A 57,671-nucleotide genomic window follows, 5' to 3' on the forward strand; every position below is an offset into this window, starting at 1 on the left:
CCAACCTCTACAAAGCCGACCTCACAGGAGCCAACCTCACAGAAGCCGACCTCACAGGAGCCTACCTCACAGGAGCCTACCTCACAGGAGCCTACCGCTTGGAACCGGACTGGATAACAAAAGTTTTGCTCACAGAAGCCGACCTCAAAGGAGCGATACTCACAGGCGCTACAATGCCAGATGGGTCAATTCATAATTAGGAAGATTTGATTCTTGTAAATTTTCAATAAACAAGACTTTCTCACCCACAAAACCGAATATTCAAAACAGTCGCTACCATTTTCTAAACCGAATCATATTACTACATAATAGAAATAGAAATTCTATCTTTAGGATTGTTAAGAATGTATCAAACAGATCCGCCACTTTCCCCTAAAGAAACATTACCGACAATGTATGATCTTCCTAGCGAAGATCAAGATCAACCTGGTTTGCCAGATCAATTTCATTTATTCCAACCACAATTATTAGCAGAAACATTCCGTCCACCTGACTATCCTAGGGACCAAATATTTACAGGAAGTGATCTGAATCTTTATTATGATTTGCGTCATCCTTCATGGTATAAACGTCCAGATTGGTTTGCAGTATTAGGTGTTCCCTCTCTTTATGAGAAAAGAGATTTACGTTTAAGTTATGTAGTTTGGCAAGAAGCAGTTAATCCTCATATTATTGTTGAATTACTCTCACCGGGAACAGAAAAAGAAGACTTAGGGACAATATTAAGAGATGTCGAAAAACCTCCTGGTAAATGGGAAGTTTACGAACAAATTTTAAGAGTACCCTATTACGCCATCTTTGATCGTTATAAATCTGAATTTAGAATGTTTCAGTTAACTGGCGCTCGTTATGCTGAAGTAGACTTATCAGATTTTCGGTTTTGGATTCCCGAAATAGAATTAGGTTTAGGAGTGTGGCAAGGAAGTTATAAAACCGTCGAAATGCCTTGGTTACGTTGGTACGACAAAGACGGTAATTGGATATTAACCAGCACAGAAGAGGAAAGACAGAAAGCTGAACAAGAAAGACAGAAAGCTGAACAGGAAAGACAAAAAGCTGAACAAGAAAGACAAAAGTTAGAACAAGAAAGGCAAAAGTTAGAACAAGAAAGGCAAAAAACCGAAAGATTAATTGCCCAACTTCGATCGCTTGGTGTTGAACCAGATTTAGAATAAATACAATCTCTCGTTCCCAGTCTCCGACTGGGAATGCCACCATAGAGGCTCTGCCTCAAAGCAGTTAATTATTTTGATTTTCCTTAGATAAATCCGTCGGTGGTCTATCATTACTCCAAGCCCACCAGACATAACCGCAATGACAATGGTAAAATTCTTGCCACTTCCGACGACGTTCTGGGGTACTGACAGGAGACCTTCTATTTAACCACACATTAACGGCTTCTCGACTACCAGCATGGCATTTGGGACAATGGAATTGATAGGCGTGTACGGCTTGATTAGTCCATTCTGGCGGATTGGGATCAAAAGCGTCCATATAAATATAAACTGGAATAGAGTGTAATCTTAGTAGTCATTGAATATACATAATTATGACTAACAATGGATGTTATGGAACCAAATATTGAAATTCGTCGGTTGTTGGATGTCATGCCCGCTTCTGGGCGAATGATGACTAAAATCGTCAGTAAACCAGAACAAAAACAGGTAATAGATGCGGCTTTTCCCCTGCCATTGAGTCAAGCAAGACCAATATATATTAATTTCGACTTATGGAGACGGTTGACAAAACCCCAACGAGATTTACTCCTATTACAGAGGGTAAGCTGGTTAATAGGGGTGAAATGGTTACAACCTAATATTTATCAAGGTGTGGTGTTAGCAGGGCTTGTAGGCGGAATACTGGAGGCAGTCCAGGGGGATGTGGTAGGTGTGGTAATAGCCGGGGGATTAAGTGCTGTAGCGGCTATCCGGATTTGGCGCACGAATAAATCCCAGGAGTCAGAATTAACTGCTGATACAGTCGCTATTAGAATCGCCCAAAGACGAGGTTATTCAGAAACTGAAGCCGCCCAACATTTGTTAACAGCTATTGAAGCAGTAGGAACAATAGAAGGGCGTTCTGGTTTAAATTTTAGTGAATTAATTCGTTGTCAAAACTTGAAAGTAATTGCTGGTTTATCACAAGTTGGTATTCCTAAAAACTATCAATAGATGTACAGCGAAGTAATTAAGATTTACGTAGGGGTTTAGCATTGCTTAATGGTGTCAACTTAACGTAAAACCCATAACCCGACTAGGAATGAATTCCCAGTCTCATAGCAGAAGTCATCTGAAGATGACTAAAAGAACTAGAAAGTTTTTGAACTTGTTTAGTTTACTTTAGTAAACTTTAGCTATTTGGTAAAATCTAACAATGCCTCACTCAAATTTTCCATGACAGGTAAAGGTAAAGCCGAAATAGAACCGCGTATTTCTGCCGATAATTCTCCAAACCGTTTTGTTAACTGTCGAATAACTAGATTGAAAGTAGCTTGTTCTATTCCTTCTTGTTTAATTTCTCTGTAAGCGCGACTTCTTTCTAGTGAAATTCCTAGCATGACTTCAACCTCCCTTAAAGTAAGTTTTTCAAATTTGTACATCATTTCCTAGTCTATCCATGTACAAAATTATCTGCGTTTATCTGCGTCCATCATCTTCTATCTGCGGTTAATTCTTTATTACTGTACATACTAAACATACATTTTCCCGAGTTATGAATTATAAAATATCACGAATGGAAACGATTCAATTGCCAATTATTCCGGTGGTGGGAGAATTAATAAAAAACTCTCCAGGAACAATTTCTCTAGGACAAGGTGTGGTTCACTATCAACCACCAGATACAGCAATGGAACTATTACCAAAATTTCTTGCTGAACCTAAAAATCATCTTTATCAAGCTGTTGTCGGGATTCCTGAATTATTAACAGCTTTAACGGCAAAGTTATCAATATTTAATGATATTGATATCAATGAAGAAAATGCTATTGTGGTGACAGCAGGTAGCAATATGGGGTTTATAAATGCTATTTTAGCAATTACTTCTCCTGGTGATGAAATTATTTTAAATACTCCCTACTATTTTAATCATGAAATGGCGATTAAAATGGCAGGTTGTCATCCGGTATTAGTGGCGACAGATGCAAATTATCAATTAATTCCTGAAGCCATAGCCGCTGCAATTACAGATAAAACCCGTGCAGTAGTGACGATTTCTCCAAATAATCCGACGGGTGTTATTTATTCAGAAACAGCATTAAAACAAGTTAATGAAATTTGTCGAGAAAGGGGAATTTATCATATTAGTGATGAAGCTTATGAATATTTTACTTATGATCATGTAAAACATATTTCTCCTGGGGCATTTACGCGCAGTAATCAATATACAATTTCTCTTTTTAGTTTGTCGAAAGCTTATGGTTTTGCTAGTTGGCGAATTGGTTATATGGTAATTCCTCAACATTTATTAATTGCTGTGAAAAAAGTTCAAGATACTATTTTAATTTGTCCACCTGTGGTTTCTCAATATGCAGCTTTGGGGGCTTTACAAGCAAAAGATGATTATTTAAAAGATCATATTGGGACAATTGCTAAAGTTCGAGAAATAGTAATTAACGCATTGCAATCTCTGGAAAATTTATGTACAATTACACCCGCTAATGGTGCATTTTACTTTTTTATAAAAGTGCATACAAAAATGAATGATTTGGAATTAGTGAAAAAACTGATTCAAGAATATAAAATAGCGGTAATTCCGGGAACAACCTTTGGGATGGAAGATGGCTGTTATTTGCGGGTTGCTTATGGTGCGTTACCAGCAGATACAGCTAAAGCAGGTATAGAAAGATTAGTCAAAGGTTTGCAAACTATCGTATTATAATCGCATAACAAAAATTAACACTTGTATTTCTCCATGAGTCAAATAGTTTGGATAGCAAGACACGCTAACCGCCTTGATTTCGTATATCCCGATTGGTTTCTGACCGCCGAAAGACGGTATGATCCACCTTTGTCCGATGATGGTATGATTCAGGCGCAGCAGTTAGCAAAACGACTCAAAGGGGAAAGAATCACCCATATTTTTGCTTCTCCATTTTTGCGAACTATCCAAACTGCGAATGCGATCGCTGAAGTTTTGGATTTACAGATTAAACTAGAAATAGGTTTGAGTGAATGGCTTAATCCCGCATGGATGACTGAAGAACCCGAAAAACTCTCAACTTCAGCTTTAGTCAAATTATTTCCCAGAATTGATACTAGCTACACATCACGTATAGCCGCAAAATACCCCGAAACTCATGAAAAAGTGCGGGAACGTTCGGCGCAAACTGCCAGATGTCTGTCTACTGAATTCTTCCCCCATGATATCCTATTGGTGGCACATGGCGCGTCTGTCTTGGGTGCAGCAATGGGATTTGTGGGTGACATAGCCAAAAATGAAGTCAAAGCTTCTCTATGTTCTTTGGTAAAAGTTGTCCGTCAAGATTCAGAATGGTTGCTAGAACTAAAGGGAGATACATCCCATTTGACAAAAATTGAAGAATTGGTGCGATTTGTGTAAATATTTAATGGGGATTTTCTCTAAATCGCCACTGACGCTATAGCAGGAGTCACCGAGTCAGGAGTCACCGAGTCAGGAGTCAGGAGTTAAGAGACTTTTAACTTATGGCTTTTACTGTAGATTCTGTATCTCATTCAAGTGCATATCGCTACAACTGGGCAAAAGTAACTTACTAACTGATAAATTTTATGACATTGCTACTGGCCGGAGACATAGGCGGAACAAAAACTATTTTGCGTTTGGTGGAACTTTCGGAAACACTAGAGTTAAAAACTCTGTATGAGGAAAGTTTCCGCAGTGGAGATTTTCCTGATTTAGTTCCTATAGTGCAAAAGTTTTTGAGTACAGCTAATTCTAGCACACCAGAAAAGGCTTGTTTTGCGATCGCTGGACCAGTAGTGGAAAACACCGCCAAGTTGACCAATTTAGCCTGGTTTCTCGATACAAATCGGTTAACTCAAGAATTGGGTATTTTGTCAATTTCCCTAATTAATGACTTTGCGGCTGTTGGTTATGGCATTTTTGGGTTAACAAAACAGGATTTACTAACTTTACAAGTTGGTAAATATCAACCAGCAGCACCAATGGCTGTAATCGGTGCAGGAACTGGATTAGGCCAGGGATTTTTGATTAAACAGGATCATCAATATCAAGTCTTTCCTTCCGAGGGTGGACACGCAGATTTTGCCCCCCGGAATGAGTTAGAATTTCAACTGTTGAAATATCTGGTAGATAAACATAATATTCAACGAGTTTCTGTAGAAAGAGTGGTTTCCGGGTTAGGAATTACCTCCATTTACCAATTTTTACGAGATAGGAAAATAGCCACCGAATCACCAGAAATTGCCCAAGCAGTCAGAACTTGGGAACAAGAAGCCGGAAAAGCCGAAAAAACCATTGATCCTGGGGCATTTATTGGGAGTGCGGCGCTGGAAAAAAGCGATCGCCTTTCCGAACAAACCATGCAATTATTTGTAGAAGCCTACGGTGCCGAAGCCGGCAATCTAGCCCTCAAACTCCTCCCCTATGGCGGATTATACATTGCTGGTGGTATCGCTCCCAAAATCCTCCCTTTAATGCAAAATGGTAGTTTCCTCACGAATTTTACCCAAAAAGGGAGAATGGGTTCTTTACTGGAAGAAATACCCGTGCATATAATTCTTAATCAACAGGTTGGATTAATTGGTGCAGCTTTGTCTGCCTCTAGGTTATAAATAGCAAGAACAGTGAAATATTCAGGAGTACCAAAAGATGATAATCACTGAAGTGTCAACCCAATTACTAACTAACACTTGGATAACAGCAACTTGGGATGAATATATTCAAGTTACTGAAAATTATGCCCATCAAAAAGCCAAAGGCTATTACCACAATGGAAAAATGAGGATAGAAATGCCACCAATCGGAAATGATCATGCCAGCGACCATAGTATTATTATTTTTGCTGTTAATCTATTTGCGACTATGAAGGGAATTAAGTTTAATAGCAAAGATAATTGTACATACAGAAAAATAGGATTTCAAGAAGTCCAACCAGATGTTTCTTATTACATTGCTGAAAAAGCAAATGCTATTCCCTATGGAACTTCCATTGTTAATTTAGATATTTATCCCATACCAGATTTAGTAATTGAAGTTGCGAGTAGTTCCCTAGCTGATGATCAAGGGGAAAAACGCCTGATGTATGAAGATTTAGGTGTAGCCGAATATTGGGTACTCGATGTGCAGAATGTCCAGGTTATCCCTTTTATGATTGAAAATGGTGGCAGTAAAAGAATTAGTGAATCTCAAGTATTACCAGGGTTACAAATTTCTCTACTAAATGAAGCATTAAGAAAAACTCGACAAATGGATCATAGTCAAGTTTGTGCTTGGTTGTTAAGCCAATTTCAGCACATCTAAGTAAAAACTACAGGTAGGATGGGCAATGTTTACCATACACTACTGAGAATTTTTCAAAGATAATGTATAATTCCTAGATATTTTATGTTTGAATAGAGAATAAATATTTTTTTTAATTATGGCAGGACATAGTAAATGGGCAAATATTAAACGTCAGAAAGCCGTAGTAGATGCCAGAAGGGGAAGTATATTTACCCAACTATCACGGGCAATAATTGTTGCGTCAAGAAACGGTATACCAGATCCAGCAGGTAATTTTCAACTCCGCACAGCCATTGATAAAGCCAAAGCTGCGGGCATTCCTAATGATAATATTGATAGGGCAGTAGCTAAAGGTGCAGGTACTTTCAGTGATAACAACATCCTCGAAGAAATTCGCTATGAAGGTTATGGTCCAGGGGGTGTTGCGATTTTAATTGAAGCCCTCACAGATAACCGGAATCGGACTGCGGCGGATTTGCGCGTCTCTTTTAGTAAAAATGGCGGAAACTTGGGAGAAACAGGTTGTGTAAGTTGGATGTTTTCCCAAAAAGGAGTTTGTGTAGTTGAGGGTGTAATTGATGAAGAACAGCTTTTAGAAGCTTCCTTAGAAGGAAATGCCCAGTCTTATGAAATCATTGCCGAGGAAACAGTTGAAGTATTTACAGCCATAGGGAATTTAGAGAAACTTAGCCAAACATTACAAACAAAAGGTTTTAAAGTCACAGATATAGAATTACGTTGGCTTCCTGGTAATCAGGTAGAAGTTACAGATGTAGATCAGGCTAAATCTCTTCTTAAATTAATTGATACACTAGAAGGATTAGATGATGTTCAAAATGTGACAGCTAATTTTGACATGGCTGATGGTTTAATGGAATTAATTATGAATTAGGGCTAAACCTTAAATTTCATAAAAAAGGCTTGGCGATTTACCAAGCCCATATATACCAAGTGTTTACCATAGTTGGTTAATTTACCGGAATTAATCCTGAAATTCATCTATCTATGGTATGTGTATCAATTAAAAAATCAAGCACTTTTTTAATTTCTATATCATTCTTTCTTCTGACTCCTATTCCTGCCGCAATACCTCAATAAAAAAAGGTTTAGCTTTATACTAAACCCTCATAAAAAGCAGTTATTCGACACACCAGGATTAATGTAAATCTACTTTTATTTCTCTGCATCTTCCTATGGAGTGTATTTACTTGTCTACGATTATGATATAGCAGCTATCAGCGGTCAGCAATTAGTGGTAAAAAGATTATTTTCAGCAGTCTTACCACTGGATAGTGAAAAAAATACTATAAAATCTGGAATATCAATCTCTGTTATTGTATAAAAGTATGTATCTAATCCTTGGTAAATACACTATTTTGCATATATGTCAACAGCTAAAAACAATCATCAAACCAACTTTTTGCAATTTTTTTTAGTTCTAGATCCTTTCTCTAGGCTAATTTTTTTAGGACTTGGGTTTGCTAGTTTTGGTACGGTTGTGATCATTGTTGGGAATATTGTTAATTATCTCACACCACCTCACCTGACTCTAGCGGCTGGAGATAAAACAGGAGAAAGTTATATTATCAGTGAAGCTATTAAAAAGGTAATTGAACGCAGAACTAATATCCAAATTCAAGTAGAAGAAACTAGAGGAACAACTCAAAATATAGAAATGTTATCAACAGGAAAAGCTCAGTTAGCAATGGCTCAAGTAGATGTTGCTGCTGAGGAAATTGGTAATGTAAGTTCTCAGTTAAAAGCGAATATAAGAACAGTAACTTTATTGTATAAAGATACTTTTCAGTTGGTTGTAAAAAATCCTCAAATCAATCAATTTACACAACTTAAAGGCAAGACTATTGCTTTAGCTGCTACCGGTGGACAATATCAGTCTTTTTTAACAGTAGCAAAGCATTTTGGTTTAAGTGAAAAAGACTTTGAGATTACAGGTTTAGATAGTAATGGTAAGCCTATTCCTGGTTATAATGATCGGTTTGCAGATAAAGATTTTCGGGAAAATAAAGCTGATGCTGTATTTCGAGTTCGGGCTATAGGTAATAAGTCCATTGCTAATCTTGTTAATAATCATCAGGGAAAATTAATATCAATTCCTCAAGCAGAAGCAATGAAAATCAAGCAACCTGCTTTTGAATCTGCGATAATTCCTCAAGGTGCATATAGAGGCAATTATCCTGTTCCTAATACTAATTTATCTACGGTAGCAATATCAAGATTGCTATTAACAAATGATCAAGTAGATGCCAATATTATCAGAAAATTAATTCAGACAATTTATGAAAATCGTCAAGAAATAGCTAATGAAATTCCTCTAGATAATGCTGAAGTTAAACCTTTGATTTCTAGTATTAGTCCTCCTAAAGAAAATAGTGGTGTTGATATTTTCTTACATCCTGGGGCTGCGGCTTTTTATGACAAAGATAAACCATCTTTTATTCAGGAATACGCAGATTATATCGGGTTATTATTGACAATTTTTTTATTAGCATTTCAATGGATTCGTCAACTCAAATTATGGATTGAGAAGAGTAAAAAAGATGAAGCTGATGAATATATTAAATCAGCCATTAGTTTAATGAAAGCAGGACAATATCAGATTGGAGATAGACAAAGAAAACTTGACAAAACCTTTGATGAAGCTGCAAAATCTTTGATTGATGAAAGAATTTCCCAAGAGTCTTTTCGGACATTTAACGAGGCTTATAAAAATACTAAAGAAGCCATAGAAAGGGATAAACAAATCGCTCAACAAGCAATTGAAAAAATCCAAAGAGAAAATGCAGCTAAATATATAAAAATCGTGGTAAAACTATTACGATATGGACAACAAAATCAAAGTACAATAGTTCAACAAAAGTTAGATACAATTCTTGAGCAGGTAGTTAGTGATTTAGTCTTAGAAAATATTTCTCAAGAATCATTCCGGACTTTTATTGAAGCATATAAAGCCACCAGAGATTCTATCGAAAGTAAGAACCAATCATTAAATTAACTTTTGATAATACTAATCAATATCCCCGAATTCCTGGATCAATTCATAATTTATTGCAAAAATAAAAAAGAAGTCGGGGATCTGGGTATTTTTAATTTATGGTTTAAAATCAATATGGGTAAACTATAAAGTTATGTAAAATACATCCGTGACTAGATCTGAACAAATATTACCACTGTATAAGAACCCAGAACGGTTAGAAAATCGGCTGGGAGAAATTCCCCCAGAACCGGGGGTCTATTTGTTGCGGGATGGCAGCGATCGCTTAATATATATAGGTAAATCTCGTAAATTGCGTTCTCGTGTCCGTTCCTATTTCCGGGACTCCACTAACAAGACTGAACGCATTAACACAATGGTCAAGTTAGTGACAGAAATTGAATTTATTGTCACTGATACAGAAGCTGAAGCATTAGCCCTAGAAGCCAATTTAATTAAGCAGCATCAGCCCTATTTTAACGTTTTACTCAAAGATGATAAAAAGTATCCTTATCTCTGCATTACTTGGTCAGAGGAATATCCGCGCATTTTCATTACCCGCAAACGTCAATTAGGAAAAGCCAAAGATAAATATTACGGTCCCTATACAGATTCCGGCTTATTACGAGAAATTGTCCATTTGTGTAAAAAGATTTTCCCTTTACGACAAAGACCACAACCTTTATTTAAAGATCGTCCCTGTTTAAATTATGATATTGGTCGTTGTCCTGGAGTTTGTCAAAAATTAGTTTCCACAGTTGAATATGCAAAAATTGTCCAAAAAGTAGCAATGGTTTTTCAAGGAAGGACTCAGGAACTAATTGATATTTTAACAGCACAAATGGAAACTGCTGCCGAAGAATTAAATTTTGAAAATGCCGCAAAAATTCGTGATCAAATTGTAGCTTTAAAATCCCTCAATGCCGCCCAAAAAGTCTCCTTACCTGATGATACTGTATCACGAGATGCGATCGCTTTAGCTGCCGATGACCAACACGCCTATATTCAATTATTCCAAATTCGCGCTGGTCAATTAGTTGGCCGTTTGGCTTTTGTTGCTGAATCTCACGCTGAACCGGGAGCAATTTTACAACGAGTTTTAGAGGAACATTATCAAACAGCGGAAAGTGTGGAAATTCCTAGCGAAATTTTAGTACAACATGATTTACCAGATAGTGAGATCTTATCTGATATTTTGACAGAACGCAAGGGCAGAAAAGTCACAATTTCCAACCCTTTGCGACAAAGTAAAGCAGAATTAATAGAAATGGTGGAAAAAAATGCCCAATATGAATTACAGAGAATGCAAAAATTGGGAGATAGTAATCTGCAAGCAACCCAAGATTTAGCTGCTATTCTCGACTTACCAGATTTACCCAAACGCATTGAAGGTTATGATATTTCTCATATTCAAGGAACTCATGCGGTAGGTTCGCAAGTAGTTTTTATTGATGGTTTACCAGCTAAACAACATTACCGACATTATAAAATTAAAAATCCTGATATTAAAATTGGTCATTCCGATGATTTTGCCAGTTTAGCGGAAGTTATTAATAGACGGTTTCGTAAATATATTGAAGATCCCAAATTAGCAAGATTGGGTAATGCTGACTGGCCTGATTTAATGATGATTGATGGTGGTAAAGGTCAATTATCTGCTGTTGTGGGTATTTTACAGGAAATGAATCTATTCGCAGATTTGCGGGTTGTCAGTTTAGCAAAAAAGCGAGAGGAAATCTTTTTACCCCACTCATCAAAACCTTTAGAAACGGACTCAGAACAGCCAGGAGTCCAGTTATTAAGAAGATTACGAGATGAAGCCCATAGATTTGCTGTCAGTTTTCATCGTCAACAAAGAAGTGATAAACTCAAGCGATCGCATTTAGATGAAATTCCCGGTTTAGGACAAAATCGGCAAAAGTTGTTATTAGCGCATTTTCGCTCTCTTGATTATATTCGTCAAGCTACAACTACACAATTAACAGAAGTTCCCGGAATTGGTTTACGATTAGCGCAAGATATTTATGATTATTTCCATCCTGTTTAAATATATTTTTTAAGAGATACGAACCACAGAGGCACAGAGGACACAGAGGGAAGAAATTTTTTACTCAGTTGTCTTGACTCCTGATTCATTCTGTATTATTAATCAACGTTGTAAATACCATAGTGTTACCAGATGAAAATTAGCTTGTGCATGATTGTTAAAAATGAAGAAACTACCTTGCCAAAGTGCTTAGGAAGTGTTAAAAATTTTGTTGATGAAATTGTAGTTCTGGATACGGGTTCAACTGATAAAACTCCCCAAATAGCGGCACAATTTGGGGCTAAAGTTCATTATTTTACATGGAATAATAATTTTAGTGATGCAAGAAATGAGGCTTTAAAATATGTCACAGGTGACTGGATTTTAGTTTTAGATGCTGATGAAACTTTAACACCAGAAATTATTCCTTTTTTGGAAGTGGCTATTAATAAAGAAGAATATTTAGTTATTAATCTGGTGCGTCAAGAAGTTGGTTCAACACAATCACCTTATTCTCTGGTTTCTCGATTATTTCGTCATCATCCAGATATCTATTTTGATCGCCCTTATCATGCTTTAATTGATGATAGTGTTATGGCAATTTTAGCCAAAGAAGCAAATTGGGAAATCGGTTATTTACCAGGGGTAGCAATTCTCCATACTGGTTATCAAAAAGCTGTGATTAATGAGCAGAATAAATCTGCTAAAGCCGCAGCCGCAATGGCAGAGTTTTTGGCAAATCATCCTGATGATGCTTATGTTTGTAGTAAGTTGGGGGCTTTGTATATGCAAATGGGGAAGATTAATGAAGGTATGGAGTTATTGAATCATGGATTAAATCAAATTATTGGTAATCAGGTTAATCAAGATAAAAAACCATTAAGTAAATTCAAATATTCGCAGTCACAAAAAGTTGAAGTTGCTTTTGATGAAGATATAAATTATGATATTTTGTATGAATTGCATTACCATTTAGGAATTGCTTATACAAATTTAAAAAATTTGCCCTCAGCCATTTCTCATTATCAAGCTGCGGTAAAATTGCCTATTTATCCGCTTTTAAAATTAGGAGGATATAATAATTTAGGAAATTTATTTAAAAATATGGGGAATTTTTCAGAAGCAAAAATTGCTTATGAAACAGCCATAAAAATTGATCCTAATTTTGTAACTGGTTATTATAATTTAGGGATGGTATGTAAAGCCATGGGATTATTTGCTGAAGCTATTGATGCCTATAATAACGCCATTAATTTGAATCCTGATTATGCAGAAGCTTATCAAAATTTAGGGGTTGTACTGTTGAAAATTGGCGATGTTCAAGGTAGTTTAGAAGCTTTTGAATATGCCATTTCTCTCCATGAATTAAACAACCCTGAAGAAGCACAAAGACTTCATCAGGGTTTAAAGGAAATGGGTTTGTTGTAATTTCTAAATCTGAGAACGCACGAATTTCTCTAGTCTATCCATTCCCTTTTCAATTGTCGTCATATCCGTAGCGTAGGAAAGACGAATATTTTTATCAGCGCCGAAAGCGACACCGGGAATAAGTGCAACTTGATGTTCTGCTAATAAAGCATCACAAAATTCCAGAGATTTCAAGCCGGTTTTGCTGATATCAGGGAAAAGGTAAAATGCACCGTCTGGTTTAGCGGTACTCAAACCCGGAATAGCTTTGAGTCTTTCAAACATTACCTGACGACGTTTAGCGAAAGCTTGACGCATTTCCTCTACACAGTCTTGGGAACTTTCTAACGCGGCGATCGCTCCATATTGAGCAAAAGTACACACATTTGATGTACTATGTCCCTGAATGGTACTAGCGGCTTTGATAATTTCCACAGGTCCAGCTAAATAACCCAAGCGCCAACCGGTCATTGAGTAACCTTTAGCGAAACCGTTACTAATTAAGGTGCGAGAAAAAATTTCCTCACCTAAAGAACCAATGCTGATATGTTCTGCACCATCATAGAGAATCTTCTCGTAAATCTCGTCAGATACAACATAGATATCTGCATCAACTATTACCTGCGCCAAGGCTTTAATTTCCCCTGGCGTGTATACCATCCCTGTGGGGTTAGAAGGGGAGTTAAGAACAAATAACTTGGTTTTTGGGGTAATAGCTTTTTTTAGCTGTTCTGGTGTGATTTTGTAGCCAGTGGAAGCATCTGTTTCCACAATCACCGACTTACCACCAACTAAAGTTACCATTTCGGGATAACTTAACCAGTAGGGTGAGGGAATAATTACCTCATCACCTGGGTCAATCAGTGCCACAATCAAATTATACAGGGAATGCTTACCGCCATTGGTGACAAGGACATTCTCTGCCTTATAATTAAGACCATTATCATTTTTTAGCTTGTGGGCGATCGCTTCCCGTAATTTTGGTTCTCCAGCGGCGGGGCCATACTTGGTTTTACCTTCATCCAAAGCCTTTGCGGCTGCGGCTTTGATATGCGCTGGCGTGTCAAAATCCGGTTCACCTGCGCTAAAACTACAAACATCTATCCCCTCGGCTTTCATGGCCTTAGCTTTCGCTGCAATGGCTAAGGTGATGGAGGGTGTTACCTGACTTACTCTTGCTGCCAGCTTCATTCTACTTTAATTTCGCCAATATCCTTTCTATCTAAGGATATCCCAGAATCCTATCCGATATTTGCCCTTTCTAAATTCTTTTCTCTCCCAGGTATGGACAATTTAATTTACTTCAAGACTTGACAAGACGAAAATTTTGGTTTACACTTATGTTAGGAGTAGAAATCTGTCCGCGCATATATAGTAATTGTTTGGATTGTCAGAATTAGGATTTACAGGATGTTGATTTGTGATGGAGATTTTTACTTTTTCCATTATTCTTCATGTCAAGACTTGACAAGATGCGATAATTAGGGCTTGCTGAATAAACCGAAAACCTAGATAGATTAAGCCCACCTTCCGCACCCTAACTGTCCTCAAATTAAATCTAGTTCTAATTTTTTCTGCGATTAACAAATTTGTTATTCGCACATACGTCCTGACAGCTTTTTACACGAGAAAAGAATAAGTGCATTTGCCGAACTAACCAAGATTTTACCCGCCAGGCTGCCATGGAAAGGTTTTCTGTAGATGATTGTGAGGTTAATTCAGCACTGTGTTGATCATAGTGTAACCATTTGACTGGTAAGTGTCCCATCGGTGTCATCGGGGACAATTTGAAAGTTAGTGCTTCATATTCTAACCAGTTTCCCTCTTTTCGCCAACCAAGGCGATCGCCAAGTTTCTTTTCTGTTTCATAGTCTACTTGACCACCCATTTCGCTCCAAATAGTTTGTTGAATACTAAAGCCAAAATAACCATAACTATATTGTTCCCACAGTTGATCGATATTATGAATATCTTGACAAGGAAAATTATCAATATCTTGCTGATAAACTTCATTCCAATAATTCTTTTTCATGACTGTTAGCATTAATTTAGCGGTTTCAATATCAGCTTCTTGCCACCTATGCTGCGCTAGAAGATCCCGTAATTGAGTATAATCAATATCTTGATTGCTGAAAAATTCTTTTGTCAAAGTAACATTATTATTCACCAATCCCATCAATCTTGTTTCTTTATCAGCAGATAGCGGAACGACAGTAGTAAAATTTATGTCTGCTATATTGAGCAAGTTTTCTTGGTCGGTGAATTGCTCAGATATATAGTTTGATATTAAATCAATACCTTGATCCAAAAAGACACTATTTTCGTTCAAATCAAAATTATGGATTTGCCAATCTAATAATTGAGATTGAATGAAAGCATCTTTTAATCTAGCTTTTCTTTCATAACTTGTTACCATAAAATCAAGAAAAGTATCAGAAATACCCTCCTTGACTTCAATGTGAGCTAAATTTGACTGATACTTTAAAACGTTATCTCCTAAATTTTTAATATCTCCGACAATTGCGTAAAAATATTCATCTATTTTGACGACTTCTTCTATTAATGATTGAAAGGGTCTAAAGTATGCTTGTAAAGAGGTTTCGAGATTGATGGCAGTATGGGCAATTTTGGCTATTTCTTGACGAATTTTCTGGGCTTTTCTTTGATATTCGTAAATTTCTTGATAGACTTCTAAGTCTTTAACTATTTTTTTGACTATTTCTTTTTGATTTTGTGTATCTTCGGCAATTCTTGTAATTCCTAGGCTGATTAAACTGATTTTTTCCAACATTAAAAAGTAAGCATTACTCAAGAGTAACACTGCTTTAAAATTTTCTTTTTTCTCCCATCTTAGTTCATCTAGTATTGCCGGATTATGATGATTTTTAAGTTCTAAATTACTTCTTTCATCTTCTATTTTTTTTATTTCTAAATATTTTTGTTTGAATAATTTTTTCAAATCTTCCGTAAGGATTAATAAAAAATCATGATAACTATTCTTGTAATTTTCTAAAAAATCAATAATATGTGTATAGTCATTAATAAATAATTGGATTTCCTCAAGAATTTCTCCCTGGCTAATTTCTGATTTTCGCTTAATTAGTCCACCAAGATGATGATGATATCGCACACCCTCTTTAAATAAGGTTTGACGTTCTTGGATTTTTTTTTGAACTATTTTTACCCCGTTATTTTTCATTACGGGTACTTGATAGTTTTGGTTGTAAATTGAAATACTTTTGTAAGTAATTAGTTGTTTCTGCTGTCTAGTTCGCATAAGCTTGATTATCAAAAGTATGAATATTTGTTAATCTTTTACCCATTTTAACACCTTTGAGTCTTTATTATAGCGGTAGGTAGAGCCATCCTGAGTAGTAATAGATTTACCTTTGCTGGCTTTACTTCTAACAGTACCAAGTGATGAATAGGTTGTTAATTTGTGCATTTCCTGATGAGAAAGCCCGACAATTTTATCTATATCTGTCGTGATTTGAGGATTTTCGGGAGAATTTATGGCTATTTCTGGTGGAGTTGAAGATTCATTGTTAGGTAAAATATCTATTGTGATTTGAGGATTTTCGGGGGAATTTATGGCTATTTCTGGTGGAGTTGAAGATTCATTGTTAGGTAAAATATCTGTCGTGATTTGAGGATTTTCGGGAGAATTTATGGCTATTTCTGGTGGAGTCGAAGATTCATTGTTAGGTAAAATATCTGTCGTGATTTGAGGATTTCCGGGAGAATTTATGGCTATTTCTGGTGGAGTTGAAGATTCATTGTTAGGTAAAATATCTATTGTGACTTGAGGATTTTTGGGAGCATTAGTGACTGTTTCTTTTACCTTCTGCTGCCGATAATCCTCCACAGTTACAAGTTGCCAACTAGAATCTTGTGAAAGTTCCAAAACCCAGTCATGATAATTAAACAAACTTTCTCGATGTCCCACACTGATAAAAGTTGTTTTCGTTGATTGTAATTGTTCATATAAATTTCCTTCATTATTTAAATCTAAAGCACTTGTGGCTTCATCTAAGATAGTGAAACTAGGACGAGTAACTAATAAGCGTGCGAAGGCAAGACGTTGTTGTTCTCCTAATGAGAGTATATTTTCCCAAGGAACTTCTGTATCAAAGCCATCTATACGACTAACTAAGTTTTGTAAATTAACTTGTTGTAAAATCTCTTTAAGTTCTGCATCGCTCATTTTGCGATTTGTATGCGGATAAAGTAACTGTTCGCGCAAAGTACCTAGAATTATATAAGGACGTTGGGGTAGGAATAAAACTTCTTCTAGGGGGGGTCTTACCAAACGACCAGTTCCCGCATTCCACAAACCAGCGATCGCTCTCAACAGAGAACTTTTACCTCGACCACTAGGCCCAACAATTAATAACCCCTCTCCAGGTTGAACACTCAAAGACAAATTTTCGACGATTACCTGTTCATAGTTGGGTGTTTGTAAAGTAACATTCTCAAAAGCTAAACGGTTTTCTTCTATTGTCTTAATCGTACTGACATTTTCTGGTAATTTGTTGACTGCTTCTAACGCATTTGACAATTCAACTAAACGTTCAACATAAATAGAAAATCTTCCTGAAGTTGCAAATTCTCTGATTAATTCGGCTATAGCATTGGCAAACAGATTACAAGCTAAACTAGCTTGAGCAATTTCCCCAAAATCAATTTCCCCTTTAATCTGTAAAGGTCCGAATACTATAAATGGAAATATTTGGATAATAGCCTGATATGCTCTGTTAAAAATATCCTGACTTCTTTCCCAATTAATCTTGCGTTTGGTATTTTGAATAATCTTATTAAATCTGCGCTGAATCATATTTAATTCTTGTTCTTCTCCTTGAAAGAAAGCTATTGATTCAGCATGATTACGAACATGAGTCAGACTATAAGTGTGGTTTGCCGTAAATTCGAGTCCCTCTTCTTGAATCTTATTTAATTGTTCAGCTAAATAAAGAGCAATTAAATTGCCCGCTATAGTATAAACAAGCAGGGCAATTGCTACAAATTTAGAAAGGCTCCAGAGAATAATTAAAAAAGTTGTCATTTCCAGGACTTTTTCTAAACAAGTCGCTGAAAAGCTGAGAGCATTTCTAGTCAAAGGTTCGATTTCTTGGGATATTTGTTGATCTGGATTACTAACATCAGATTGAAAGTTGATTTTATAGTAGGCACGATTACTTAAATATTTTGATAAAATTTGATGATTTAACCATTCATACCAATCAAGAGAAATTTGTTTCCTAACAAATCTAGAAAATCCTACTAAAAGTGTCACCAAAACCAGAGCAGCAGCGTAAACCAATAATATATCAATAAATTTCTTTAAATCTTTTTCTTCAGTAATCACATCAAGCAAATAACGGCTAACAAAGCTATTAAAAGCAGTTACGCTTACAAGTGCGACAATTAATAATATGAGAAGAATCAGCATTCCCCATGTCCGCACTACATCTGAGAATGCTCTACCGTTGGCTTCTGTGGGATACCAGTAAGGACCAATAACCGCTTTGACATTTTCCCAAAATCGGTTAGCAACTGGAGCAGAATTATTTGTGGCGGATTTATCAATAAAAGGTTTAGCTTGCATCTTAAAAAAATTATTTTAGTGTTTTGAGGTAGGGAACAGGGAACAGAAAAGACGGACTTGATACCTACTAAGTCTTGTATGGCTACAGCAAGCTATCAAAAATTAAATAGGAGTCCGATAGAATTCCATATTAATACTCAGGAGCAAAAAGCCAGACTAGCAATCCAGTATTGAGCTAAGTAGGTTAGCATTGAAAATCGTCGTTATGGCACTAGGCAAGAGGCAATACTTCGACTTCGCTCAGTAACCAGAGGCAAGAGTGAAGAGGGTTTGGGCGATTTTACTTTTCGTTACATATTACTCTTCGAGAAGCCGCTTCGCGTCTACGGTTTTTTTCCGTTCACCTACTTAATACTCTTCTGAGTCTTTAAATATTCCGAATTCTGAGTCGTAAATTTTTACGATTGATTATTCAAAGATACCATCTTTCCATAGTTCTAAGACTTCGTTAGCTGTAAAGTAACATTCTTTTTCCATTGCCAGAGATTTGATGACGGAACGCATTTTTTCATACTGCTTTCTAGATTGAGGATTTTGCAGTTGTTTTTCAAATAGATATTGGAAATTACTGACTCCACTCCATTTGCCAAAGACAACATCTATTTTGTTATGTGGAAATACTGCATAGCTCTTGGGATCACGAAACAAAGAATTAACATGAATACCTGATTCGTGGCGTTGTGCAGTTTGAGAGTAAGGAGATGCGGGACGAATCCCCAGTTGCTCAATATAATTAGTCACTGCGGCGATCGCATCATAGTTGATCCCCTGGACTTCAATGCCAAACCGGACTCGCAACCCATTTAACACCTGCTCAATGGCAACATTTCCGGCTCGTTCTCCAATCCCGCAAAACGTCCCCGATACTAAAGTCGCTCCCGCCATCAGAGACTGGAGAGTATTTTCCAGTGCCAATCCTATATCATTGTGGTAGTGTACCCCCAGTCCTACCCCAGTAGTGGATTGCAGCAAATCATGAATCCAGATATAACTCTTTTCTGGATTTAGCACCCCTACTGTATCACACAGTAAAAAGTTTTCAATATAAGGACTGCATGAGCGAATACATTCCACCAAAAAGTCAAAATCCGCTCTAGAAGCATCCTCCGCAGCAAAATTGACTCTGAGTCCGGCCACTTTTGTGGCATAGTGCAAATTTTCTACAATGACATTAATAGCATTCTGACGAATTCTATTGATGATTGCAGATGGGATATCATCATCAATTGTTTTTCCTTGGAATTCGCTCATGAGGCGAATTTGGGGATCTCGCAGAAACAGTAGACGATCAGAAACAGCATGAAACAAAATAATGCGCTTAACTCCGCAGTTCTTCGCATGATCAATATACTCTTTTCCCATCATCGTAGAAGCAGTGACAACACCATCCAATCCCTCTGATACTAATGTTTTAACCAGTTTAGCCTCCTGTTCATAAACATAGGGCATGATGCAAAGTTCATCAACTCCTGTTTGGGCAATCAGATGAGCCAGTTTGTGTTTGGTGGGATAAGAGAAAAAAATGCCTACTTGCTGTTCTCCATCCCGGAGGGTTTCGTCGGAAATTTTAATCGGAAGAGTTTGCATTGTTTTATACCAATTTAAAATTGAAAATCAAGAAAATTAGAATTAAGTCATCATTAACCGTAAGTTTGAAGTCAATATGTTTACATTGGGTTCATGAAGCATTTGACCGTGGGTTCCAGGTACAGATATCACCTTGACGTGATTTTGAGTGTATGCCTGCCATCCCCAGTCCGGTAAGTCGTAATCAGTAAGCGTTTGGAGTTCTCGCACCAGTATTTCCGGCACGTCTTCAGCGCGGAATAAAACAATCGGGGCAGAAATGGGATGAGCAGGCTGATAATCTACGTAATTGAGCGTCTGTACTCTCATAATTTGCATATTAGTTTTAAGTAAATCAAGGCTGGCGTGTTCCGGTAGGACATTATGACGGTATAAATAATCTGCCGCCAAATCCCAACGGGCTTGGTCATCGCGTTGAGCCGCTAAATCAGCGTATTCTAAACCGAAAGAAACTCCTTTTAAAGCTTCGATTCGTTGGATTATTTGCCAAATCCAATCAATATCTGCTCTATTTTTGAAATGTTCCGGATTAGAAACCAATCCCGAATCCAAGATAGCTAGTAAACTCACCTTTTCACCTTGCTGCTCCAGTTGGGAAGCTATTTCAAAAGCGACACTACAACCGGAAGAGTACCCCAGCAATATATAAGGTCCTTGGGGTTGTTGTTGACGTAATTGGGCAATCAGTTGACTTGCGTGGTCAGCTACTGAGTGAGGAAGTATGCTCAGTCCGTCTCTTCCTGGTGCATCGAGTCCATAGACAGGATGTTCAGTGCCTAAATTGATTGCCAAATCTCGAAAATAGAAACCGTGTCCGTTGGAGCCAGATACGCAAAATAGGGGGGTGGCATCTCCTAGAGGCTGAATCGTTACTAAATCAGGATTTGACTCTTGAATCTCCCTATTACCTATGTGTTGTGCCAGTTGAGCAATAGTAGGATTCTGAAATAAACTTTTCAAGGCCAGTTGTTGTCCCAACTCTTGTTGCACAAGATTGAGTAATTTGACTGCCAATAAAGAATGGCCGCCCAAATCGAAAAAGTTATCATGAATGCCAATTTTTTGACGTTCAAGAAGAGCAGACCAAATTTGCGCTAATTGTGCTTCGACTTTGTGGCGCGGGGGTGTGTATGCAGCTTGAACGCTAATATTAGGAACAGGTAAAGCTTTCCGGTCAATTTTGCCATTGGGAGTTAAAGGTAACTTGTCCAATACGACAATTTGAGCAGGAATCATGTAATCAGGTAAACTCGATTTGAGGTAATTTTTCAAATCACTGCAAAAATCATCATCAATTCCCGTTACATAAGCAATTAAACTTTGGTTATTCTCAGTTTTATTTACAGTTACAACAGCTTCTTTAACTAATGGATATTGTAATAAAAGTGATTCAATTTCCCCTAATTCAATCCTAAAACCCCGTAATTTTACCTGCTCATCCATGCGTCCTAGATATTCTAAATTGCCATCATCTCTCCATCTTGCTAAATCCCCAGTTTTATAAATTCGCTCAACTTGACTGAATAATTCCACTTCAATAAATTTTTCGGCAGTAGTTTCAGGACGATTCAGATAACCTCTAGCTAAACCCACACCCGCAATGCACAATTCACCAGGAATACCAGGGGGTAATGGTTGATGATGTCTATCTAAAATGTAAGTGCGGAGATTAGATAACGGTTGACCAATTAGTGGTTTTTTCCCATCGGGTTGACAAACAGCTATACTGGTACAAACTGTAGATTCTGTTGGTCCATAACCATTAAAAAAACTTCTTCCTTTTGCCCAACGGTTAACTAATTCTTTGGAGCAAACTTCACCAGCAGTAATTAAAATTTGCAAATCAGGTAAGGTGGCTTGAGGTAACAAAGATAAAACTGAAGGTGGGATAGTAAGATGAGTAATTTTGTGTTCAGTTAAAAAGTCAATCAGTTCTTGACTAGGTAACAAGGTTTCTTTTTTTGTTAGATACAAACAAGCACCTGCAGAAAGAGTAGGAGCAATTTCCCAAATGGAAGCATCAAAACTGAAATTAGCAAACTGTAGTACACGACTTTGGGGTTGAATTTGCAAAATTTCATCAACTGCCAAAATTAAATTTACCAGTCCTTGATGTTCAATCATTACCCCTTTGGGTTTTCCCGTTGAACCAGAGGTATAAATGACATAAGCTAAATTATCAGGCGTACTTTGAGGACTGGGATTTGCTGTTGATTCTTCAGCCAAATTTTCTGCATCTAAACAAATTACTTGCGGGGAGTTTACCAGTTCATTTAATGGTAATTTATTTAAGATCAAACTTTGGGTTAACAATATAGATATCCCAGAATCTTCTAACATGAATTGAATCCGTTCTGGGGGATAATTAGGGTCAATCGGTACATAAGCACCACCGGCTTTGAGGATACCCAGTAACCCAATAATCATTTCTAGTGAGCGTTCAACACTAATACCAATTAAGGTATCTGGTTGAATTTGGTGATTTTTCAGTAAATAATGCGCTAGTTGGTTGGCTTTTTGGTTTAGTTGTTGATAATTGAGGATTTCCGATTCAAAAACTACAGCAATATTATGAGGATTTTTGGCAACTTGTTCTGCAAATAAATCAACAAAAGTTTTATCTTGAGGATAATCAGTTTGAGTTTGATTCCAGCGTTGTATTTGTAGCAGTTCCGTTGCTGTCATCAAAGGTAAAGTATTGATTGATTGGTGTGGATGATCAATAATTCCCTTCAGCAGCACTGTAAACTGTTCCGCCATGCGTTGGATAGTACCCCGTTCAAACAAGTCTGTAGCATATTCCCAAGAGCAATTCAACTGGTTGTCAGATTCGGTTACTAACAGCGTTAAATCAAACTTAGCGATCGCACCCTTGACTCCCAGCAATTCAGTATCTAACCCTGATAAATCCAAATCTGGACTAGCATTATTTTCCAGAGTAAACATGACCTGGAATAAAGGGTTATAGCTCATACTGCGTTCTGGTCGTAACTTTTCTACCAGCACATCAAAGGGAACGTCTTGATGAACATAAGCATCTAAACAAGTTTGGCGAGTTTGTTGTAAAAACTCAATAAAACTTAGCTCTAGTTTGATTTGCTGACGCATAACCAAAGTATTCACAAAAAAGCCAATTAACCCTTCAGTCTGGCTATGGGTGCGGTTAGCAATGGGAGAACCAATACATAAGTCTTCTTGCCGACTGTAACGAGATAGTAAAATGCTCAAAGTAGCCAACAAGGTCATATATAAACTTACGCCTTGCTGTTGGCTAAAAGCATTAACAGCAGCAGTTAATTCCGGTGTAAGAGCATAGATATAGCGATCGCCTCTGTAACTTTGCCGTGCTGGACGGGGATAATCTGTAGGTAATTCCAGTAATGGGGAAGCATCACCTAGTTGATGTTTCCAGTAATTAATCTGCTTTTCTAATACTTCTCCTTGTAACCAGTGGCGTTGCCAAGTTGCATAGTCACTGTATTGAATCGGTAAAGGAGCAAAATTCGGGGTCTTACCTTGAGAATAAGCAGTATAAGCCTGCCATAACTCCCGCAAAAATACTCCCATTGACCAGCCATCACTGATAATGTGGTGCATATTGATGGCCAAGACAGATTTTTGCTCCTCCAATTGCAGCAGTTTAGCTTTAAATAAAGGGCCAGTATTTAAGTCCAAGTGTTGTTGTGCATGAGCGTCAATTAAATCTTGGATATTTGGGCATTGGGTATCTAAATCAAGCTCTCCCTTGTTCCCAGTCCCTAATTCCCGGCAATCTTGTACTGTTAAAACTGCGATTTCGTCTAAACTGCGGATGGCAACTTGTGGTTGTCCGGCAACTGTGGGAAAATACATCCTCAGACTCTCGTGCCGATTCAGCAGATCAGCCAAACTAGAATGTAGGGCATCAATATTCAGGTTGCCGTTCAGTTGTAAAGCGATCGGCATATTGTAAGTAGCTGATGACCCTTGGAGTTGTGCTAATAGCCAGAGACGTTGTTGAGCAAAGGACAGAAGCTTGGGAGAGTCAGCACTTAAAGCCGGAATTTCCGCTGTAGAAACAGCTTGTGTTTTAGCAGCTTTCAAGAAAGCGAGAATATCTGCCTTCTGGTCTTGAATTTCCTGCTTGAGTTCAGCAGTGAGGGCGTTTTTGCTAGTACGAATCCGTAACTTATCATCTTCAGCCCAAATTCGGCAGCCCATGTTCTGCAAACGCAGCATTAAAGAAACTATTTGCTGATTTTGTGTTATGGTCATAGTTCAATTTCCTCTTCGTCTGAGTTTAAAGGTTGTATATCTGTGGTTGTCGAATTAACCCAAATGCAGCTATCTATATAATTTGCCAAGTCAATGATAGTAGGAGACTCAAATACTTGACGCAGTGGCAATTCTACTTTGAAAGTGTCACGAATGCGGTAGCAAAGTTGGGTAGCTAATAAAGAATGTCCTCCCAAGTTGAAGAAGTTATCTTGTCGGCCTATGACCTCATATTTCAATAACTTCGCCCAAAGTTGAGCCAGCAATTTTTCGGTCTCCGTTACAGGCAACTCAATATCTGTGACTGCAACTTTTGGATCTGGTGCAGGTAAAGCTTTTCGGTCTACTTTGCCATTATGTGTCAGTGGCAGTTTGTCCAAAACAACAAAATGACTGGGAATCATATAATCAGGCAGGGTTTTCTCTAAAAAGTCCCGCCATTCTGCTAATAAAGCTGGATCAATTTGATTGGTACGATATTGCAACGGTTGATTAGCGTAATTTTGCCAAGGTTTCAGCCGCCAATTGCCTTTTGTCGCAAATCTTGGGATTTTGTCTTCTTCAAAGATATGCCGTTGAAAAACAACATCGTAATCAGAAAATCCTGTGGAGCTATATTGGATAAAAGCCTTATAGGGCAAATCTCGCGCTAAATTTCGGAATGCTTCCGGTTCTATCCCTGATTTCACTTGGGCAATTGCCGCTTTTAAATCTGTGACAGTACCATCTAATTGAGGAATTTGTGCTAACAACGCCATTTCTGAAGTTAGACGTGCATTAGGAATACTCTTAATCCCTAGTAAATCTGGTTGCTCGGTTGTTAAAATTCTCTCAATTGTTGCCAGATTTAACTGTTGTTCTTGCCAATCTAAGCATTGAGGTTGAGTTAGGGGAATATCTACTTGATCTAAATGTAAAACAACATCATAACGAAAACGACTCATTTCCGTATGACTGTAACCCCGTTTTAATTCAATTTGGACGTGACTAATCCGAGAAAATCTTTGCTTGAGAGCGATAAAGAAATCAGGGTCAATCAGCAATTCTTCTTCCGTGCGAATCCTGTTTTGAATTTTTTGGCGCAAGTCCTGAATTGATAAGTCATCAGGGGCGCGATAAAATTCTGTGGTGGTGTGGAAAGCTGCTAATAAATGGAGATTTCGCACGTCCCCAATCAATATTTTTCCCTGATGGCTCACAGTTTTGATTGCCCCTGCAATTACTAACAACAAGTAATCTAAAGAAGGGAAATACTGAATTACAGAATTAATGATTACCAAGTCATAAACATTGGATTCAATGCCATCAAACTGGTTAGCAGCACTTTGTTTTAAAGTAACTTTGTTTTGGAGAGATTGCTGTTTGAGATGTTGTTCAATATACTGCAATCCGCTCGATGCAAAATCTGTACCTAAATAATGTTGACAATGGGATGCAACTTTAAATAATAACATCCCTGTTCCGCAACCAATTTCCCAAACTCGTTTGGGTGCAAGTTCTAAAATTTGCTCAACTGTTGTATCACGCCATTCTTGCATGGCTGATCGCAAAATTGGCTCTCCTGTGTAGCTATCTTTCCAACCTGCAAGATTCAAAGTTGGATCATCGGTTGGTGTTGTTTGTTGAGTGTAGCTATCATTAAAAACTTGTTCCCACAATTCTACCTGTTCACTTTGGCTGGTATAGTCGCCTTCTGTTGTGGGGACAACATAAGTAACTAGACGTTGATAGCATTCGCTGTCTTCCCGCACCAAAACAACCGCTTCCTGAATTTTGGGGTGTTTGAGTAAAGATGCTTCAATTTCACCTAATTCAATCCGGAAACCCCGCAATTTGACTTGGTGATCAATCCGTCCTAAATATTGCAAATTACCGTCAGGTAGCCATCGGGCTAAATCACCAGTTTTATAAATTCGCTCAGTTTTACCAAATAATTCTAATGTGATAAATTTTTCGGCAGTTAAATCGGGACGATGCAAATAGCCCTGTGCTAAACCTGCACCCCCAATGCACAGTTCCCCAGGAACACCGGGGGGCAGGGGTTGATTAGCATGATCTAAAATATAGATGCGAGTGTTGGCGATCGCTTTGCCAATGGTAGGTTCGTGCTGGGCATTTTTGGCAACTTTCGTAAATGTTGAATAAGTTGTGTCCTCAGAAGGTCCATAGAGGTTATAAACTTCTTGTACAGATGTATTTTGATATAAAGCTTGTACCAGGTTATTTCTTAAGGGTTCACCCGCTAAATTAATAACCTGTACACTGGACGGAATTACATTCATATTCAGGAGTTCAGCCGCCGCACTCGGTACAGTATTAATCAAAGTTATCGGGATCGAACTCTGATGTGCTTGCTCAATGTAGAGCGCATTTTCCACCAAAATTACACTCCCCCCTTGAGTCAGGGGGACAAAAATTTCAAAAATGGAGAGATCAAAACAGATTGAAGTTGATGCTAAAACACCTGCAAGCTGTTCTGTACTAAAGACTGAATGCGCCCAGTTTACGAATGCTACCGCACTAGCATGGGCAATAGCAACGCCCTTAGGTTTGCCTGTAGAACCAGAAGTATAAATTACATAAGCTAAGTCATCAAAATGAATGAATTTTTGAGGATTCTCTGTTGGGCTATCGCTCCAGGTGGGTTGATCTAAAAATACTAATTGGCAGGTACTTTTGAGTTTTTCTAAGGGAAGTTGCTGTGGCAGAGATTTCGTTGTCAGTAATACCGCAGCATGACTATCTTCGAGCATTAAATGAATGCGTTCTTGGGGATAACTCGGATCAATTGGTAGGTATGTACCACCTGCTTTGAGGATCGCAAATATGCCGATCAGCATTTCCAGCGATCGCTCCATGCAAATCGCCATCAATGGGGGATCAGATAATTGTTGCTGACTTTTGAGTTGCAATAAATAATTTGCTAGGCGATTCGCTTTTTGATTGAGTTCTTGATAACTCAAGCTTTGATCTACCGACACTACTGCAATTTGATCGGGCGTTTTTGCAGCCTGATTTTCAAACAAACTCACCAAAGTATGATTTTGAGGGTAATCTGTCTCAGTTTGATTCCAAACTTGCAGTTGTTGGATTTCTGCGGGGGTGATGATGGGTAGCTGATAAATCGGTTGTTGGGAATTTTGAACTATTGCTGTGAGCAAAACTTCAAAATGTGCCGCCATGCGCCTAATGGTTGAGGCCGCAAATAAATCTGTGGCATATTCCCACATACAGTGTAGTTGCTCGTCTCTTTCGCTCAAATCCAGCAGGATATCAAACTTGGCAAATGGGAAACTTTGTTCTAAGTATTGAATCTCCAGCCCTGGTAAATGAACCTTCGCCCCTGCTCCAACCGCATTTTGCAACACCATCATCACTTGGAACAAGGGATTGTGGCTGAGACTGCGTTCTGGTTGTAACTTTTCAACTAAATACTCAAAAGGAATGTCTTGATGAGCATAAGCATCTAAGCAAGTTTGGCGAGTTTGTTGCAGTAACTCACTAAAGCTTTGCTCTGACTTGATTTTGCTTCGCAATACTAAGGTATTGACAAAAAAGCCAATTAACCCTTCTGTATAGCTATGGGTGCGATTAGCGATCGCAGAACCAACACATAAATCCTCTTGGCGGCTGTAACGGGATAGTAAGATATTAAAAGCAGTCAACAGGGTCATAAATAAACTCACCCCTTGTTGTTGACTAATAGCTTTAAGTTTCTGAGTCAGTTCTTTGCTCAAAGAAAATTCTTCCCGCTCACCTTGGTAACTTTGTTGCGCTGGACGGAGATAATCAGTGGGTAATTCCAGCAAGCGAGGCGCATCCCCTAGCTGTTGTTGCCAATAATTTTCTTGAGTTAATAAGGTTTCCCCTTGTAACCAACTGCGCTGCCAAGCTGCAAAATCACTATATTGAATCGCTAATGGTGACAAGTTCGGCACAGATCCCGCAGCATAAGCAGTATAAGCTTGTTCCCATTCTCGCTTAAATACTCCCATGGACCAGCCATCACTAATAATGTGGTGCATATTAATTAGCAGGACATTTTTCTGCTCACTCAGTTGCAGCAGTTTCGCTTTGAACACTGGACCAGTATTTAAGTCAAAGGATTTTTGAGCGTGAAGATCAGATAAATGTTGCACAGTTTCCCCTTGAGTTTGGGGAGGGAGTGCTTGTAAGTCGGCAATTTCTAATACTTCTATATCTTCGACATTTTTAACTACTACTTGGGGTTCTCCCTCCAAAGTAGGGAAATAAGAGCGTAGACTGCTATGCCGTTCTAGCAGATAAGTTAAACTTTGCCGCATAGCTTCTAAATTTAGGTTGCCATCTAGTTGAAAGGCCACTGGCATATTATAGGTAGAAGAAGTTCCTTTCGCTTCCAGTTGAGCGATAAACCAAAGTCTTGATTGGGCAAAAGACGGAGTTTTTGGTTCATTTTCTGGCTGGGGTGAAATGGGAGGTAAAGCAACACTCGCAGATGCTTGATCAATTTCCCTCGCTAACTCAGATAAAATGTTTTGCTCAAATATCTTACGAACAGGTACTTCTACCCCGAAAATATCACGAATTCGGGTAACTAATTGAGTTGCTAACAGGGAATGTCCACCTAATTCAAAGAAGTTATCAGAACGACCAACAGATTTAACTTTTAATAAACCTTGCCATAAACTAGCGAGTAGTTCTTCTGTGGGAGTAACTGGTATTTCCAAATCAGAGGAAGTAGCAGTATCTGGTGCTGGTAATGCGCGGCGATCTAGTTTACCATTAGCAGTCAGAGGAAATTGATCCAAAACCATAATCTGGCTAGGAATCATATAATTTGGGAGGCGATTTTTGAGGTATTCTCTCACTTTTTCAGCTACATTGGCGGATTTTTCTGTTGCCATAATATAAGCTACTAATCTAGGATTATTATCAATTTCATACAAAATGACAACAGCTTCTTGAACTAATGGATGTTGTAATAACAGTGATTCAATTTCTCCGAGTTCAATTCTAAAACCCCGTAATTTTACTTGCTCATCAATCCGACCCAAATATTCTAAATTCCCCTTAGCATTCCATTTTGCTAAATCACCAGTTTTATAAATGCGCTCAGTTTTACCGAATAAATCAATTTCCATAAATTTTTCGGCTGTAATTTCAGGACGATTGAGATAACCTCTAGCTAAACCAACCCCAGAAATACATAATTCTCCTGGTATTCCTGGAGGTAATAGTTGATTGTTTCCATCTAAAATATAGATATTAGCATTAGGTATTGGTTTACCAATTGCTGGTTTTTCGCCATTGGGTTGACAAAGATAAATAGCTGCGGTCACAGTAGATTCTGTTGGACCGTAGCAATTATATAAATGTTGTTCTCTTCCCCATTGACTTACTAATTCAGCCGGACAAGCCTCTCCTCCAACAGTTAAACATTGTAAATCAGGGAAACTCGCCTTTGGTAAGACAGATAAAGCTGAAGGTGATAAAAAGCCGTGAGTAATTTTGTGTTCAGTTAAAAAGTTAACTAAGCTTTGACCAGGTAACAAAGTATCTTTATTGCCTAAATATAAACAAGCACCTGCTGATAAAGCAGTCGCAATTTCACCAATAGATAAATCAAAACTAAAAGACCCAAATTGCAGTAAGTGGCTGTAATTTTGAACTTGAAAAGTTGTAGTCCAGGCTAAAGCTAGATTGACAATTGCCCGATGTTCAATCATTACCCCCTTGGGTTGTCCTGTTGAACCGGAAGTATAAATAACATAGGCTAAATTATCAGGCTGGCTTTGAGAATGAGGATTATCTGTTGTTTCTTGAGCAAAATTTTCTGGATCTAAACAAATAACTTGAACAGAATTTTCTAAATTATCTAAAGGTAATTGCTCTAATAAAAAACTTTGTGTTAGTAATACCGATATCTCGGAGTCTGCTAACATAAACTGAATCCGTTCTTGGGGATAATTGGGATCAATTGGTACATAAGCACCACCAGACTTGAGGATACCAAGTACACCAATAATCATTTCTAAAGAACGTTCAACAGCAATACCAATTAATTTATCTGGTTGAATTTGGTGATTTTTTAGTAAATAATTAGCTAATTGATTGGCTTTTTTATTCAATTGTTGATAAGTTAGCTGCTGAGATTCAAAAACTACAGCAATATGATCAGGATTTTTAATAACTTGTTGTTCAAATAAGTCCACTAAAGTCTGATCGCGGGGGTATGATGTTTGAGTTTGGTTCCAATTTTGTAGTTGCTGAATTTCTGTTTCTGTCAGCAAGGATAGAGTATTAATTGGTTTATTTGGATGATCAATAATTTGCTTCAGTAGAACTTCAAAATGTCCCACCATTCGTTGGATTGTTTCAGATTCAAATAAATCAGTCGTATATTCCCATTCTCCTGTTAAACCTTGCGGTGTTTCTCGGAAAATTAACGACAAATCCAACAAAGTCGTTGTATTTTCCCATGTAAATGGGGTCAGGGTTAATCCATTGGTTGACAATATTTCTTGAGTTTCATTTTGAAAACCAAAAACAACTTGAAATAGGGGATGATGAGAAAGCGATCGCTCTAATCCCAGTTCATCAACCAGTTTTTCAAAGGGCAAATCCTGATGATCATAAGCATCCAGAGTTACTTGTTTGACTCGTTCCAGTAATTCTTTAAAAGTTGGATTCCCTTGTAGATTAGTTCGCAATGCTAGAGTATTGACAAAAAAGCCAATTAGTGACTCTGTTTCCTGGCGGTTACGATTAGCGATCGCTGAACCAACTACAATATCTTCTTGTCCAGTGTAGCGTGAAAGTAAGAGCGTAAATACTGTCAATAAAGTCATAAACAGAGTTGTTCCTGACTGTTGACTTAAATGCTTCAACTGCTGAGTTACATCCTGATCAAGTTGCAAAAACTGACTACTTCCCTGATAGGTTTGCGTGGACGGGCGGGGTCGGTCTGTCGGCAATTCTAACAGCGGCGGAACTGCGGCTAATTGTTTTTGCCAGTAATTGAGTTGATTTTGCAAAACATCGCCCTGTAGCCATTGTCTTTGCCAGTGGGCAAAATCCGCATATTGCAGCGATAATTCTGGCAGGGGAGACGATTCTTGTTTACAAAAAGCAGTATAAAGGGTGAACAATTCCTGACGGAAGATTCCCATTGACCAACCATCACAAACAATGTGATGAATGACAAGCAACAATAAATGGGATTGGTCAGCTAGTTGCAACAACTTTACCCGCAGCAAAGGCGCATTTGATAAATCAAAGGACTGTTGTAATTCTGTTGTAGCTAAATGCTGGGCTTTGCTTAACTGATCTTCTGCTGTTAATTGTCGCCAGTCCAGCACTTGCATTTTCATTTGCGGATGAGGATGAATCACCTGTATAGGTGACTCATTGATCACACAAAAATTAGTACGTAATACTTCATGACGGTGGACAATTGCTGTTATAGCTTGTTCTAAAGCATTGATATTCAGCAATCCGCTAATTTGCCAGAAAAATGGGACATTATAGACGCAGTTTTCGCCTTCTAGTTGGTCAATAAACCACAGTCTTTGTTGAGCAAAAGAAAGAGGCAAAAATTGATCCCTTGATACTGGTGTAAGCTGTGGAGATTGTTGTTGTTTTTTTAGTTTTTGTAAGACTAATTCTCGCTTTTCTGGTGAAAGATTTTCCAGCCGTTTTAGTAAATCGCTCATATAAGTAAGTAGGGTTTGCTGAAAAAGTTGTCTGTGAGGGCTAGGAGTCAGGAGTCAGGAGTCAGGAGTCAGGAGTCAGGAGGAAGAATTAGAAGAAGAGAAGAATAGTATTGAATCTATTCGACATATTTTCGCTCCTGGTGATTTGATATTTAGTATCATCAAATTGCTAAATTAAATTATCAAATAAATTATCAAAACATTAATGCTTGTGTTACCTCTTCATCTGATAACCCATCAACTTCGCCTAAAATCTGAGCGAGGGCATCATTTTCTGCTTGTTCAATTTGTTGTTCCATAACCTTTTGGGCAAGTTCAGCAATTGTGGGATTCTCAAATAAATAACGTAAAGGAAAATCTAGAGAAAAGGCTTCTCTTAATCGAGAAATCACTTGAGTAGCGAGTAAAGAATGTCCTCCTAACTCAAAAAAGTTATCATAAATTCCCACCTGTTTTAATTTCAAAACTTCAGTCCAAATTGTTGCTAATTCTTGTTCTGTAGCCGTGCGAGGCAGCACAAAATCAACCTCTACATTTCTTTGGAAACCTTCGGGAATAGGCAAACCAAGGCGGTTGACTTTACCATTAGGAGTGAGGGGAAATGCTGCCAGAACTACGAAAGCAGTAGGTATCATGTAATCTGGTAGCTTTTCCTTGAGGAAAGTTCGGAGGCTGCTAGAAGTAGGTGAATTATCCTTCGTAACCAAATAGGCTACTAGGAATTTCTTCCCTGACTCATCTTCCCGTGCAATAACTAGAACTTGTTTGATGTCAGGATTTTGCATCAAAACTGCCTCAATTTCTGCCAATTCAATCCGAAAACCGCGAATTTTTACTTGGGTATCAATTCGACCGATAAATTCCAGATTTCCATTAGGTAGACGGCGGACTAAATCTCCGGTTTTGTAAAGGGTATCTCCTTGAATAAAGGGATTAGGAATAAACTTTTCACTGGTTAATACGGGCTGATTTAAGTAACCCCTCGCAACACTCGCACCACCCACATAAAGTTCACCAGGGATACCAATTGGCACTCGATGTAAATTTTCATCTAATATGTAAACTGTGCGATCGCCAATGGGTTTACCAATAGGAATAGAATGGATATTTTCAGTAATTTGTTTAGGAATGGCATAACAACAGGTAAATACTGTACATTCTGAAGGTCCATAACCGTTAATTATTTGCGTTTCTGGCAAGATTTCTAAAGCGCGACGAACATGATCTACAGAAATAGATTCTCCCCCAATGAGTAGTTGTTTAACTCCCGATAACCCTTGTGGCATTGTATCAATCATCAGATTGAAGAAAGCGGAAGTTAGCCAAAGGATATTAATTCCTTGTTCTTGGATAATGCGGGTTAAGCCTGCTGGTGTGGGAATTTTCTCTGGATAAAGCACACAACGTCCACCGTAAAGTAATGATGGCCAAAGTTCTAGCGTGAGTGCATCCCAAGAAATTGATGAATGTTGTAGCCAAATTTTTTCTGCATCAAGGTGAACATAATCAACTTCAAACATAAAACCCATGAAGCTACGATGAGGAACTTCTGTACCTTTTGGTGTTCCTGTCGAGCCGGAGGTATAAATGATATAAGCTAAATTTTCTGGATTAACTTCACTGTTTAAATTGTCTTGTTTGTATTGGGCAATAATTTCCCAATCTGTGTCAAGATTCACCACAGTTTGATTATTCAGTGGTAGTCCATTTTGTAAATGAGTTTGTGTTAGTAAGATCGGTGTTTGTACATCTGCCACCATGAACTCTAATCTTTCGGGAGGATAAGCTGGATCTAGGGTAAAATAAGCCCCACCAGCTTTGAGAATGGCCAGAATACCGATGACCATTTCTAGGGAACGTTCAACACAAATTCCCACTCGGACTTCGGGTTTAACTCCCAGTGATTGCAAATAATGGGCTAATTGATTGGCGCGGTTATTTAATTCTCGATAAGTTAAATGTTGTTGTTCATATATAATTGCTATTGCATCAGGGCTTTTTTCTACCTGTTCTTCAAATAAAACATGAACACATTTGTAATTAATAGTATTTGTTGCTTGTTGATTTTCTAGCAGCATTAATTCTTCTGCTTCGGCTGCACTCATTAGAGATAAGTCAGAAATATTTTGTTGTAAATTAGCTGCCATTCCTGTTAGCAATGTCAGGAAATGTCCAATCATGCGAGCAATTTTCTTGTCGTCGAAGCAGCTAGTATCATAAACAATTCTGCCAGCTAATTGCAAACCAGGATTAATAACTATCGTTAGCGGATAATTTGTGCGTTCAAAACAACTAATATGACTAATTTCTAAAGTTTTTCTGGTCTCTTGTGGGGAAGAATCTAATGGATAATTTTCAAAGACTAAAAGACTTGCAAATAGTGGCAATCCGGGGAGAATATCACTCTGATTTTGAATTTCTGCGAGAGAACAATAAGCATACTGTTCTTGTTCTAATGCTTGGGTTTGTAATTGCTTGAGCCAGGGTAATAATTCTGTCTTGTTGGTAACTTTGACTCGGATGGGGAGAGTGTTAATTAATAGTCCTACCATTGAGTCTACTTGCTCCAGGGTCGGTGGACGACCGGATACAGTTGCACCAAAGATGACATCACTTTCCCCACTGTAGCGGGAAATTAATAACCCATAAGCTCCCTGTACCAAATTATTCAAGGTTAAATGGTGCTGTCTGGCCATACCTTGTAATTTTTCAGTAACAGTTGGCGATAATTGGAAATGCTGCTCATGATATGTTCCCTCTCCCCTATTTCCTCCCAACAAGGTAGGAGTTTCAAAACCCTGGAGAGTTGTTTGCCAAAATCTCTTGGCTTGATCAATATCCTGTTGTTGTAACCAATCAATATATTCTCGATAGGGACGAACAGGTTGGAGGTATAAATGTTCGCCTCGCTGTTGTGCTTCATAGAAAGCTAAAACTTCTTTGAGGATAATCTGCATTGACCAGCCATCAAATAGAATATGATGATGACTCCAAATAAGTTGATAGGTCTGCTCTGTTAATTGGATGAGGGTGAAGCGCATTAAGGGAGCAATACTCAGATCAAATCCTTTTTGGCGATCGCTCAACAAAAAATCCTCTAAGTTATTTTGTTGTTCATCAGCTGTGAAATTTCGCCAGTCTATTTTCATCCATGGGATATCCACTTGCTTACTTACCATTTGCAAGGGCTTTTCTATCTCCTCCCAATAAAAAGAACTGCGTAATACTGAGTGTCTCGCCACAACTTGTTCCCAAGCTTTTTGGAACGCGGGAAAGTTCAATTCCCCAGAGAGGATACAAAGCAACTGCTCAAAATAAACTTCTGATTCGGGTGCATAAAGGGTATGAAACAACATCCCTTGTTGCATGGGCGAAAGTTCATAAAGGTCTTGGATATTTTGCATGAAATTACCTCTGAATTGGGAATTGGGAATTGGGAATTGGGAATTAGTTGATGATAGCTACTTGGGTTTGTTTTTGTTAATTTTGAATAGGAATTTATCTAGCTGTTGTTGATTGAGTTTGGCTGCTGAAAAATCCGCAGGAGTATAGCTTTGAGACTCCGTTAATTGACAGTGATTTATTAGGTTTTTTAATGCTTCTATAAATCCTACAGCTAACTTTTCAATGGTGTCTTGCTTGTGAATTTTCTCACTATAAGTCCAAGTCATTTCCAGTTTTCCTCCACGAATAAAACCACTGATGCCTAATAAATGACTACGCTGATTGAGTAAGCTTTGTTTGGCTGTGAATTCTTTAGCCAAACCCAAGGATTCAGAGGCTTTCAGCACTTGATCGAATTGACCAAGGTAGTTAAAACTGATTTGTGCTGATGGTAGTGACTGTAATTTTTCGCGGATTGTGCTGTTTTCCTGCAAATATCGCAATACACCATAACCAATTCCTCGGTTGGGAATCTGCCGCAGTTGTTCTTTAACAAACTTTAAAGCGTTTCCTGGATGGTCAATTTCTTGTAGTTGTAACCTCACGGGGAATAATGTCGTAAACCAACCGACAGTGCGCGATAAATCTACATCCTCAAATAAGTCTTCCCTGCCATGTCCTTCCAAATCAATTAGTAAAGAACTTTCTCCTGTCCATTGGGCAAAACTTTGCACTAGGGCAGTCAACAGGACATCATTGATTTGAGTATTGTAGGCAGAGGGTACATCTTGTAAGAGGGCGCGGGTTTGTTCTTCATTTAAAGCCAGTGACACAGACGCGGTTGAGGCTACAGTGTTATTTTCTTGATCTGAAGGATAGTCTACTGGTAAAGCTGTGACTGGAATGCTAGATTGATTTAGCCAGTAATCCAACTCTTTGATAGCCTTGATTTGGGCATACTCTGTGAGGCGATCGCTCCAATATTGCCAGGAAGTTGTCTTAGGTGGTAATTTGATAACTTCATTGCGGCTAATTTGTTGGTAAGCAGTCGCCAAGTCTTCTAGCAAAATCCGCCATGAGACAGCATCAACAGCTAAATGATGGATAATGAAGAGTAAATAACTCGGTTTATCATTGCCTAATTGAAATAAAGCGACTTGTGCTATTACCCCCGTAGATAAATCCAGACTAGCCTGAAGTTCAGCATCAGTCGCTTTTATTGCTGTTTGCTGTTCTTGTGGTGATAGGTGGGACAAATCAAAGATACTCAATGGCACAGATTCCCGTGTCGCGGTGTTAATTTGTTGCCAGTTTTCTCCTTCCTGCACAAACCGCAGCCGTAAAGCATCGTGATGTCCTAACAGTTGTTGTAATACTGACTGCAATAACTCAGGTTGCAAATCTGATGGCACTTCTAACAGTGTTGACTGGTTAAAATAATTAGGTCTGGGTAATTTCTGCTCGAAAAACCAATTTTGAATAGGTGTCAACCTTACAGCACCAGTTACTAAACCTTGTTCAGCATTGATTTGGCGAGTGATACCCACTACAGCCGCTAATTCGGCAATGGTTTGATACTTAAATAGCTGTTTAGCAGCAATTTGGACACCCACCTGATTAGCTTTGGAAATTAACTGAATGCTGAGAATCGAGTCTCCACCCAGTTCAAAAAAGTTATCGTGGATGCCAACTTTTCCTATTCTGAGAACTTCCGACCAAATCGCCACTAATTTCTCTTCTATAACTGTACGAGGAGCAATAAATTTATCTTCGACATGATGAGAAAAATCGGGGGTTGGGAGAGCGCGATAATCTACTTTGCCGTTGGCAGTTATGGGGAGAGTTTTCAGCAGCATAAACGCCGCTGGAATCATGTAATTTGGGAGTTTTTCCTTGAGGAAATGGCGCAATTCATCAATTGTTGGTTGCTGATGCTGGGGAACAATATAAGCAACGAGTCGCTTTTGTCCGGGAACGTCTTCATGGGCGATAGCCACGGATTGTAACACTTGTGGGTGTTGTCTCAATACCGTTTCGATTTCTCCCAACTCAATCCGGAAACCGCGAATCTTCACTTGATTGTCAACTCGTCCCAGATATTCTAGACTGCCATTGGCGCGGAATCTTGCTAAATCCCCAGTTTTGTACAGTTTACTATTCCCTAGCTCCTCAAAGGGATTGGGGATAAATTTGGCATGGGTTAATTCTGGACGTTGCCAATAGCCTCTAGCTAGTCCTGCTCCCCCAATGTGCATTTCTCCAGGAACTCCTATGGGTACAGGTTGCAGATATTGATCTAAAATATAAACCTGAGCATTACTAATGGGTCGGCCAATGCTAACAGGTGCAACTGGGGTTAAAAGTTCTAAGGTGGTGACAACCGTTGCTTCTGTTGGTCCGTAACTATTAAACAATTGGGGGGCTGGGGAAAGATCAGCTACACAATTATGCCAATGTTGCACCTTTTCTAGTTGGACTTCTTCACCACCAATAATTACAGTTCTCAAACCTTCAGGAATGGGGGCATCTTCAGGGTTAAGTTCTGCTACTAACTGATGCCAGTATGCTGTGGGCAGATCCAAAACAGTCAATTGCCATTTTTGGCAATACCGCCAAAATTCATCACTGGAGTGGAGCATTTCTTCCGTGCGTAACACTAAGGTTGCACCAACGGACAGACAGGGAAAGATTTCCTCAATGGAAGTATCAAAGCAAACAGACGCAAACTGTAAAATCCTATCGCTGGTATTGATTCCATATTTATCAATGGCAGTGATTACAAAATTCATTAATGACCGATGTTCAATCATTACCCCCTTGGGTTTACCCGTAGAACCAGAAGTATAAATAATATAGGATAGGTGATGAAGTTTGACATCACTGTGCGGGTTAGCTGTGCTGTGTTGAGAAATGATTGACCAATCTGTATCTAAACAAATTGTTTTTCCTGTGTAATCTAGCCGTTGATTTGGGAATTTATCTTGGGTTAGCAAAATTCCTAGTTGCGTATCTGCGAGAATTTCAGCTATTCGCTCTTGGGGGTAGGATGGGTCAATAGGAACATAAGCGCCACCTGCTTTAATCACCCCAAGTAAGCCGATAATCATATCTAAGGAGCGTTCAATGCAGATTCCCACTAGGGTTTCTGGTTTAACTCCCAAACTTTGCAGATAGTGGGCTAATTGGTTGGCGCGATCGCTCAATTGACGATAAGTTAATTTTTGACCATCCTGTTCTACAGCTACAGCATCGGGTGTTAACTCTACCTGAGACTCAAACAACTTATGGATACAATTTTTCTGCGTATATTCTCTATGAGTCTGATTCCATTCCATCAATAATTCCTGCTGAGGCTGGTTTAGGATCGGTAATTCAGAAACTCGCTGCTCTGGGTTATCAACAATCCCTTTTAGTAAAACTTGATACTGATCTACCATCTGCTGGATTGTGGCAGCGTCGAATAAGTCAGCGTTGTATTCCCAAATAAGAGTAATTCCCTTATCTTTGCCATTTAGCTGGGAATGCGGAATCAACACAACATCAAGATCAAACTTTGTTGATTTGTTGCTGAGGGCTACATTCGTTGTGATGTTCAAGCCTGGTAAAGTTAAGTCTGGACGGGGAGAATCATGGAAGCTAAACATCACTTGAAACAGAGGATTATAACTTAAGTTCCGTATTGGCTTGATCACCTCCACGACCTTATCAAAGGGTAAATCTTCGTTAGCAAAGGCTTCCAGACTCACTTTGCGGACTCGACCCAGCAACTCCCGAAACGTGGGATTACCAGATAAATCGGTGCGTAAAACCAGGTTATTGACGATCATGCCAATTAATTGTTCTGTCTCGCGCATCCGCCGATTGGCAACAGCCGTACCCACACAAAGATCGTCCTGTCCAGTGTATCGGCGGACAATTACTAAAAATGCCGCCAAGGTCGTCATAAATAAGGTAATTCCCTCTTGACGGCTCAGAACTCTCAAGGATTCGCACAAAGTAATGGGCAACTCTAACCTGACTTGAGCGCCGTTGTAAGTTTGTTCTGCTGGTCGTGGGCGGTCATATGGTAATTCCAAGAGGGGCGGACTGCCGGATAACTGCTGCTGCCAGTAGGCTAATTGGGCTTGGGCTTCCTGGCTTTGCACCCATTCTCTCTGCCAACTCGCAAAGTCTACAAACTGGATTGGTAATTCTGGCAGTGGGGAGGGATGACCCTCACAGAAGGCTTGATAAAGTGCTAAAAACTCTTTCAAAAAGACGTTATTGAAAGACCAGCCATCATGAACCATGTGATGTTCAATGTGGACTAAAAGATGGTCTTGGTCATTCAACTTTAACAATAACCATCTGACTAAAGGCAATTTATCCAAGTAAAAGGGCTTCTTTACCTCTGCATCAAATAGACGTTGAATTTCTGCTTCTTGCTCTGACCCCGTAAATTTCTCGATGTCTACGACGTTTAATTCAATTGGTAAGGATGAGTGGATGACCTGAAATAACCGTCCATTGACTGCTGGAAAAGTTGTGCGGAAGATTTCATGTCTTTGCACAATCTCACTGAGACATTTTTTGAGGACTATGACATCGAGGTGTCCCTGAAATCTGAGAGTTGCTTGAGCTTGGTATGCTGTATTTTCGGGTGCTACTTCCTGGATGAAGTACACGCGCTCTTGAGCAAAGGAAACAGGTAACATTCCAGCCCGTGAAATCCTTTGTATAGCAGGACTTTGTAGTTTTTGTTCTAGGAGTTCATGCTGTTGAATGACACTAGCTAAACCCGCTACGGTAGGATTAGCAAAGATGTTTGCAAACGATAACTCAACTTGAAAACTGTCGCGTACACGGGAAAGGATTTGAGCCACTATCAGGGAATGTCCACCGAGATTAAAAAAGTTGTCATTAACTCCTATTTGCTCATAACCTAGTAAATCAGCCCAAATAGCCGCTAATTTTTCTTCAATTGGGTTACGAGGTGCAACAAAGCTTTCTTCTAAATCGGGGCGTGTGCGATCGCAAACTGGAAGATTCTGACGATCTACTTTGCCATTGGGGGTGAGGGGTAAAGAATCTAAAACGACAAATACCCCTGGAATCATGTATTGAGGTAGATTTTCTTGAAGTAAGTTTTTGAGGGTAGTAACAATTGCTTCCGGCTTTTGATTCAGAACCACATAAGCAAGCAGCCGTTTATCTCCAGGAATGTCTTCACGAGCAATTACCGCCGCTTGCTTAACATCTGGGTGTTGAATTAACAACTTCTCGATTTCATCCAATTCTATGCGGAAGCCGCGAATCTTGACTTGATTATCCACTCGCCCCAGAAACTCAATGTTGCCATCTGGTAAATAACGAGCTAAATCACCAGTTTTATATAATCTACTCCCTTCTGTCTTCTTAAATGGATTGGAAATAAATTTTTCCTTAGTTAATTCTGGACGGTTCAGGTAGCCTCTAGCTAACCCATCACCACCAATATATAATTCACCCGGAACGCCAATAGGAACTGGTTGAAGATTGTGATCAAGAATATAAATTTGTATATTAGCGATCGCCCGGCCAATGGTTGGTTGAGTTTCCCCAAAAGTACATTCTGCAACTGTGGCACAAACAGTTGATTCCGTTGGTCCATAAGCATTAAAGAAACGCCGCTCTTTTGACCATTGAGCGATCAATTTTGGATTACAAGCTTCTCCAGCAACGATGAGAGTTTGCAAGTTTGGCAATTCCTCTTTGGGCAAAGCTGCTAGTGCTGTGGGTGGTAGTGTGGCGTGAGTGATTGATTGTTGACGCAAAAATCGGATTAAGTCTATACCTGGACGCAAAGAATCTTGATTTCCCAGATAAAGACTAGCTCCAGAACACAAGGCCATCACAATTTCCGAAACTGAAGCATCAAAACTGAAAGAAGCAAACTGGAGAACACGGCTATTTTGGTTTACGCCAAACAGTTTTACTTGTGCTTGAGCAAGATTACATACCCCTCGATGCTGAATCATTACACCCTTTGGTGTGCCTGTAGAACCAGATGTATAAATCACATAGGCTAGATTTTCTGCCGTGACATCGCTAGTAGGATTTTCTTGATTTTGGCGAGTAATTAATTCCCAATCTTGATCTAAACAAACTGTTTTTGCACCACTGTCAGCAAAGCTTTTTACAAACTTTTGTTGTGTTAACAGCACTTGTACTTGTGAATCTGAAAGCATGAACGATAAACGCTCTTTGGGGTATGTGGGATCTAGTGGCAGATAAGCTGCACCCGCTTTGAGAATGCCCAACATTCCGATGATCATTTCTAGGGAACGCTCCACACAAATCCCTACCAGCACTTCTGGCTCAACACCCAAAGATTGCAAATAATGAGCCACTTGGTTAGCTCGGTGATTCAACTCTTGATAAGTAAGTTTCTGCCCCTCAAAAATGACAGCAATATTGTCTGGAGTTTTTGCCACTTGTGCTGCAAATAATTCATGTACACACAAATGTCGAGGATAATCTGCCCTGGTATCATTCCATTCTACCAATATTTTATGTCGCTCCTGCTCAGTTAAGGCAGAATAATCATCAACGTCATCATTAGAATCAATCACTATTTCTTGCATAAATTTAATTAAATGGTTGTCAATAATTAATCTTGGAAATCAAGCATCTCACAGCAGGATTGTAGGTTTTAGGTAAACTATTAATTCATCTAACTCTTGGGGGTTTTTCTATTAATTTTTTCTATTAATTTATCAAGCTGTTGTTGATTGATTTTAGCAGCAGCAAAATCAGAAGGGGTATAGGTGGATGACTCCTTAGATTTGCAGTGAAGAATCAGGGTTCTTAATACTTCCATAAATCCCAGCCCAAACTTTTCAATACTCGCTCGCTTGTGAATTTTCTCGCTATAAGCAAACTCCATTTCTAACTTTCCTGAGTGAATCAATCCACTTATTGCCAAGAGATGGCTGCAATACCCCCGCTGACTTTGTTCTGATTTCCATTCTTTAACTGCTCCCAACATGGCAGAAGCAGACAGAACTTGATCAAATTGACCTAAATAATTAAAACTGATTTCTGCTTGAGGTAAAGTTTGGAATTTATTTTGAATTATGGAACTTGGATGTAAATATCGCAAGATACCATAGCCAATACCATGTTTAGGTAGGCGACGCAGTTGTTCTTTCACTAATTTCAAAGTTTCTGCTAACTGATTCCCCAAACCAAGGTTGAATTGTACAGGAAATAAAGTAGTAAACCAACCGACAGTCCGGGATAAATCTATATCTTCAAATAAGTCTTCTCGTCCATGTCCCTCTAAATCAACAATTAATGAATTTGCTCCTGTCCATTCATGAAAGCTTTGTGCTAATGCAGTCAACAAAATATCATTAATTTGTGTATTATAGGCAGCGGGAACATCCTGCAATAAGGCGCGGGTTTCCTCCTCATTTAAACAGAGAGTCAGAGAATTAGTAGCAGCTAGTGTATTTTCTGTTTTTTGGTCAGGATAATCTATGGGCAATGAAGTAATATTCCCCGCAAACTGGGATAACCAATAATCAATTTCTGTGGACAGGTTTTCTGATTGGCTATATGCTTGTAACTGATTTGCCCACTCTTGAAAGGAAGTTGTTTTGGCTGGTAATTTGATAGTTTCGCCACTACTAAGTTGCTGATAAGCAGTTGCTAAATCTTCCAGTAAAATCCGCCATGAAATGCCATCTACTACTAGGTGATGAATAATAATTAGTAATTGATTTGGCCGATTAATTCCCCTGTTAAACAGCGCGAATCTAACAATTTCCCCTGATGACAAATTCAAGCTGGCTTGAAGTTCGGACTCTTTGGTTTTAATTACAGTTTGTTGTTCCTCTAAAGACAATGCCGACAAATCCACAAGCATAAAAGGAACTGTTTCTTGGGTTGTAGCATTAATATGTTGCGGGGGGTGGCTTTCAAGAACAAAGCATGAACGCAAAATATCGTGATGCGATAATAATTTTTGCACTGCTTGTTTTAATAAATCTGGCTGTGTTATTGATGGAATCTCTAACAAGGCTGATTGATTAAAATAATGAGCATCGGGGAAATTTTGCTCGAAAAACCAATGTTGAATAGGCATTAGCGGTATTGAACCTGTAACTAATCCCTGATTGGCTTTAATTTGCCGATTTGTGCCGACAACATTGGCTAACTCGGCAATAGTTTGATACTGAAACAGTTGTTTGGGAGTCAGTTGTAATCCGGCTTGATTGGCTCTAGAAATCATCTGAATACTGATGATTGAATCACCACCCAATTCAAAGAAATTGTCGTGAATGCTGATATTCGGTTGTCTTAAAACTTCAGCCCAAATTGCGACTAACTTTTCTTCTATGGGAGTCTGAGGCGCAACAAATCCTGCCGCTAAATTGGTGTCAGTAGTATCTGGGATTGGTAAAGCACGATGGTCTACCTTGCCGTTAGGAGTCATTGGTAGTTGATCTAATGGCACAAAGGTAGCAGGAATCATGTATGGAGGCAACTTCTGTTGGAGAAATTGGCGGATTTGCTCCAATTGGACTTGTGCTTGATTACCAATGATGTAGGCGACAAGACGCTTATTGCCAGGAATGTCTTCACGGGCAATGACGACGGCTTGATTCACCTGGGAATGTTGATTTAATATTGTTTCAATCTCACCAAGTTCAATCCTAAAACCACGAATTTTTACTTGAGAATCTATCCGTCCCAGGTATTCTAGGTTGCCATCAGGTTGATAACGAACTAAATCCCCGGTTTTGTATAATCTACTTTCCTCTGTGTTGACAAAAGGATTTTTAATAAATTTTTCTGCGGTCAATTCTGGCAGGTGCAAATAACCCCGTGCCACACCTGCACCACCAATATGGAGTTCTCCTGGTACTCCGATGGGAACGGGTTGCAAGTATTTATCTAAGACATATACTTGTACATTGCTAATAGGTTTACCAATGGGGATTTCCTGACGATGGAGAGTATTGTCTGATAATTGACTCAAAGTGGCAATTACAGTGGTTTCCGTTGGACCATAGCTATTAACTAATTTTGGATAATTACCTACCCATTTATGCCATGTTGCTACTTTTTCAGGTAGCGCTCTTTCTCCACCAATTATTACTAGTCGTAATGTTTCTGGTAAGGATAAATTGCCATTGGCTAATTCATTTACTAGCAAATGCCAGTAGGCTGTTGGTAAATCCCATACTGTTAGTCCCCAATTTTGGGACTGCTGCACAAATGCAGACACAGACTGTAACATTTCTTCTGTCCGCAGCACTAAGGTAGCACCACTGCCTAAACAGGGATAGATTTCTTCGGCGGCGGTATCAAAACTAATGGAGGCAAATTGGAGAACCCTATCGGTGGGGATGATTTGATATGCGGCGATCGCAGTTTGAGTAAAATTAACTAAGGAATTATGTTCAATCAGCACTCCTTTGGGTTTGCCTGTGGAACCTGATGTATAGATGACATAAGCTAAGTTGGTGGCTGTTACTGCCTGGTCAGGGTTCTCTTGACTTTGGGTAGCAATTACAGTTTTTTCGGTATCTAAACAAACTATTGACAGATTATGATCGGCGGCTATGGTTGCCCATTGCTGCATTGTTACCAGAATTGGTAGTTGAGCATCATTAACTATATCGCTCAATCGTTCGGCGGGATAGGCAGGATCTAAAGATACATAAGCACCCCCTGCTTTGAGGATTGCCAAAAGTCCCACGATCATCTCAAAGGAACGTTCAATGCAGATACCAACTAATGTATCGGGTTTTACTCCTAAGTTTTTCAGGTAGTGCGCCAGTTGATTAGCTTGTGTATTTAATTCTCCATAGGTAAGTTTTTGATGATCAAATACCAGTGCTACTGCATCAGGATTTTTGTCTACCTGTTCTTCCACTAACTGATGAATACATTTCCCTTGAGGATAAGCTGTTTTCGTCTCGTTCCAGTTAATTAATAATTGATGCTGCTGCTCTTTTGTGAGGAGGGGATATTGGGAAATTTGTTGATCAGGGTTAGCCACAATCTCTGCTACTAACGTTTGATATTCACCCGTCATCCGTTCAATGGTGGTGACATCAAACAGGTCACTATTATATTCCCAAACAAGAGTTATGCCCTCTGTTTCTATTCCTTTGGCTTCTTCTTGAGAATTGCGCCCTACCCGTTGTTCAGAACGAGGCATCACAACAACATCAAGATCGAATTTGGCTGATTTATTGTTGAGTGTCTCATGCTGTTTAATGCTCAATCCAGGTAGATTCAAATCAGGTAAAAGAGCATCATGGAAGCTGAACATTACTTGAAATAGAGGATTGTAGCTGAGATTTCTTTCTGGTTTGAGAATTTCTACGACTTTATCAAAGGGTAAATCTTCGTTAGCGTAACCTTCCAATGTAACATTACGCACTTGAGACAGAAGTTCTCGAAAGGTGGGGTTGCCAGATAAATCCGTGCGGAGGACGATATTATTAACAATCATGCCAATTAACCCTTCTGTCTCCCGCCAACGGCGATTAGCTACCCCAGATCCCACGCAAAGGTCTTCTTGTCCGGTGTAGCGGTAGATCATGGTCACAAAAACCGTAAACATACTCATAAATAAAGTCACCCCTTCTTGACGACCCATTTTTCTCAGGGCTTCACAAACATCTAGGGGCAGTTCCATGCGTACCATGCCGCCTTGGTAAGTTTGCTCGACTGGTCGCGGGCGATCGCCTGGTAACTCTAATACAGGAGGACTACCAGCTAATTTTTGTTGCCAATATTTTAGTTGGGCTTGTGCTGGTTCTGTTAACACCCACTGTCGTTGCCAATGGGCAAAATCGGCAAACTGGAGTGAGGGTTCAGTTAGGGGTGAGGGTTTTCCTTCTGAATAGGCTTGATATAATGTTAATAATTCTCGCAAAAATAAATTGAATGACCAACCATCATGAACCATGTGATGTTCAACATGAACTAACACATATTCTTGGTCGCTTAATTTTAATAATGTCCAACGAATTAATGGTAATTGACTAATATCAAAAGGCTCGTGAACTGCAATCTCTGTTAATTTTTGTACTTCCGATTCCTGTGCTGATTTGGGAAAATTTGACAGATCAATTACTGGTAATTTTACAGGTTGAGGTGGATGAATTAATTGTACCAACTTGCCCTCTACTGCCGGAAATGTCGTGCGGAAAATTTCATGACGACGCAAAATTTCGCTGAGACTTTCTTCTAGAATATCTATGTTTAAATTGCCCTTGATTCGCAAACTCTCTTGAAATTGGTAAGCAGTCATGGAGGGCGCTAATTGCTCAATAAAATACACTCGTTCTTGGGCAAAAGAAACAGGTAAATAACCCTCTCTGGAAATCGGCGTAATTTTGGCTAGGGGTAATGGTTGTTGTAGTTGCTGCTGCTGGATAATTACCTTAATTAAATCGTTAATCGTCGGGTTTGCAAAAAGTTGTCCAAAGGATAATTCAATTTGGAAAACATCCCGAATTCGAGACACAATTTGTGTGGCGATTAGCGAATGACCGCCTAATTGGAAAAAATTATCATCAATACCAATCTGTTCTACACCAAAAACCTTACCCCAGATTTGGGCAAGAGTTTCTTCCTGTGAGTTGCGCGGTGCTACAAAGGTTTCTTGAATATCAGGTATGGGAAGTGCTTGACGATCAATTTTCCCATTCGGAGTCAGAGGTAAAGCGTCTAGGGAAACAAAGACACTTGGGATCATGTAGCTGGGTAGCTGGTTTTTCAGGAAGCTGGGCAGCGTTGTACAGTTAATTTCCTCTTTTGATGATGGGACAATATAAGCTACCAAACGTTTGTTTCCAGGAACATCTTCCCGCAGAATAACTATGCTTTGAAAAACTTGGGGATGTTGATTGAGGAGGGATTCAATTTCTTCTAGTTCAATGCGGAAGCCGTTAAATTTTATTTGATTGTCAATCCGTCCTAAAAATTCTATGTTGCCATCTCGTAAATACCGTCCTAAATCACCAGTTTTATATAATTTTGAATTGTCAAAGGGATTTTTAATAAATTTTTCTGCGGTCAGTTCTGGGCGGTGCAAATAGCCCTTTGCAAGTCCAGCACCACCAATGTATATTTCTCCTATGGTTTCAGTCGGAACTGATTCCAGGTTTTGATCTAAGATATAAATTTCGATATTATCCCCCATTGGTTTACCAATAGGTATTTCTGTTCTTTCTAGTTGGGTGGCACTCAAACTGGATAAACAGCAAATTGAAGCAGCAACGGTAGTTTCGGTTGGACCGTAGCTATTAATTAACTGAGGGAAATTTCCGACATTCTTGAGCCACATTTTCACTCGTTCTGGTAATACCCGTTCTCCGCCAATAATTACTAAGCGTAGTGATTCAGGTAATGCTATGGGATTCATAGCTAATTCATTTACTATTAAGTGCCAGTAAGCTGTCGGTAAATCCCAGACAGTTATTTGCCAATCTTGAGATTGCTGTACAAATGAGGAGACGGAACTTATCATTTCCTCAGTTCGTAGAACTAAAGTTGCACCACAACTTAAACCAGGATAGATTTCTTCAGCGGCAACATCAAAACTGATCGAGCTAAATTGGAGAATTCTATCGCCCGTGGATATGTTGTATTGAGCTATCGCCATCTGGGTAAAATTCACCAATGAATGGTGTTCAATCATTACCCCTTTGGGTTTTCCCGTTGACCCTGATGTGTAGATGACATAAGCCAAATGATCAGGTTTAACTGTATTCACAAGATGGCGATTCCTAGGTCGCGCTTCGCTATCACTATGATCAAAAATTGCATCATGTTGACTATCTAAACAAATAATTGTCCCTGAATAATCAGATATTAAAGTAGACCATTTTTCTTGCGTTACCAACACAGAGATTTGAGCATCTTGTATCATGTAGTTCAATCTTTCTGCTGGATAATTAGGATCTAGCGGCAGATACGCTCCCCCAGCTTTGAGAATTCCTAATAAACCCACTATCATCTCTAGGGAGCGGTCTAGACAAATTCCTACAAGTACCTCAGTTCCTACCCCTAGTTTTTGCAAATAATTAGCCAGGAGGTCTGTTTGCAAATCTAATTCCTGGTATGTCAGTTGCTTATCCCTAAACACGACAGCTATTGCTTGCGGAGTTCGAGCAACCTGGGCTTTAAATAACTCATGAATACATTGTTTCAACATAAGTTTACGGGTTGTTGAATAAGTTGTTGGTGATAGCGTAGCGTGACGTAAGTCATAGGGAACAGTTTCAACTAAGATATTTTACAACACACTGCGTTGCATTCGCATCCTGGATCATTTTTTGTTAGAAAATAATGGCCTTTGAGAGTGTGACCCGAAAAAATCAGACCCACAGGCCATTTTTCTATTCTCACTATAGCGGTATGCACTTGGTAAATAATTGGACAAAATCAATTACACAAAAATCTGGACTGAAATCCTCGATTGGCAAAAGATTGGTAAATAACCAATATGCAATTAATTCTGTCTTGGCACTTACTATTCGCTCTTAAATGTTACCCAATTTAATAGTGAAATTATTCGTTTTCATCAACAATTTCCACTATTCTGGGTTCTGAAGCTGGTTCTGTGGAAGTAGAACTTACTGAACTTAGATGATCTTTCAATTTAGCTTTTAGCTCGTCTGAAATGGGTAGCTCTTCAATTTCTTTGATAAGTAATGTTTCTGACTCGGTTTTGAGCCGTTCTGAATAAACGGCCTTAATAATAGCTTCAATCCCGTATGCAGCAACACTATCTCCGACAACTGTTGTCAGACCAAGTAACCCTATACCACCAAGGATGCCGAAGGGTCCGCCTATTGCTGTGAGCGCAGCAACAATAGCAGCATTACTACCTGCTGATGTGACTGCTAAAATTAATAGAATTACGCCTGGAAGACCCAGACCAGCAAGTTTTTTTGCGATTTCGTCCATTTTGATCACCTAAAGTCCTGATATTGTTGGTTGAAACTTTTCTAGTGGGAATGAAATTGGAGTCTTGATATGGCAAGAAACCGATTCTAGAATTTATACTAAGTTAGCTAAAAGTCATTCGCTTTCAAATCAATTTTTAACATTTCCCTCCCTATTCACCTTAAATTTATAGCCATTCTCAATAATTTGGGACTTACACACTACAAGAATTAACCATCATTTGCATCTGTGAAAACTATACAACCTATTTGGTATTTTCTGTCCATACGTAAGTTTTATGATTAATCAAAAAACACTACAAATCAGGAAATTTAGAAAAGTCAAAAACATGACGATGAACTGATAGCTAGAATAACATTTCCATGCATAGTAATTCAGCAATATGAAATAAAATAGTAGCTTTATTATTACTCAAAAAGGTGTCCAATTTCCTATTTGAAGGTTGAAATACCTACTTTTCCTAGCGAGGGTAAATAGTTTTTGCTTTCTGAACTCAGATGATTTTTCAATTTGAGTTTTAACTCGTCTGAAATGGGTAGCTCTTCAATTTCTTTGACAAGCAATCTCACTGACTCAGTTTTGATTCGTTCTGAATAGACGGACTTAATAATAGCTTCAATCCCGTATGCAGCAATTGCATCTCCTAAAACTTTTGTCAGTCCGAGTAAACCTATCCCTCCGACAATGCCAAATGGTCCGCCTACTGCTGTAATGGCAGCAACAATACCAGCATTACTACCTGCTGATGTGACTGCTAAAAGGAGAAGAATTACGCCCGGAAGACCTAGACCTGCAAATTTTTTCACAATTTCATCCATTTTATCACCTAGCATTCTCGTATTGTGGGTTAAATATTTTTTATTTCCCTCTTTTTTAGATTTATTTTTCATCCAGAAGGTGGCTAATTTTCCCCTTTATGGCTGATATTGCCACTGTTCTTGGCGAGGCCAAATAGTTTTTACCTGTAGGATCGCCACTACGTCCTTTAAAGTTGCGATTGGTTGCATAAACTCCTGTTTCTTCTTTATCTAACACCCCCATTCCAGAATTAATACAAGCTCCACAACCTGACTTGAGAATCTGTGCGCCTGCTTGTGCAAAAATTTCCAGATAACCCAAGGCTTCAGCTTGTTCACGAATCTCTACGGAAGCAGGGACCACAAACAAGCTCACGCCATCTGCCAGTTGACGACCTTGTAAAACTTCAGCAGCCTGGGCTAAATCATAAAGCTTGCCCCCCGTACAAGAGCCAATAAAAGCTTTGGTAATCGGAGTCTCCTCTAACTGGCTAATAGGTATGACCTGATCTGGTTTTGGAGGACGGGCAACTTGTGGTTCTAAATTACTGAGGTCAAATTGATATACTTTTTCGTATTCAGCATCAGGATCGGCAATCATTTCTACAAACCCTTGTGTAGAACGACTTCTGACATAATTTCGGGTTGTTTCATCAGGAACAATTAACCCACAGACTGCACCACACTCAATAGCCATATTAGCTAAAGTCAATCGTTCATCAAAAGGTAGTTGTGCGAGTATTGATCCTCTAAACTCCATTACCTTACCGGTAGCACCAGCACAACCAATTTGACCTAAGATAAACAAGATAATATCTTTGGCACTAATATGGTGCGGTAGAGTTCCCGATAAATCAAATACTAATGTTGATGGAACACGAATCCACATATCCCCCATAGCATAGATATTCGCCATATCCGTAGTTCCCACTCCTGTGGAAAAAGCTCCTAATGCTCCATAGGTGCAGGTATGGGAATCTGTGCCGGCAATGATCATCCCTGGTCGGACAAATCCTTTTTCTGGAAGTAAAACGTGACAGATACCTGCGGCTTCCCCTGGGGAAACTACATCAAATAAGTAACATTCTTGGTCTTTGGCAAACTGAACCATCTGTTGATACATGAGTTCAGCTTTGTGATCAACACGGATGTCATTGACTTGGATGAAGTGATCTGCGACTAAAACTACCCGTTGAGCATCCCACAGCTTTGCATCTTCTCCATAGTGTTTATAAAATATTTTAGCGACAGGGCTGGCCACAGCATCGTGGGATAGGGCTAAATCAACTTGAGCAAAAACCACTTCTCCTGGAGTGACGTAGGTATTACCAGAGGATTTGGCTAAAAGTTTTTCCACTAAAGTCATGGGTCGCGGGGAAGTCGCGCTGGCAGGAATGGTAATTTTTCCCTGACGACGCTTTTGATTAAAAGGTATCAATCCACCGGCTGCGGCGATCACATTAACTACCGGATTCTCTGGTTTTTCTCCTAAAATTTCCAGGGGAAGTCCAATATTAATGCTATTGCGATAAAAAATTTCTGCGAACGATTTCGCCCGAATCAGTTCTATTCCGGCAGCTTTGATGGCAATGGGGGCAATTTCTCGACTAGAACCACAGCCGAAATTTTCTCCGGCTTCAATCACATCGTATTTTAGTAACTCCCCTACTCCAATGAGATGTTCTAAAGCATAGTGTTTCAAATTATCAGGGTCATCATTTGTCGCCCGGTTGGCAGGCATAATATCATCAGTATTGATATCATCACCTAAGTATAAAATCTGTTTGATACTACTCATAAAGCCCCCGGAATTGAGAATGTTGTTAGCTGGAAAGTTCTTCTAGTAAAAGGTCAATTAATTTTTCAGTATTGACAAATATTTCAGAGCCTTGGGGAAACAAATCGGCTGTCCGATATCCTTCAGATAACACTTGCTCTTGCGCTGCTATAATTCGTTGGGCAGCACCCACTTCCCCCCATTGCTGAAGCATTAAAACACAAGCTCCAAGAGTTCCTAGAGGATTAGCAATTCCTTTGCCAGCAATGTCTGGGGCTGTACCGTGAATGGCTTCGTATAGTCCAAATCCATCAGCATTCAGACTGGCTGACCCTAATAAGCCAATAGATCCAACTAAAGCTCCACCAATATCGCTCAGAATATCTCCAAACATATTGCCCGCCAAAACTGTATCAAATCTCTGGGGATTAAGAACCATTTGCATGGCTAAGTTGTCTACCAGCATTGGTTCAACAACAACACCTGGAAACTTGATTGCTTCTTCTTGGACTATACGAGTCCATGGCAAATGAGGCAAAGCATTTTCTTTGTGAGCTACGGTGAGCAATCCTCTTCGCTCTTGGGCTTTTTGTAAAGCTATACGAGCGATTCGTCGAATCTCTTCATCGTAGTAGAGCATGGTATGGTAGCCATAAGCTCCCTTTTCATCTGAAGAACGTCCAGCCGGTCCAAAATAAATCCCACTAACTAATTCTCGAATGATTAGTATATCGAGTCCTTGAACCTTTTCTGGCCGAAGGCTAGATTTATGCACTAAACTATCAATAATCCGAATTGGACGCAGATTGCAAAAAAAGTCATAGTGCTTTCGCAGTTCTAGGAGTCCCCCTTGGCTAACCGCACCAAATACAATCCCATTAGCTCCATCGCACAGTTGGACAGTGGCTTGAGGGAAATAACTACCCATTTGCAAGAAGGCAGTTGCACCAAGCCAACCATAGTCTACCCGCAAGGTAAATCCTTCAATTTTAGCGACGTGTTGAAGAATTTGCAAGGAAGCTTCTACAACTTCTGGACCAATTCCTTCCCCCGGTATGGCGACAATCCGATAAGATGGCTTACTTAAAGACCCCATTTTTCCGTATTTGTTAAGTGAACTACCCTGTAAGTCTTACGGACAGGGCTTCCCAATTCATCGGGAATAGCCTCTCTTGTCTTAGTAGTTCTGTTGGCCTGAGAGTTAGACATTCCCCCCAAGGACAGGAGTCCTGATTCCCAAGACACTTACCTATTAGCTTGGAAGTCTCTTACGGCGTTGGTACTAATAAGGATTAATACATCTTTAAATTGTTAAAGCTGAACTTCCCTCAGTAAAAACATTGACAATTTTGAAAATAGCATTGATTTGGCACTTTTCGTCGTATGAAAATACCAAGAATTATTGCTGACTACGGCAGGCTAGAAGCACAACCAAAAATATAATAATAGACAATCTAATATATGACAATACCTTAGCCAAAGATAATTTTTGGCAAAACTGCCAACAATAAGCTTAAACACAGGACTTACATGGGATTTCTCACAAAGAAAGGAAAAAAATCTGGAGATGATTTCGTAGTGAGGGCTTCAGCCCGCAAATGGGGCATAAATTCCTCACTACGAACTTTAAATTATTCAAGCCGTTCTACTTAACCTAACAACTCAATGTTAGAAAAGATGAAATCTTGAATAGAAATGCGTTCTGCGATTTCCGTGCGGATTTCCCGACGGTTAAGAATGTAGTAATTTCCTACCTTCTCATATTCATCAGTAAAATCGCTTTTACCGCCCTTTTGAGCGCCGGTTTCGGGGTCATGATAAACAGAATTGTATGTGTGAGAAAGATATCCTTCTCCAGTGTCGTGACTGCTGAAAGTGTCAATAGTCACAAAAGTACCGTGAATTAAACGGTGAACGTGGCAAACTTCATTGTTACGCACTTTGTACTTATCTCCTTCTGACTTTCCACCAACAAAAATTTCGACTGCGCCGGTTGCGTCAGTTTCACCGGGTCTAAAAGTATTTGCGCCGTGGGTTTGTTCAAAAGCGCGACGGACACGGTGAACGGCGATTTCCCAAGCTTGTCCGTGAATGGCTTTTTTAGCAGCTTCGTCTTCCACATTCAGAACTTCTGCCTTCATATTGGCATCAATCACCACTTGACCTTTGATCACTTGGTCATCATACTTATAAGTAATATCTGCGGTATAGCCAGGGAAATTTCCATCCCAAGTATAACGGTTTTGATAGGCAGCCTGAAAAAGTTCTTGGGCTGAGATTTGAGTAACTGTCATCGTGCTTGTCCTCTGGTTACAAGTTAAAATAGCTTTTTATCGTTGCTGGTATTAGCATAGAGGTAATTATCGAGGTTCGCATAGACCCCAAATGGGTACACTTATGGCTAAAACTCTCCACGCCATTTTTCAAGCGATCGCTAATGTCCAAAATGAGCAAGAATTAAAACTAGCTCTCATGGATACCATTGGCGACCATTTTGCAGTACAACATTGGGGTATGGATCTCCTAGGTGACCAATTAGATACTCAAATTGAAATTCCCGCTGTCTGCTTAGAAGCTAATCCCATTGGGCGTTATGTTGTCGAACGTCACGCCCCCACCCATGAACAATTAATTTTATCCCCAGAAGACTGGAAAAACTATTGCACTCGTCACGAACACGTAATGACTGGTCCGATAGTTTGTAATGGTCAATTAGTGGGGACTTTAAACTTTGCTCGTGACCCCGGAAGTCAGCCTTTTGATAGTAATGATTTAGCTGATTTAAGTGCAGTTTGTTTACATTTATCAGCGAAAATGGCCACACTCCAAGCAACACCAAAAACCTTTGCATCTGCTGGTAATTGTCCTCTCACAGCGCGAGAATTAGAAATTGCCAAATTAGTGGCTCAAGGTTTAACTAATGGGGAAATTGCCGTTAAATTATGGATTACTCAAAATTCTGTCAAGCAAGCTTTAAAAAGGATGTTCCGTAAATTAGAGGTTTCTACTCGTGCGGAAATGGTGGCAAAACTACAAGATAGATTAGTTTCCTAATAGCTATAAGTAGATCATAATAAAATGATAGATTATAGATACCCGACTTCTTAAATAAGTCGGGTATCTGAGTATTCAAATATATTACTCTTTTGCTACAGTTAATATCAAAATATTTTGTTAATGTCAAAAGAAATCCGATTATATTTTGATAATTGTAGGTTGGGTTAAGCGACAGCAACCCAACAAAATTTCAGAAATGTTGTCTTGATTTATAAACATAGTTTTATTCTATTATGCACAAATTATTAACTGGATCTTTGAGTACAGAAAAATTGACAGTAAAAATCCCCAACTTACCTCTATCATTAGCAGGATTAAAGTTGGTACAAATGTCAGATTTTCACTATGATAATGGTCTATTATCAGAAAAAATGTTAACAGAAGCAATTGCAGTTAGTAATGCCACAAAACCAGATTTAGTTATTTTAACTGGCGACTATGTTAACACAATTGCTAAACCAATTCATCAACTAGCACTAAGATTAAAAAATCTAGAAAGTCGCTATGGTGTCTATGCTATCCTTGGCAATCATGATATTTGTTATCCCAGTTCAAAATCAGAAATTACAAATGCTTTAACAAATGTGGGGATTAATGTACTTTGGAATCAAATTGCTTACCCAGTTGGAGAAAAATTACCTCTAGTGGGATTAGCGGATTTTTATGCCAAAGAATTTAATCCAGAAGCAATTATGAATCAACTTGATTCTACTACACCTCGGATTGTCTTATCTCATCACCCAGATACAGCCGAAATCCTCAAAAAATGGCGGGTAGATTTACAATTATCTGGTCATAGTCACGGTGGACAAATCGTAATTCCTGGACTGGGACCCGCAATGATTTACTATGCAAAAATAGTCAAAAAAATCCCCAAAAAAATTCGGCGTAAATTACCATTTTTACGGAAAACCCATTCTATATTACGCCATTGGCAATGGTCACAGGGTTTACATAAAGTGGGAAATAATCAATTATATGTAAATCGAGGTCTAGGAACTTATTTCCCCGGACGGTTATTTTGTCCACCAGAGGTTACTATTATTACTTTGGAAGTCTCTCCATGAAGATTTATAGAATAATAGACCGCAGATAAACGCAGATAAACGCAGATGAAGACGGATGAATAATTTCTTCCTTTGCGCCTTTGCTCCTTTGCCCCTTTGCGCGAAACAAAAACAATATAGTACAATAGAAAATTAGCATCAAATTGTGATTTTTTATGTCTGCTACGCCGTTTGTATCTCAGCTAGATTCTCCTAACTCCACTAAATCTCAACTTCTTCCCCCTCTCCTTGGTGCTTCCGTGACGGAGTTAACTGCTTGGGTACAGCAGCAGGGACAACCGAGTTATCGGGGTAAGCAATTGCATGATTGGATCTATAATAAGAGTGTGCGATCGCTCGCTGATATTTCTGTATTTCCGAAAAATTGGCGTTTGCAAGTTGCAGATGTTCCCATAGGTCGTTCTTCTCTACATTACCGTTCTGTTGCCCCCGATGATACCGTCAAATATCTCCTCAAATTGACTGACGGGGAAATTGTGGAAACAGTGGGTATTCCCAGCGATAAACGCTTAACAGTCTGCGTTTCTACTCAAGTTGGTTGTCCTATGGCTTGTGATTTTTGTGCGACTGGGAAAGGTGGTTACAAGCGTAATCTTACCCGTGCGGAAATTGTTGATCAAGTCCTGACTGTCCAAGAGGATTTTCAAGAACGGGTGAGTAATGTGGTATTCATGGGCATGGGTGAACCATTGTTGAATACGGAAAATGTGCTTTTAGCGATTAAATCCATTAATCAAGATCTGGGAATTGGTGCGCGATTTATTACACTGTCTACTGTAGGTATCCGCGATCGCATTCTTGAAGTCGCCCAACACCAACTACAAATTACCCTCGCTGTCAGTCTCCACGCACCCAACCAAGCATTACGAGAACAACTCATTCCCAGCGCCAAACCCTACCCCATAGAAGACTTACTGGCAGAATGTCGAGAATATGTAGAAATAACTGGACGCAGAGTTAGTTTTGAATATGTTCTTCTCGCTGGAGTCAACGACTTACCCGAACACGCTTTAGAACTATCAAAACGTCTGCGGGGTTTTCAAAGTCACGTTAACTTAATTCCCTATAATCCCATTCAAGAAGTAGATTATAAAAGACCAACCCGCGACCGAATCGAAGCCTTTGTTAATGTTCTTCAACAACAAAATACTGCTGTTAGTGTCCGCTATTCTCGCGGTTTAGAAGCCGATGCTGCTTGTGGACAATTAAGAACAACAAAAAGGTAATTAAAATTGTCAATTATTTCCTAGCATAAATGCCTGGTGCATAAGCCTCAATTACTTTACCGGTGCGGGTGCAAGTTATCATTAGGTAATCGCAACTAGGGCATTGTGTCCGCGTAATTTGACTATCAGAAATATAGTGACGTTCAGCAGCACTACCGCAATTTGGGCAATGAATCTTTTGTGATACTTGCATTTTAAAACCCCTGGATTTAATAATTTTTTAGAAAAAGTGACAAAAATTGTTTAATTGTTGTGAATGTGAAAAATTTGATATCTTAGGTCATTATCTCAAACCTGATAATTATTATCATCATACCTGAGATATATAAATTTACTTTAGATGTAACTTTCCTTAGATTAGCCGTGATCCCTATGGTGTAATCCTTGAGATAGTCCTG

General features: G+C 39.0%; 30 protein-coding genes and 2 pseudogenes. 14 read left to right on the forward strand and 18 right to left on the reverse strand.

Features of this window, described 5'->3' with window-relative positions; translation table 11 throughout:
• On the forward strand, positions 1–200 hold a 200-nt coding region (locus FJR09_RS07215; RefSeq protein ID WP_168654055.1), incomplete at its 5' end, for a pentapeptide repeat-containing protein.
• A 144-nt stretch (positions 201–344) separates the two neighbouring features.
• Positions 345–1,175: a Uma2 family endonuclease gene (locus FJR09_RS07220; RefSeq protein WP_015078993.1), complete on the forward strand. Its 831-nt coding sequence runs from the start codon at positions 345–347 to the stop codon at positions 1,173–1,175.
• A 64-nt stretch (positions 1,176–1,239) separates the two neighbouring features.
• On the opposite strand, the gene FJR09_RS07225 is transcribed toward FJR09_RS07220, so the two are convergent.
• Positions 1,240–1,494, reverse strand: a complete 255-nt coding sequence (locus FJR09_RS07225) for a hypothetical protein (protein WP_015078992.1) — start codon at positions 1,492–1,494, stop codon at positions 1,240–1,242.
• A 74-nt stretch (positions 1,495–1,568) separates the two neighbouring features.
• On the opposite strand from FJR09_RS07225, the gene FJR09_RS07230 reads away from it, so the two are divergent.
• Complete coding sequence (locus tag FJR09_RS07230) at positions 1,569–2,171, forward strand: DUF3318 domain-containing protein (protein WP_015078991.1); 603 nt, start codon at positions 1,569–1,571, stop codon at positions 2,169–2,171.
• A 182-nt stretch (positions 2,172–2,353) separates the two neighbouring features.
• Here FJR09_RS07230 and FJR09_RS07235 read toward each other — a convergent pair.
• A pseudogene (locus FJR09_RS07235) lies at positions 2,354–2,602 on the reverse strand (DUF4351 domain-containing protein); the annotation flags it as partial.
• 110 nt (positions 2,603–2,712) lie between these two features.
• On the opposite strand from FJR09_RS07235, the gene FJR09_RS07240 reads away from it, so the two are divergent.
• From FJR09_RS07240 to FJR09_RS07275, 8 genes are all read left to right on the forward strand, one after another.
• Positions 2,713–3,879: a pyridoxal phosphate-dependent aminotransferase gene (locus FJR09_RS07240; RefSeq protein ID WP_168653494.1), complete on the forward strand. Its 1,167-nt coding sequence runs from the start codon at positions 2,713–2,715 to the stop codon at positions 3,877–3,879.
• 33 nt (positions 3,880–3,912) lie between these two features.
• A complete protein-coding gene (locus tag FJR09_RS07245; RefSeq protein ID WP_015078989.1) occupies positions 3,913–4,560 on the forward strand; it encodes a histidine phosphatase family protein in 648 nt (215 codons plus the stop codon).
• Positions 4,561–4,748: 188 nt separating this feature from the next.
• Entirely contained in the window at positions 4,749–5,774 is a 1,026-nt protein-coding gene (locus tag FJR09_RS07250) for a glucokinase (protein WP_015078988.1), read from the forward strand.
• A 37-nt stretch (positions 5,775–5,811) separates the two neighbouring features.
• A complete protein-coding gene (locus FJR09_RS07255; protein ID WP_015078987.1) occupies positions 5,812–6,462 on the forward strand; it encodes a Uma2 family endonuclease in 651 nt (216 codons plus the stop codon).
• 118 nt (positions 6,463–6,580) lie between these two features.
• Positions 6,581–7,336: a YebC/PmpR family DNA-binding transcriptional regulator gene (locus FJR09_RS07260; RefSeq protein WP_168651037.1), complete on the forward strand. Its 756-nt coding sequence runs from the start codon at positions 6,581–6,583 to the stop codon at positions 7,334–7,336.
• A gap of 492 nt (positions 7,337–7,828) precedes the next feature.
• On the forward strand, positions 7,829–9,457 hold the full coding sequence (locus tag FJR09_RS07265; protein WP_168653493.1) for a TAXI family TRAP transporter solute-binding subunit: 1,629 nt from the start codon (positions 7,829–7,831) through the stop codon (positions 9,455–9,457).
• A 148-nt stretch (positions 9,458–9,605) separates the two neighbouring features.
• Positions 9,606–11,483, forward strand: coding sequence for an excinuclease ABC subunit UvrC (gene uvrC / locus FJR09_RS07270; RefSeq protein WP_015078985.1), 1,878 nt, complete (start codon positions 9,606–9,608; stop codon positions 11,481–11,483).
• A gap of 132 nt (positions 11,484–11,615) precedes the next feature.
• Positions 11,616–12,890, forward strand: coding sequence for a tetratricopeptide repeat protein (locus FJR09_RS07275; protein WP_168651039.1), 1,275 nt, complete (start codon positions 11,616–11,618; stop codon positions 12,888–12,890).
• A gap of 3 nt (positions 12,891–12,893) precedes the next feature.
• Here the strand turns inward: FJR09_RS07275 and FJR09_RS07280 are convergent, their stop codons facing one another.
• The 15 genes and pseudogenes from FJR09_RS07280 to FJR09_RS07345 all read right to left on the reverse strand — a co-directional run bounded on the left by FJR09_RS07280 (position 12,894) and on the right by FJR09_RS07345 (position 54,217).
• Positions 12,894–14,060 carry a pyridoxal phosphate-dependent aminotransferase gene (locus tag FJR09_RS07280; RefSeq protein ID WP_015078983.1) on the reverse strand — a complete coding sequence of 389 codons (1,167 nt, stop codon included), beginning with the start codon at positions 14,058–14,060 and terminating at the stop codon, positions 12,894–12,896.
• A gap of 373 nt (positions 14,061–14,433) precedes the next feature.
• The gene (locus tag FJR09_RS07285) at positions 14,434–16,146 is read right to left on the reverse strand and encodes a GUN4 domain-containing protein (protein ID WP_168653492.1); all 1,713 of its coding nucleotides are present in this window, start codon (positions 16,144–16,146) and stop codon (positions 14,434–14,436) included.
• A gap of 30 nt (positions 16,147–16,176) precedes the next feature.
• Positions 16,177–18,474, reverse strand: a complete 2,298-nt coding sequence (locus FJR09_RS07290; RefSeq protein WP_168653491.1) for an ABC transporter ATP-binding protein/permease — start codon at positions 18,472–18,474, stop codon at positions 16,177–16,179.
• 408 nt (positions 18,475–18,882) lie between these two features.
• The gene (locus tag FJR09_RS07295; protein ID WP_015078980.1) at positions 18,883–20,061 is read right to left on the reverse strand and encodes an AptE protein; all 1,179 of its coding nucleotides are present in this window, start codon (positions 20,059–20,061) and stop codon (positions 18,883–18,885) included.
• A 42-nt stretch (positions 20,062–20,103) separates the two neighbouring features.
• Positions 20,104–24,315 carry a non-ribosomal peptide synthetase gene (locus tag FJR09_RS07300; protein ID WP_168654056.1) on the reverse strand — a complete coding sequence of 1,404 codons (4,212 nt, stop codon included), beginning with the start codon at positions 24,313–24,315 and terminating at the stop codon, positions 20,104–20,106.
• Positions 24,312–32,009 (reverse strand): non-ribosomal peptide synthetase, encoded by a 7,698-nt coding sequence (locus tag FJR09_RS07305; RefSeq protein WP_168653490.1) that lies wholly within the window; start codon positions 32,007–32,009, stop codon positions 24,312–24,314. The genes FJR09_RS07300 and FJR09_RS07305 overlap by 4 nt, the downstream gene beginning before the upstream one ends.
• Positions 32,010–32,203: 194 nt before the next feature.
• Complete coding sequence (locus FJR09_RS07310) at positions 32,204–35,413, reverse strand: non-ribosomal peptide synthetase (RefSeq protein ID WP_015078977.1); 3,210 nt, start codon at positions 35,411–35,413, stop codon at positions 32,204–32,206.
• Positions 35,414–35,470: 57 nt separating this feature from the next.
• Positions 35,471–41,995 carry a non-ribosomal peptide synthetase gene (locus tag FJR09_RS07315; RefSeq protein ID WP_168653488.1) on the reverse strand — a complete coding sequence of 2,175 codons (6,525 nt, stop codon included), beginning with the start codon at positions 41,993–41,995 and terminating at the stop codon, positions 35,471–35,473.
• Positions 41,996–42,084: 89 nt separating this feature from the next.
• Complete coding sequence (locus tag FJR09_RS07320; protein WP_168653487.1) at positions 42,085–48,594, reverse strand: non-ribosomal peptide synthetase; 6,510 nt, start codon at positions 48,592–48,594, stop codon at positions 42,085–42,087.
• A gap of 356 nt (positions 48,595–48,950) precedes the next feature.
• Positions 48,951–49,349, reverse strand: coding sequence for a hypothetical protein (locus FJR09_RS07325; protein ID WP_168653486.1), 399 nt, complete (start codon positions 49,347–49,349; stop codon positions 48,951–48,953).
• A 431-nt stretch (positions 49,350–49,780) separates the two neighbouring features.
• Positions 49,781–50,167 carry a hypothetical protein gene (locus FJR09_RS07330; protein WP_174782914.1) on the reverse strand — a complete coding sequence of 129 codons (387 nt, stop codon included), beginning with the start codon at positions 50,165–50,167 and terminating at the stop codon, positions 49,781–49,783.
• Between the two features lie 61 nt (positions 50,168–50,228).
• Positions 50,229–51,512, reverse strand: coding sequence for an aconitase/3-isopropylmalate dehydratase large subunit family protein (locus tag FJR09_RS07335; protein ID WP_371260399.1), 1,284 nt, complete (start codon positions 51,510–51,512; stop codon positions 50,229–50,231).
• Positions 51,513–51,644: 132 nt separating this feature from the next.
• Positions 51,645–51,794: pseudogene (gene leuD, locus FJR09_RS26120) on the reverse strand (3-isopropylmalate dehydratase small subunit); the annotation flags it as partial.
• Positions 51,795–51,969: 175 nt separating this feature from the next.
• Entirely contained in the window at positions 51,970–53,019 is a 1,050-nt protein-coding gene (locus FJR09_RS07340; RefSeq protein ID WP_015078971.1) for an isocitrate/isopropylmalate dehydrogenase family protein, read from the reverse strand.
• Between the two features lie 553 nt (positions 53,020–53,572).
• A complete protein-coding gene (locus FJR09_RS07345) occupies positions 53,573–54,217 on the reverse strand; it encodes a DUF3386 domain-containing protein (RefSeq protein WP_148763024.1) in 645 nt (214 codons plus the stop codon).
• A gap of 103 nt (positions 54,218–54,320) precedes the next feature.
• Here FJR09_RS07345 and FJR09_RS07350 point away from each other — a divergent pair, with 103 nt between their 5' ends.
• From FJR09_RS07350 to rlmN, 3 genes are all read left to right on the forward strand, one after another.
• The gene (locus FJR09_RS07350; protein WP_015078969.1) at positions 54,321–54,977 is read left to right on the forward strand and encodes a LuxR C-terminal-related transcriptional regulator; all 657 of its coding nucleotides are present in this window, start codon (positions 54,321–54,323) and stop codon (positions 54,975–54,977) included.
• A gap of 236 nt (positions 54,978–55,213) precedes the next feature.
• Positions 55,214–56,047: a metallophosphoesterase gene (locus FJR09_RS07355; RefSeq protein ID WP_015078968.1), complete on the forward strand. Its 834-nt coding sequence runs from the start codon at positions 55,214–55,216 to the stop codon at positions 56,045–56,047.
• A 155-nt stretch (positions 56,048–56,202) separates the two neighbouring features.
• Positions 56,203–57,273 (forward strand): 23S rRNA (adenine(2503)-C(2))-methyltransferase RlmN, encoded by a 1,071-nt coding sequence (gene rlmN, locus FJR09_RS07360; RefSeq protein ID WP_168632631.1) that lies wholly within the window; start codon positions 56,203–56,205, stop codon positions 57,271–57,273.
• Between the two features lie 13 nt (positions 57,274–57,286).
• On the opposite strand, the gene FJR09_RS07365 is transcribed toward rlmN, so the two are convergent.
• Positions 57,287–57,466, reverse strand: a complete 180-nt coding sequence (locus FJR09_RS07365; protein ID WP_015078966.1) for a hypothetical protein — start codon at positions 57,464–57,466, stop codon at positions 57,287–57,289.
• Positions 57,467–57,671 lie beyond the last annotated feature (205 nt).

This window comes from Dolichospermum sp. UHCC 0406 (assembly GCF_009712025.1).
GTDB classification, from domain to species: Bacteria; Cyanobacteriota; Cyanobacteriia; order Cyanobacteriales; family Nostocaceae; genus Dolichospermum; species Dolichospermum lemmermannii.

What these genes read in the sequence shown, in the direction of transcription:
- FJR09_RS07220 (WP_015078993.1), top strand. Translation starts at nt 345, where the DNA reads ATGTATCAAACAGATCCGCCACTTTCCCCTAAAGAAACATTACCGACA.
- FJR09_RS07225 (WP_015078992.1), bottom strand. Translation starts at nt 1,494, where the DNA reads ATGGACGCTTTTGATCCCAATCCGCCAGAATGGACTAATCAAGCCGTA.
- FJR09_RS07230 (WP_015078991.1), top strand. Translation starts at nt 1,569, where the DNA reads ATGGAACCAAATATTGAAATTCGTCGGTTGTTGGATGTCATGCCCGCT.
- FJR09_RS07240 (WP_168653494.1), top strand. Translation starts at nt 2,713, where the DNA reads ATGAATTATAAAATATCACGAATGGAAACGATTCAATTGCCAATTATT.
- FJR09_RS07245 (WP_015078989.1), top strand. Translation starts at nt 3,913, where the DNA reads ATGAGTCAAATAGTTTGGATAGCAAGACACGCTAACCGCCTTGATTTC.
- FJR09_RS07250 (WP_015078988.1), top strand. Translation starts at nt 4,749, where the DNA reads ATGACATTGCTACTGGCCGGAGACATAGGCGGAACAAAAACTATTTTG.
- FJR09_RS07255 (WP_015078987.1), top strand. Translation starts at nt 5,812, where the DNA reads ATGATAATCACTGAAGTGTCAACCCAATTACTAACTAACACTTGGATA.
- FJR09_RS07260 (WP_168651037.1), top strand. Translation starts at nt 6,581, where the DNA reads ATGGCAGGACATAGTAAATGGGCAAATATTAAACGTCAGAAAGCCGTA.
- FJR09_RS07265 (WP_168653493.1), top strand. Translation starts at nt 7,829, where the DNA reads ATGTCAACAGCTAAAAACAATCATCAAACCAACTTTTTGCAATTTTTT.
- FJR09_RS07275 (WP_168651039.1), top strand. Translation starts at nt 11,616, where the DNA reads ATGAAAATTAGCTTGTGCATGATTGTTAAAAATGAAGAAACTACCTTG.
- FJR09_RS07280 (WP_015078983.1), bottom strand. Translation starts at nt 14,060, where the DNA reads ATGAAGCTGGCAGCAAGAGTAAGTCAGGTAACACCCTCCATCACCTTA.
- FJR09_RS07285 (WP_168653492.1), bottom strand. Translation starts at nt 16,146, where the DNA reads ATGCGAACTAGACAGCAGAAACAACTAATTACTTACAAAAGTATTTCA.
- FJR09_RS07290 (WP_168653491.1), bottom strand. Translation starts at nt 18,474, where the DNA reads ATGCAAGCTAAACCTTTTATTGATAAATCCGCCACAAATAATTCTGCT.
- FJR09_RS07295 (WP_015078980.1), bottom strand. Translation starts at nt 20,061, where the DNA reads ATGCAAACTCTTCCGATTAAAATTTCCGACGAAACCCTCCGGGATGGA.
- FJR09_RS07300 (WP_168654056.1), bottom strand. Translation starts at nt 24,315, where the DNA reads ATGACCATAACACAAAATCAGCAAATAGTTTCTTTAATGCTGCGTTTG.
- FJR09_RS07305 (WP_168653490.1), bottom strand. Translation starts at nt 32,009, where the DNA reads ATGAGCGATTTACTAAAACGGCTGGAAAATCTTTCACCAGAAAAGCGA.
- FJR09_RS07310 (WP_015078977.1), bottom strand. Translation starts at nt 35,413, where the DNA reads ATGCAAAATATCCAAGACCTTTATGAACTTTCGCCCATGCAACAAGGG.
- FJR09_RS07315 (WP_168653488.1), bottom strand. Translation starts at nt 41,995, where the DNA reads ATGCAAGAAATAGTGATTGATTCTAATGATGACGTTGATGATTATTCT.
- FJR09_RS07320 (WP_168653487.1), bottom strand. Translation starts at nt 48,594, where the DNA reads ATGTTGAAACAATGTATTCATGAGTTATTTAAAGCCCAGGTTGCTCGA.
- FJR09_RS07325 (WP_168653486.1), bottom strand. Translation starts at nt 49,349, where the DNA reads ATGGACGAAATCGCAAAAAAACTTGCTGGTCTGGGTCTTCCAGGCGTA.
- FJR09_RS07330 (WP_174782914.1), bottom strand. Translation starts at nt 50,167, where the DNA reads ATGGATGAAATTGTGAAAAAATTTGCAGGTCTAGGTCTTCCGGGCGTA.
- FJR09_RS07335 (WP_371260399.1), bottom strand. Translation starts at nt 51,512, where the DNA reads ATGACTTTAGTGGAAAAACTTTTAGCCAAATCCTCTGGTAATACCTAC.
- FJR09_RS07340 (WP_015078971.1), bottom strand. Translation starts at nt 53,019, where the DNA reads ATGGGGTCTTTAAGTAAGCCATCTTATCGGATTGTCGCCATACCGGGG.
- FJR09_RS07345 (WP_148763024.1), bottom strand. Translation starts at nt 54,217, where the DNA reads ATGACAGTTACTCAAATCTCAGCCCAAGAACTTTTTCAGGCTGCCTAT.
- FJR09_RS07350 (WP_015078969.1), top strand. Translation starts at nt 54,321, where the DNA reads ATGGCTAAAACTCTCCACGCCATTTTTCAAGCGATCGCTAATGTCCAA.
- FJR09_RS07355 (WP_015078968.1), top strand. Translation starts at nt 55,214, where the DNA reads ATGCACAAATTATTAACTGGATCTTTGAGTACAGAAAAATTGACAGTA.
- rlmN (WP_168632631.1), top strand. Translation starts at nt 56,203, where the DNA reads ATGTCTGCTACGCCGTTTGTATCTCAGCTAGATTCTCCTAACTCCACT.
- FJR09_RS07365 (WP_015078966.1), bottom strand. Translation starts at nt 57,466, where the DNA reads ATGCAAGTATCACAAAAGATTCATTGCCCAAATTGCGGTAGTGCTGCT.